General features: G+C 69.2%; 49 protein-coding genes and 3 pseudogenes (2 of these 52 cut by a window edge). 28 read left to right on the top strand and 24 right to left on the bottom strand.

Translation table 11 applies throughout. The annotated features are described in order from the left end of the window. Window positions 1-1,092, bottom strand: the 5' portion of a protein-coding gene (locus tag WT16_RS01990; RefSeq protein WP_063532596.1) for an acyl-CoA dehydrogenase family protein. Its footprint begins 69 nt before the window's first position; only the first 1,092 of its 1,161 coding nucleotides appear in the window; the start codon lies at window positions 1,090-1,092; the stop codon falls past the left edge of the window. Between the two features lie 28 nt (window positions 1,093-1,120). Next, on the bottom strand, window positions 1,121-1,969 hold the full coding sequence (locus WT16_RS01985) for a hypothetical protein (protein ID WP_063532595.1): 849 nt from the start codon (window positions 1,967-1,969) through the stop codon (window positions 1,121-1,123). 142 nt (window positions 1,970-2,111) lie between these two features. Between WT16_RS01985 and WT16_RS01980 the strand changes: the two genes are divergently transcribed. Beyond that, entirely contained in the window at window positions 2,112-3,062 is a 951-nt protein-coding gene (locus WT16_RS01980) for a LysR substrate-binding domain-containing protein (RefSeq protein WP_006026423.1), read from the top strand. A gap of 24 nt (window positions 3,063-3,086) precedes the next feature. On the opposite strand, the gene WT16_RS01975 is transcribed toward WT16_RS01980, so the two are convergent. Then, complete coding sequence (locus WT16_RS01975) at window positions 3,087-3,743, bottom strand: alpha/beta fold hydrolase (RefSeq protein ID WP_063532594.1); 657 nt, start codon at window positions 3,741-3,743, stop codon at window positions 3,087-3,089. 445 nt (window positions 3,744-4,188) lie between these two features. Here WT16_RS01975 and WT16_RS01970 point away from each other — a divergent pair, with 445 nt between their 5' ends. Continuing rightward, window positions 4,189-4,491: a hypothetical protein gene (locus WT16_RS01970; protein WP_009917353.1), complete on the top strand. Its 303-nt coding sequence runs from the start codon at window positions 4,189-4,191 to the stop codon at window positions 4,489-4,491. Between the two features lie 209 nt (window positions 4,492-4,700). Here WT16_RS01970 and WT16_RS01965 read toward each other — a convergent pair whose 3' ends face one another. The 3 genes from WT16_RS01965 to WT16_RS01950 form a co-directional block, all read right to left on the bottom strand. Beyond that, a complete protein-coding gene (locus WT16_RS01965) occupies window positions 4,701-4,982 on the bottom strand; it encodes an H-NS histone family protein (RefSeq protein ID WP_009917351.1) in 282 nt (93 codons plus the stop codon). Window positions 4,983-5,466: 484 nt separating this feature from the next. Further along, a complete protein-coding gene (locus WT16_RS01955) occupies window positions 5,467-6,393 on the bottom strand; it encodes an amidohydrolase family protein (protein WP_015600500.1) in 927 nt (308 codons plus the stop codon). A 53-nt stretch (window positions 6,394-6,446) separates the two neighbouring features. Next, a complete protein-coding gene (locus WT16_RS01950) occupies window positions 6,447-7,682 on the bottom strand; it encodes an MFS transporter (RefSeq protein WP_063532593.1) in 1,236 nt (411 codons plus the stop codon). A 452-nt stretch (window positions 7,683-8,134) separates the two neighbouring features. Here WT16_RS01950 and WT16_RS01945 point away from each other — a divergent pair, with 452 nt between their 5' ends. After that, window positions 8,135-9,028 carry a LysR family transcriptional regulator gene (locus WT16_RS01945; RefSeq protein ID WP_015600209.1) on the top strand — a complete coding sequence of 298 codons (894 nt, stop codon included), beginning with the start codon at window positions 8,135-8,137 and terminating at the stop codon, window positions 9,026-9,028. Between the two features lie 494 nt (window positions 9,029-9,522). Here the strand turns inward: WT16_RS01945 and WT16_RS35520 are convergent, their stop codons facing one another. After that, window positions 9,523-9,702, bottom strand: coding sequence for a hypothetical protein (locus tag WT16_RS35520; RefSeq protein ID WP_075644852.1), 180 nt, complete (start codon window positions 9,700-9,702; stop codon window positions 9,523-9,525). A 126-nt stretch (window positions 9,703-9,828) separates the two neighbouring features. Here WT16_RS35520 and WT16_RS01940 point away from each other — a divergent pair, with 126 nt between their 5' ends. The 6 genes and pseudogenes from WT16_RS01940 (at window position 9,829) to WT16_RS01915 (ending at window position 15,887) form a co-directional block, all read left to right on the top strand. Beyond that, on the top strand, window positions 9,829-10,374 hold the full coding sequence (locus tag WT16_RS01940; RefSeq protein WP_059929605.1) for a spore coat U domain-containing protein: 546 nt from the start codon (window positions 9,829-9,831) through the stop codon (window positions 10,372-10,374). A gap of 52 nt (window positions 10,375-10,426) precedes the next feature. After that, complete coding sequence (locus WT16_RS01935; RefSeq protein WP_006026432.1) at window positions 10,427-10,987, top strand: spore coat U domain-containing protein; 561 nt, start codon at window positions 10,427-10,429, stop codon at window positions 10,985-10,987. Window positions 10,988-11,069: 82 nt separating this feature from the next. Then, window positions 11,070-11,594, top strand: coding sequence for a spore coat U domain-containing protein (locus tag WT16_RS01930; protein WP_041861717.1), 525 nt, complete (start codon window positions 11,070-11,072; stop codon window positions 11,592-11,594). Window positions 11,595-11,611: 17 nt separating this feature from the next. After that, window positions 11,612-12,449, top strand: a pseudogene (locus tag WT16_RS01925) (molecular chaperone). 44 nt (window positions 12,450-12,493) lie between these two features. Next, a pseudogene (locus tag WT16_RS01920) lies at window positions 12,494-14,906 on the top strand (fimbria/pilus outer membrane usher protein). A 15-nt stretch (window positions 14,907-14,921) separates the two neighbouring features. Then, window positions 14,922-15,887 (top strand): spore coat U domain-containing protein, encoded by a 966-nt coding sequence (locus tag WT16_RS01915; RefSeq protein ID WP_006026436.1) that lies wholly within the window; start codon window positions 14,922-14,924, stop codon window positions 15,885-15,887. Here WT16_RS01915 and WT16_RS34715 read toward each other — a convergent pair. Beyond that, window positions 15,884-16,390, bottom strand: coding sequence for a hypothetical protein (locus WT16_RS34715; RefSeq protein WP_230479289.1), 507 nt, complete (start codon window positions 16,388-16,390; stop codon window positions 15,884-15,886). The genes WT16_RS01915 and WT16_RS34715 overlap by 4 nt on opposite strands. Here WT16_RS34715 and WT16_RS01910 point away from each other — a divergent pair. Both WT16_RS01910 and WT16_RS01905 read left to right on the top strand, forming a co-directional pair. Then, complete coding sequence (locus WT16_RS01910) at window positions 16,298-18,370, top strand: ATP-binding protein (RefSeq protein WP_059929372.1); 2,073 nt, start codon at window positions 16,298-16,300, stop codon at window positions 18,368-18,370. The genes WT16_RS34715 and WT16_RS01910 overlap by 93 nt on opposite strands. Continuing rightward, a complete protein-coding gene (locus WT16_RS01905) occupies window positions 18,371-19,003 on the top strand; it encodes a response regulator transcription factor (RefSeq protein WP_009912761.1) in 633 nt (210 codons plus the stop codon). It abuts the gene before it with no gap. 43 nt (window positions 19,004-19,046) lie between these two features. On the opposite strand, the gene fabV is transcribed toward WT16_RS01905, so the two are convergent. Continuing rightward, a complete protein-coding gene (fabV, locus tag WT16_RS01900; protein ID WP_063532591.1) occupies window positions 19,047-20,240 on the bottom strand; it encodes an enoyl-ACP reductase FabV in 1,194 nt (397 codons plus the stop codon). Window positions 20,241-20,413: 173 nt separating this feature from the next. Continuing rightward, window positions 20,414-21,997, bottom strand: a complete 1,584-nt coding sequence (locus WT16_RS01895; protein ID WP_059929368.1) for an acid phosphatase — start codon at window positions 21,995-21,997, stop codon at window positions 20,414-20,416. A gap of 232 nt (window positions 21,998-22,229) precedes the next feature. On the opposite strand from WT16_RS01895, the gene WT16_RS01890 reads away from it, so the two are divergent. Beyond that, window positions 22,230-23,591 carry a cytochrome c peroxidase gene (locus tag WT16_RS01890; protein WP_063532590.1) on the top strand — a complete coding sequence of 454 codons (1,362 nt, stop codon included), beginning with the start codon at window positions 22,230-22,232 and terminating at the stop codon, window positions 23,589-23,591. Window positions 23,592-23,633: 42 nt separating this feature from the next. Here the strand turns inward: WT16_RS01890 and WT16_RS01885 are convergent, their stop codons facing one another. Further along, the gene (locus WT16_RS01885; protein WP_015601279.1) at window positions 23,634-24,419 is read right to left on the bottom strand and encodes a M15 family metallopeptidase; all 786 of its coding nucleotides are present in this window, start codon (window positions 24,417-24,419) and stop codon (window positions 23,634-23,636) included. Here WT16_RS01885 and WT16_RS34710 point away from each other — a divergent pair. Then, a complete protein-coding gene (locus WT16_RS34710; RefSeq protein ID WP_230479296.1) occupies window positions 24,339-24,527 on the top strand; it encodes a hypothetical protein in 189 nt (62 codons plus the stop codon). The genes WT16_RS01885 and WT16_RS34710 overlap by 81 nt on opposite strands. On the opposite strand, the gene WT16_RS35515 is transcribed toward WT16_RS34710, so the two are convergent. Continuing rightward, the gene (locus WT16_RS35515; RefSeq protein ID WP_075644851.1) at window positions 24,491-24,670 is read right to left on the bottom strand and encodes a hypothetical protein; all 180 of its coding nucleotides are present in this window, start codon (window positions 24,668-24,670) and stop codon (window positions 24,491-24,493) included. The two genes, WT16_RS34710 and WT16_RS35515, sit on opposite strands and share 37 nt — an antisense overlap. Here WT16_RS35515 and WT16_RS01880 point away from each other — a divergent pair. The 3 genes from WT16_RS01880 to WT16_RS01870 all read left to right on the top strand — a co-directional run bounded on the left by WT16_RS01880 (window position 24,596) and on the right by WT16_RS01870 (window position 27,781). After that, window positions 24,596-26,695 carry a glycoside hydrolase family 3 protein gene (locus tag WT16_RS01880; protein ID WP_063532619.1) on the top strand — a complete coding sequence of 700 codons (2,100 nt, stop codon included), beginning with the start codon at window positions 24,596-24,598 and terminating at the stop codon, window positions 26,693-26,695. The two genes, WT16_RS35515 and WT16_RS01880, sit on opposite strands and share 75 nt — an antisense overlap. Window positions 26,696-26,896: 201 nt before the next feature. Beyond that, on the top strand, window positions 26,897-27,283 hold the full coding sequence (locus tag WT16_RS01875; protein ID WP_063532589.1) for an RT0821/Lpp0805 family surface protein: 387 nt from the start codon (window positions 26,897-26,899) through the stop codon (window positions 27,281-27,283). An 18-nt stretch (window positions 27,284-27,301) separates the two neighbouring features. Beyond that, window positions 27,302-27,781: an NUDIX hydrolase gene (locus tag WT16_RS01870; RefSeq protein WP_041861714.1), complete on the top strand. Its 480-nt coding sequence runs from the start codon at window positions 27,302-27,304 to the stop codon at window positions 27,779-27,781. Between the two features lie 33 nt (window positions 27,782-27,814). Here WT16_RS01870 and WT16_RS01865 read toward each other — a convergent pair whose 3' ends face one another. After that, window positions 27,815-29,524 (bottom strand): glutamine--tRNA ligase/YqeY domain fusion protein, encoded by a 1,710-nt coding sequence (locus WT16_RS01865; protein WP_063532588.1) that lies wholly within the window; start codon window positions 29,522-29,524, stop codon window positions 27,815-27,817. 247 nt (window positions 29,525-29,771) lie between these two features. On the opposite strand from WT16_RS01865, the gene WT16_RS01860 reads away from it, so the two are divergent. Continuing rightward, window positions 29,772-30,014, top strand: a complete 243-nt coding sequence (locus WT16_RS01860) for a hypothetical protein (protein ID WP_006026448.1) — start codon at window positions 29,772-29,774, stop codon at window positions 30,012-30,014. Window positions 30,015-30,338: 324 nt separating this feature from the next. On the opposite strand, the gene WT16_RS01855 is transcribed toward WT16_RS01860, so the two are convergent. After that, window positions 30,339-31,145: a hypothetical protein gene (locus tag WT16_RS01855; RefSeq protein ID WP_015601142.1), complete on the bottom strand. Its 807-nt coding sequence runs from the start codon at window positions 31,143-31,145 to the stop codon at window positions 30,339-30,341. A 193-nt stretch (window positions 31,146-31,338) separates the two neighbouring features. Beyond that, the gene (locus WT16_RS01850; RefSeq protein WP_063532587.1) at window positions 31,339-32,559 is read right to left on the bottom strand and encodes a CaiB/BaiF CoA-transferase family protein; all 1,221 of its coding nucleotides are present in this window, start codon (window positions 32,557-32,559) and stop codon (window positions 31,339-31,341) included. Between the two features lie 477 nt (window positions 32,560-33,036). On the opposite strand from WT16_RS01850, the gene alaS reads away from it, so the two are divergent. Next, window positions 33,037-35,661: an alanine--tRNA ligase gene (gene alaS / locus WT16_RS01845; RefSeq protein ID WP_063532586.1), complete on the top strand. Its 2,625-nt coding sequence runs from the start codon at window positions 33,037-33,039 to the stop codon at window positions 35,659-35,661. 236 nt (window positions 35,662-35,897) lie between these two features. On the opposite strand, the gene WT16_RS01840 is transcribed toward alaS, so the two are convergent. Beyond that, window positions 35,898-36,863 carry a LysR substrate-binding domain-containing protein gene (locus WT16_RS01840; protein WP_015600869.1) on the bottom strand — a complete coding sequence of 322 codons (966 nt, stop codon included), beginning with the start codon at window positions 36,861-36,863 and terminating at the stop codon, window positions 35,898-35,900. A 147-nt stretch (window positions 36,864-37,010) separates the two neighbouring features. On the opposite strand from WT16_RS01840, the gene WT16_RS01835 reads away from it, so the two are divergent. The 3 genes from WT16_RS01835 (at window position 37,011) to WT16_RS01825 (ending at window position 41,144) form a co-directional block, all read left to right on the top strand. Further along, entirely contained in the window at window positions 37,011-38,411 is a 1,401-nt protein-coding gene (locus WT16_RS01835) for a YbfB/YjiJ family MFS transporter (protein WP_063532585.1), read from the top strand. 413 nt (window positions 38,412-38,824) lie between these two features. Then, window positions 38,825-40,378, top strand: coding sequence for a trypsin-like peptidase domain-containing protein (locus tag WT16_RS01830; protein WP_059929348.1), 1,554 nt, complete (start codon window positions 38,825-38,827; stop codon window positions 40,376-40,378). A 214-nt stretch (window positions 40,379-40,592) separates the two neighbouring features. Then, a complete protein-coding gene (locus tag WT16_RS01825; protein ID WP_006026456.1) occupies window positions 40,593-41,144 on the top strand; it encodes an NUDIX domain-containing protein in 552 nt (183 codons plus the stop codon). A gap of 99 nt (window positions 41,145-41,243) precedes the next feature. Here WT16_RS01825 and WT16_RS01820 read toward each other — a convergent pair whose 3' ends face one another. Next, window positions 41,244-41,579: a YbjQ family protein gene (locus WT16_RS01820; protein ID WP_015601939.1), complete on the bottom strand. Its 336-nt coding sequence runs from the start codon at window positions 41,577-41,579 to the stop codon at window positions 41,244-41,246. A gap of 214 nt (window positions 41,580-41,793) precedes the next feature. On the opposite strand from WT16_RS01820, the gene WT16_RS01815 reads away from it, so the two are divergent. The 6 genes and pseudogenes from WT16_RS01815 (at window position 41,794) to WT16_RS01795 (ending at window position 47,353) form a co-directional block, all read left to right on the top strand. Then, on the top strand, window positions 41,794-42,942 hold the full coding sequence (locus tag WT16_RS01815; protein WP_059929346.1) for an iron-containing alcohol dehydrogenase: 1,149 nt from the start codon (window positions 41,794-41,796) through the stop codon (window positions 42,940-42,942). 16 nt (window positions 42,943-42,958) lie between these two features. Further along, window positions 42,959-43,174 (top strand): annotated as a pseudogene (locus WT16_RS35510) (hypothetical protein); the annotation flags it as partial. Continuing rightward, the gene (locus tag WT16_RS01810; RefSeq protein WP_006026459.1) at window positions 43,075-43,524 is read left to right on the top strand and encodes a thioesterase family protein; all 450 of its coding nucleotides are present in this window, start codon (window positions 43,075-43,077) and stop codon (window positions 43,522-43,524) included. The pseudogene WT16_RS35510 and the gene WT16_RS01810, both read left to right, overlap by 100 nt. A gap of 4 nt (window positions 43,525-43,528) precedes the next feature. Further along, window positions 43,529-44,464 carry a branched-chain amino acid ABC transporter permease gene (locus WT16_RS01805; protein ID WP_015601720.1) on the top strand — a complete coding sequence of 312 codons (936 nt, stop codon included), beginning with the start codon at window positions 43,529-43,531 and terminating at the stop codon, window positions 44,462-44,464. Beyond that, entirely contained in the window at window positions 44,457-46,652 is a 2,196-nt protein-coding gene (locus WT16_RS01800; protein WP_063532584.1) for a branched-chain amino acid ABC transporter ATP-binding protein/permease, read from the top strand. The genes WT16_RS01805 and WT16_RS01800 overlap by 8 nt, the downstream gene beginning before the upstream one ends. Beyond that, window positions 46,649-47,353, top strand: coding sequence for an ABC transporter ATP-binding protein (locus WT16_RS01795; protein WP_006026462.1), 705 nt, complete (start codon window positions 46,649-46,651; stop codon window positions 47,351-47,353). Before WT16_RS01800 ends, WT16_RS01795 begins: the two co-directional genes overlap by 4 nt. A 39-nt stretch (window positions 47,354-47,392) precedes the next feature. Here the strand turns inward: WT16_RS01795 and iolB are convergent, their stop codons facing one another. The 7 genes from iolB to WT16_RS01760 form a co-directional block, all read right to left on the bottom strand. Next, entirely contained in the window at window positions 47,393-48,196 is an 804-nt protein-coding gene (gene iolB, locus WT16_RS01790) for a 5-deoxy-glucuronate isomerase (RefSeq protein ID WP_015600920.1), read from the bottom strand. Beyond that, entirely contained in the window at window positions 48,197-49,117 is a 921-nt protein-coding gene (iolE, locus tag WT16_RS01785) for a myo-inosose-2 dehydratase (protein WP_063532583.1), read from the bottom strand. Next, the gene (gene iolD / locus WT16_RS01780) at window positions 49,114-51,123 is read right to left on the bottom strand and encodes a 3D-(3,5/4)-trihydroxycyclohexane-1,2-dione acylhydrolase (decyclizing) (RefSeq protein WP_063532582.1); all 2,010 of its coding nucleotides are present in this window, start codon (window positions 51,121-51,123) and stop codon (window positions 49,114-49,116) included. Before iolD ends, iolE begins: the two co-directional genes overlap by 4 nt. Window positions 51,124-51,133: 10 nt before the next feature. Next, complete coding sequence (gene iolC, locus WT16_RS01775; RefSeq protein WP_063532581.1) at window positions 51,134-53,131, bottom strand: 5-dehydro-2-deoxygluconokinase; 1,998 nt, start codon at window positions 53,129-53,131, stop codon at window positions 51,134-51,136. 13 nt (window positions 53,132-53,144) lie between these two features. Beyond that, entirely contained in the window at window positions 53,145-53,945 is an 801-nt protein-coding gene (locus WT16_RS01770; protein ID WP_006026467.1) for an ATP-binding cassette domain-containing protein, read from the bottom strand. 12 nt (window positions 53,946-53,957) lie between these two features. Next, a complete protein-coding gene (locus tag WT16_RS01765) occupies window positions 53,958-55,103 on the bottom strand; it encodes an ABC transporter permease (protein ID WP_063532580.1) in 1,146 nt (381 codons plus the stop codon). 101 nt (window positions 55,104-55,204) lie between these two features. Further along, window positions 55,205-56,254 carry a sugar ABC transporter substrate-binding protein gene (locus WT16_RS01760; protein ID WP_006026469.1) on the bottom strand — a complete coding sequence of 350 codons (1,050 nt, stop codon included), beginning with the start codon at window positions 56,252-56,254 and terminating at the stop codon, window positions 55,205-55,207. Window positions 56,255-56,501: 247 nt separating this feature from the next. Between WT16_RS01760 and WT16_RS01755 the strand changes: the two genes are divergently transcribed. Further along, window positions 56,502-56,535 carry the start of a MurR/RpiR family transcriptional regulator gene (locus tag WT16_RS01755; protein WP_006026470.1) on the top strand. Its footprint extends 848 nt past the window's final position, so only the first 34 of its 882 coding nucleotides appear in the window; it begins with the start codon at window positions 56,502-56,504; its stop codon lies beyond the right edge, outside the window.

The raw sequence follows: 56,535 nt of genomic DNA, 5'->3' as shown, positions 1-56,535 counted from the left end.
CGCGACCTGGTACAGGCGCGTCTCGCGGAACTTGCGCTCGACGTCGTATTCGCACGCGAAGCCGAAGCCGCCGTGAAATTGCAGGCACGCGTTCGCCGCTTCCCACGACGCGTCCGCGGCGAGCAGCTTCGCCATGTTCGCCTGCGCGCCGCACGGCTCTTGCGCATCGAAGAGCGCGCACGCCCGGTAGCGCATCAGGCTCGCTGCCTCGACGTTCACGTACGCGCGTGCGATCGGGAACTGCACGCCCTGGTTCTGGCCGATCGGGCGGCCGAACACGACGCGCTCCTGCACGTACCGCGACACCTTGTCGATGAACCAGTAGCCGTCACCGATGCACTCGGCGGCGATCAGCGCGCGCTCGGCGTTCAGCCCGTCGAGGATGTACTTGAAACCCTGGCCTTCTTCGCCGATCAGATTCTCGGCGGGGATCTCGAGATTGTCGAAGAACAGCTCGTTCGTTTCGTGGTTCACCATGTTCGGAATCGGGCGCACCGTCATCCCGTGGCCGATCGCGTCGTGCAGATCGACGAGGAAGATCGACATGCCTTCGCTTTTCTTCGTCACGTCCGACAGCGGTGTCGTGCGCGCGAGCAGAATCATCAGATCGGAGTGCTGAACGCGCGAGATCCAGACCTTCTGGCCGTTCACGACATAGCGGTCGCCGCGCCGCACGGCCGTCGTCTTGATCTTCGTCGTGTCGGTGCCCGCCGTCGGCTCGGTGACGCCCATCGACTGCAGGCGCAGCGCGCCGGACGCGATGCGCGGCAGGTAGCGCGCTTTCTGCTCGTCCGAGCCGTGGCGCAGCAGCGTGCCCATGTTGTACATCTGGCCGTGACACGCGCCGGAATTGCCGCCGGCACGGTTGATCTCCTCCATGATGATCGACGCTTCGGTGAGGCCGAGGCCCGAGCCGCCGTATTCGTGCGGAATCAATGCGGCGAGCCAGCCGGCTTTCGTCAGCGCGTCGACGAACGCTTCCGGATAGCCGCGTTCCTCGTCGATCTTGCGGAAATAGTCGGCGGAAAACTGGCTGCAAAGATCGCGGACCGCTGCGCGGATGTCCTGATGGGGATCGATGGCTGGGTTCATGAGTGGTTCGTTCGATCTTCGAAATGCGTTATCGCACGAGGGACGCGCGCGCGGACATCGTCAGCGATCCTTCGTGATCCTTCGCCCACAGCTCGGCCGACCGGCCGTCGGGCGCAAGCCGGCCGCACAGCGTGAGCGCGCGGCCGACGAAGGCGGGGCGCACGGCCTTGTACGCGTAGTCCGTGACGACCGCATCCGGCATCGATCGCGACACGAGATCGAGCAGCAGCGTCGCGATCAGCGGGCCGTGAACGACGAGGTCCGGATAGCCTTCCGCATGCTGCGCGTATGCGCGGTCGTAGTGGATGCGGTGGCCGTTGAAGGTCAGCGCCGAATAGCGGAAGAGAAGCGTTTCGGCGGGCGCGATCTCGCGTTGCCAGTGCGCGCCGTCGGGCGCGGCCTGACGCGGCGGCGACGGTGCGCCCGGCTCGGCGGGTTCGCGATAGACGATGTCCTGCTCCTCGTGAACCGCAAGCGCGCCGCTCGACTCGATCCGGTGCTCGACCGTGACGAACGCGAGCCGGCCGCTGCGGCCGGCCTTGCGCTCGAGTGATGCGACGCGCGACGTGCGCGTTGCGCTCGAGCCGATCGCGAGCGGCGCGATAAAGCGCACGCGTCCGCCCGCCGCCATCCGGCGCGGCAAGCCTGGATCCGGCAGGAAGCCTCCCGTGCGCGGATGGCCGTCGCTGCCGAGCGACGATTGCCGCGCGGCCGTCCAGAAGTACAGCCAGTGCCATAGCGGCGGCAGCGGGTCGCCGGCGCGCGGATGCGCGTCGCGATCGAGCGTGGCGGCGAGCGCGGCGGCGGGAGCGGGGGAAACGAGGTCGGTGACGATCTGGAGCGCGTCGTCGCGGCGCTCGGCTGGGGTGGCGCGCATGGCCGTCTCCGTCGCCCGGCGGGCCGGGCGGATTGGCTTGGAATGGAGACGACTTTAGGTGAACCGGCGGCGCACGGGAAATACCGATTGAATGTGCCGGACATAGGCGTATCCTATGCCTTTTCGACCGACAGGCAGCGCGATGGACGTCCGTCAGCTTCGTTATTTCGTCAGTATCGTCGAGTACGGCAGCCTCGGCAAAGCGGCGGAGAAGCTGTACGTCGCGCAGCCTTCGCTGAGCCAGCAGGTCGCGAAGCTCGAGGACGATCTCGGCGTCGCGCTGCTCGTGCGCAGCCCGCAGGGCGTGAAGCCGACGGCGGCGGGGCAGGCGCTCTATCGTCACGCGCGGCTCGTGCTGCGGCAGATGGATCAATTGCGGCAGGAAGTGCGCGAAGGCGCGGGCGCGGAATCGGGGACCGTCGCCGTGGGCTTTCCGACGACGATGGCGTCCGTGCTCGCGATGCCGGTGTTCGAACGGGTGCGCGTGCGCTATCCGGGCATTCGCCTGCAACTCTTCGAAAGCATGAGCGGCTACATCAACGAACTGCTCGCGAACGGCCGGCTCGATCTGGCGATCCTGTTTCGCGAATCGAACACGACGGGCATCACCGCGATGCCCGTGCTCGACGAGGCGCTGTATCTGCTCGGCGAGCCGGGCGGCGCCGTGGCGCCGCGCGCCCGCACGTGCGCACTCGCTGCGCTCGCGGGCGTGCCGCTCGTCGCACCGAGCGTGTCGAACGGGCTGCGCCTGCTGCTCGAGCGGATCTTCGCGCGCGAGGAGGTGCCGCTCAACATCGTCGCCGACATCGATTCGCTGCCGACGCTGCTGTCGATCGCGCAATCGGGCGCCGCGTGCACGATCCTGCCCGCATCGGCGCTGGCGCTGCGCGACGCGGCGAACCGGCCGAAGATGCGCCGCCTGGTCGATCCCGAGGTCCGGCGTCCGGCGAGCCTGTGCTGGTCGAACACGTCGCCCGTGAGCTCGGCCGCGCTCGCGGTGCGCGAGACGATCGTCGAACTGATCGCGGAACTCGCGGACAGCGGCGTGTGGGCCGGCATCGCGTTGCGTGCGCGCACCGATTCGGCCGCGTGACGGCCGGCCGCGGGCCGCGAATCGCTATCGCAACGACGCGACGTGCCGCTCGACGACCGACACGAACATGCCGAGGCAGCCGGTGAAGAAATGGTTCGCGCCCGGCACGACGACGACCGGCAGCCGCTGCGGACGCGCCCACGCCATCACGCTCGCAAGCGGGACGACCGCGTCCGATTCGCCGTGAACGACGAGCGTGCCGTCCGGCGCGGCGGGTGTGTCGTATTGGCGCTCGCCCTGCACGGTGCCGAACGGAACGCCCGCGAGCACCGTGCACGCGGGCGGTGCGCCGGCGTCGATCAGCGCCCGCGCGACCCGCGCCTGCACGAACGCGCCGAACGAGAAGCCCGCGAGCGCGACGGGCTTGCCGGGATGCGCGCGGCGCACGGCCTCGACGATCGCGAGCGTATCGCCGGTTTCGCCGTTGCCGGCGTCGTGCGTGCCTTCGCTGCCGCCGACGCCGCGGAAATTCGGCCGGATCGCGAGCCAGCCATATAGCTGAAAGACGCGGGCGAGCGCGCGAGGAATCTTGTGTCCGGCATCGCCGCCCTGTAGCGGGTGAGGATGCGTGACGATGGCGATGCCGCGCACGTCGCCGGGCGGCGCGTCGACGAATGCGTCGATGCGGCCGGCATCGCCATGAAGCGTCGTGCTCGTCGTATTCGGACTGAAGAAGTCCATCGTGTGCGATGAAAGTGGGGTTGAGTGCGTTTGGCGTTCGGGCGAGCGGAATCCGAAGCGCGAGCGTCGGGTGCGCTCGAGGCGTGGAGCATGGCCGATGTCGCTATTTTCGCTGTCCTGCGAACGAAGCGATAGAACGGGCTTCCTCTGCCCGGCATAGGCCATGCCTATGGAGTGCCGCGCATGTATTGCGTCGCGAGGCGGGCGATTCGTCCCACATCGTGAGCAGCCCGGCCGCTGCGCCCCGTTGCGTGGTCGATGTCCGGCGCGCACGCAAGCAGGAAAAAAACCGGCGAGGCTGACGAAGCGCCACGCAGGCGCCGCGCATTGTTTGCATCAGCGAAACGGACTGTTAAGCGTAACGGGAATGATCTATCGGGCGGAGCGCGGCATACTTTCACGTGTCTCATTATTCCCGGTCTGCTCGAAGAGCACGCTTGCAAAATTGAAACCACGCGTTCTCAAATCGTCGTCCTTATCAATCGCGCTCTGCGCGCTGCTGCTTGCCGCATGCTCGAGCGCATCCGACATCAGCGCGACTGAAACCCCGAACGTCTACACCGTCGATTCGAACTCGCGCGGCATTCTGCTGTCGTGGGCGGGCGCGCACGAGCGAGCCGTCAACGAAGCGACGAACTACTGCGCGCAGCGCGGCATGCAGGCGAGCGTGAAGCGGGAATCCGTCGATCGCGGCAGCGGCTCGCAGGGGCGCGCGCAACTCGCGTTCGAGTGCCATCCGGCGTTCTGACGGCCGGACGCCGTTGCGGCTGCGCGTCGCACGCGGCGGGATCGTCGATTGTGCGTCTGTCTGTCGGGCCGCGCCGAATGCAACGAAAAAGCCCACACGGTTCGGGCGAGCGGTGTGGGCTTTCTTGCTGCGGCCTGCGCGCAGCGCACGCGGTGCGAGCAAACGTTGCCGCTTGACGTCGCGCCCCGTTGCGCCACGCCGCGCCGGCGTCACGCGACGAACGCGGCGCGATCCTTCCCGGCGATCCATGAGGGCGGGCGGCCGCGGCCGTTCCATGTCGCGCCGGTCTTCGGATCGCGGTACTTCGGCTTGAGCTTGCCGCGGCGGCGCAACACGCCCGCACGGCCGAACACTTCCTGCGTCGTGAGTTCGAATTCCTCGACGATTCGCTTCACTTCGGATAGCGCGGCGCTGCGCGCCTGCGTGCGCGCCGCATCCAGCTTGATCATCAGGGCTTCTCGTTCCACCAGAAGGTCGAGGTAGGTTTCCATCGAAAAAAAGCTCCCTTGCCTGTCGGGATTCGATCGCGTCCCGTATCGGCCGGCAAATGTAGAGTTGTGTGTTGGACGAATGACGGCAAGTCGACCGCCGATCGAAAGAAGCGAAGCCCGATGCGGCGGCCGGCGGGTGAAACGAACAATCACGATCCCGTTTCGGCGTCGATCGCGATGCCATCCGCCGTCAAGCGATGGCATCGCGCAAACGGGCGCAGCGCGAGCGAGGCCTGCGTGCGAGGATGAAAAATCGAAATTCGCGGCGACGTCCGGTGTCCGCGCGATCGCGCGCCGGTTCGGCACGCATTCGAGCACGGAGCCCGTCGAACAAGGGCCCGGGTCATCGTCATCGAGATGAAAATTCTAGCGGCCGGCGTCGACGCGAACCAGCGGATCGGACCGAGTTATTCATAAATTTTTGGCATACATCGGGGGGCGGGCGGCGTACGAGACGGCGCGTCGGCACATCGCACGCGGTCGTTTAGCGATCGAAGCGAAACAGCGCGCGCGCCGAATCGCAGAGGATGATGCGCCGCAGAAGCGGATCGGGCACCCAGTCGTCGAGCGCCGAGCGCGTCGTCCGGTAGTCGGTCCGGTCGCGGTGCTGCGTATGCGGCCAGTCGCTGCCCCAGACGAGCCGGTTTGGCGCAAACGCGCCGAGCAGCGCGCGCGCCGCGCGCGTGCCGAACGCAGTGCCGTCGCCCGAAACGATGTTGCGATACGCGGCGGAGAGCTTGACCCAGACCTGCCCGGTGCCGGCGATCGACAGCAAAAACCGGAAGCCGGGATCGCGCGTGCCGAGATGCGGCGCCGGCCGCCCGAAATGATCGACCACGACGCGGCACGATTGATCGAGCAGCGCGGGAATGATCGCAGGCAGATCGGCTGCGCGCCGGTGCACCTCGACATGCCAGCCGAGCGCGTTCGCGCGCGCGAGCAGCGCGCGCCAGCGCGGCGCGGCGAAATCCGGAATCGGCAGGCCGACGAGATTCAGGCGGATGCCGACCACGTCCGTCGCTTCGAGCCGAGCGAATTCGTCCTCGGCCGTGCACGGATTCACGCTCGCGACGCCGCGAAAGCGCTGCGGATAGCGCGCGAGCACGTCGACGAAGAAGTGATTGTCGGTGCCGAGAAAGCTCGGCTGAACGAGCACGGCGTGCGTGACGCCGCACGCGCTCAGATGCGCGACGTACGATTCGAGCGTCGCGTCGTATTCCGGCGAATGCCGCGCGGTCGGGATGCGCGGCAGGCTGCGCAGAAACACGTGCGCGTGCGAATCGACGGCCTCGATCGGCGCGAGCCCGTTTCCGTACCAGGCGTCGACGAGCGGATCGCGTGCGTCGCGCGCGCGCGTTGCGAAGGGGCGGCCCATCGTTTCGACTGCCGGATCGTTCGATGCCTGATCCATGAAAATCCACGAAATGACGGGCGCCCGATAGGCCGCCTCGCGCCGCCTCGCGTCTACAGTGCCGCTTCGCGGCCCCGGACGTCGGGTTGCGCCGCCTGGAAATCGCGCGCGCGCGTTTCGGGCAGGAACCACACGGCGATGAACACGAGCCCGTACGCGATGCCCGCGTCGATGCCGAGCGCGACGCCGAGCGGCATCGATGTGCCCATGTGTCCGACGAGCACCGGGAAGATCGCCGACGCGACGCGGCCGAAGTTGTAGCAGAAACCGACGCCGCGGCCGCGCACGTTTCTCGGATAGAGCTCGTTGAAGAGCGCGCCGAGCGTGGCCGGGATGCCGGCCGCGAAGAAGCCGAGCGGGAAGCCGAGCAGCAGCATCGCGACGTTGTCGAGCGGCAGCAGCACGTACAGGTTGACCGTCACGACGCAGCACGCGGCGAACAGCATCAGGTTCCTGCGGCGGCCGATGCGGTCCTGCAGGTACGCGCTCGTCATGCATCCGACGATGAACGCGACGATGATCACGGCGAGATATGCACCCGTGCCGAGCACCGACAGATGACGCTCGGTCTTCAGGTAGGTCGGCAGCCAGGTCGTGATCGCGTGGTAGCCGCCGTGCGCGCCGACGCCGATCAAGCCGCCGACGATCGTCATCCGGAGCACCGCCGGATCGAAGATGCTCTTCGCCGACGCGCGCGCCGACGCGGCCGCGGCCGCGCGCGCGTCGTCGCGCGGCGGCTCGGGGATGGCGCGCCGGATGTACAGCACGAGCAGCGCGGGCAGCACGCCGATCGCGAACAGCACGCGCCACGCCCATTCGGGCGGCAGCCACGAGAAGACCAGCGTGTAGAGCAGCACCGCGCCGCCCCAGCCGAAGCCCCACGCGCTCTGCACGATGCCCATCGCCTTGCCGCGATGCCGCGCGCGAACCGTTTCGCTCAGCAGCACGGCGCCCGCCGTCCATTCGCCGCCGAAGCCGAGCCCTTGCAGCGTCTTCAGCGCGAGCAACTGCTCGAAGTTCTGCGCGAATGCGCTGAGGAACGTGAACAGCGAGAACCAGCACACGGTGATCTGCAGCGCGCGCACGCGGCCGAAGCGATCGGCGATCATGCCGGCGAGCAGGCCGCCGATCGCGCCCGCGGCGAGCGTCGCGCCGCCGATCAGGCCCGCCTGTCCCTTGCCGATGCTCCACGACGCGAGCAGCGCGGGAATCACGAGGCTGAACATCTGCGTATCGACGCCGTCGAGCGCCCAGCCGGAAAAGCATCCCTTGAACGTGCGTCTTTCCACGGGCGATATTTCTTTGTACCAGCTCACTCGCACTCTCCAGAATGATTTCGCAATAAGCGATTGAGAAAAATTCCGCATCATATCGCCATATTTTATCGAGCGGCAAACGATAAATACATCACGAAACCGGGCATTATCGATAAAAGAAAATTATGATGACGGGCTTCGTGTCGAACCCGCTTGTGCAGGGTGGAAAGGCTCGGCAACGTTTGCGTTGCGTGGGGTGCGGCAATTTTCGTTCGACGCGATGCGTGGCGGCGAATATTCGAAATGATTGGTCGGATAATTCTATTTGATTGAATGGTCGATAAATTGAAAATTCACGAGTCAAATTCGTCTGTCCGGAGCGAGTGCGGAATGAAAGCGTGGATTCGCGAATCAGCCCGCCTATTCGGTGGCGAAGCAGCGAGCCGACGATCGTCGAAAAAGCAGTCTCATTGCGCAGAGTGAAGATGGAATCCAAGCATCTACGTTATTTCCTGGCCATCGCCGATACCGGCAGCCTCACGCATGCGGCGATTCGCCTCGGCGTCGCGCAGCCCGCGCTCAGTCATGCGCTGACGAAAATGGAGCGCGAGCTCGGCGTGAAGCTGTTCGACCGTTCGAGGCGCGGCGCGACGCTGACGACGGCGGGCGAAGCGATCGTCGACGACATTCGCCTGAGCCTCGCGCGGATGGACGCCGCCGCGCGGCGCGCGAGCGAGATCGGCGCGCAGCGGGCAGGGCGGCTCAGCATCGGCTTCGTGTCGGCCGCGCTGTTCGATACGTTGCCCGCCGCGGTGTGCGCGTTGCGCGCGGCGGCGCCGCGCGTCGATCTCGTGATGCGGGAGATGAGCAATGCGGAGCAGGTCGTCGCGCTCGAGCGAGGCGAGATCGACATCGGCATTCTGCATACGCCCGTCGCGATCGGCGGCCCCGTCCACGAGAAGCTGATCCGGCGCGATCCGCTGATCGCCGTGATTCCGAAGTCGTTTCCGCGGCAGCCGGACGGCTCGATCACGCTGCGGGAACTGTCGCGCGCGGGGCTCATCTGGTTTCCGCACGAGCAGTTGCCGTCGATTCGCGCGGCGATCCTCAGCGCGTTCCGGCTCGCGGGCCATCCGATCGAGGTCGTTCAGGACGCGAATCGCACGCTGACCGTGATCGCCTGTGTCGCGGCGGGCTGCGGCGTGTCGCTGCTGCCGTCGTCGATCCGGACGCTGACGTTCGAAGGCGTCGATTTCAGCCCGGTGGCCGACGGGCAAGCGCTGCCGGAATTTCCGTTGACGGCGATCTGGCCGAAGCGGTCGCGCCGGACGCTCGCCGATCGGTTCGCGGCGCTATTGCCCCGGTTTCAGCCGAACTGAGCGGGCAAGGGCGGGCGACGGGCGGCACGCACGCGCGTCTTCGCCTGGACCGCATGCGCCGGATGCCGCGCCGTCGATCGTCCGGATGCCGAATGATTGGAATCGCACAGCCAAGCGCCGCGAGATAATTCGTCATTCGAACAATGCGTGCAGGCGAGTAAATGACGATAAATGGAATATCGCTCTCGCAATGAGAGTCGGGCGAGCAGCCGCGCGAATCGCATCGAAATTGGGCCGCTTCGTCCAGCCACCATTCCCGGGCGATGCGCGGTCAGAATGGCGGAATTCCGCTATTCCTGTCGATAATTTCCGCTTTTGATTTTCCTGGCCGAATCCCTGCGACGATGCGCGGGTGACGATCATATGACGGATTTTGCCGTGTCGATCATGTTCGAATGGCTGTGCTCGAGCGTTCGAAAGAATCTTTAAACATTGTCAAATTTTTCAAAACTCGGATTATTCTGATAGTAACAATTACGTCGGGCATTCATCATCTATTCAATTATATTTTCGATGAAACCGGGGCGTGATTCAGAAATAACCGCAATCGAGTAGACCAATCGGGTCGACCCCAACCAATTAAAAACCGGGTCGACCGAATTCGAATTCCGACTTTGCCTGCCGCGACGGCGGCGCGCGATGCGCTGCCGTTCGTCCGCGCTCGTCCGCTGCAATCACGGCGCGGATCGGCGAGTGTCGGTGCATGCATGGTGCGCGCGAGGCGACGGGGCCGCCGTGCGCGGCGATTGGGCCATCGAAAAACAACAACGAGATCAACGGGCGATCGTGTGGAGAGCGAAATGCGCAAGCGTGTGGTGCGGATGATGAGCGGGGCGGCATTCATGCTGTTTTTCGCGACTGTCTCGGCCGGGCAGTTGACCGGCACGATGCAGGTGAATTTGCAGGTCAGCCGCGGATGCGAGGTCGCGGGCGTCGCCGGAAGCGTGGATCTGGGCCGGCTGGATTTCGGCGCGCAAGGACCGCTCTGGTCCGACTACCTGATGGCCGACGGCCGCGCGACGTCGAACGGTGCGGTGCGCGTCGTTTGCAGTCCGGACGTCAACGGCTTTCTGGTCTCGATCGACAGCGGTCGCAACGGGGACCAGTCGACCCGCTATCTGGTCAAGCATGGCGCGGACGGGCGCGTCGTCGGCCGGATTCCGTACAACGTGTACCGCGACGCGGCGCGCAGCGTGCCGTACGTGCCGCTCATGCCGCAATCGTTTCTCGTCGACGGGCGACAGGACGACGTGACGCTGCCGCTCTACGGCATCGTCAACGGCATGACGCGCGCGGTGCCGTCCGGGACCTACGAGGATTTGCTCGGGATCACGCTCGACTGGTGATCCGGGCAGGTAAGCAGCAACAGTTCTTTTTCACCACACAGAAGGAAACAAAATGAAGGCTCACTGGAAAGTCTGGGCGGCTCTCGCCTGCGTATCCGCTTGCGCGGGCGTGCAGGCGCAAACCAGCCCGCTCACGGGGACGGTCAACTCGCAGCTCGTGCTGACGACGGGCTGCGCGGTCGATACGGGCGGCGGCTCGGTCGGCTCGGCGAACTTCGGCACGCTCGACTTCGGCACGCAGCCGAGCGGCTTCACGGGCCAGCTCACGAGCGCGGCGAAGGGCGGCGGCTCGACGTCGACGCAAGTGACGTGCTCGCCGGATGTCACGTCGATCCAGGTGACGATCGACGGCGGCCAGAACGTATCGAAGGGCTCGGCCGTCGGCACGGGCACGCGCGCGCTCGCGAACGGCAGCAGCTTCGTACCATACGAGGTTTACTCGGATGCGGGGCATTCGCAGCAATATGTGTCGGGCACGCCGCAATCGGTCGCGGTGCCGACGCCGGGCGCCGCATTCGCGTTGCCGCTGTACGGCGTCATCAACAAGACGAGCTCGTCGGCGCTCGCCGCCGGCACGTATACCGACGTGCTGAACGTCACGCTCGGCTGGTAAGCGCACGCGTCGGTTCCGTTCAGTCCGGCCTCGCGGCTCGCGCGCAAGCGGGCCGCGAGGCGATCCCAGATTTCCGATCGTCATGTCGACCTTACATCGAGTGGTTTTTCTGCTGGGCGTCGCGGCGTTTCCGGCTGCCGGCCGGGCCGACACGCTGTTGCCCAGAACCCAGGCCTTCACGGTCAGCGCGCAGATCGTCGCGGGTTGCGGTGTCGCGGGCGGCGGGCCGACGAGCGGCCTGAACTTCGGCACGCTCGACTTTGGCGCGCATCCGGCCGTCGCGACCGGGCAGGCGAAGGCGGCGGTCGGCGGCGGCGCGTTGCAGATCGAATGCTCGCCGGGCTCGACGCTGAAGATGACGATCGACGGCGGCGCGAACGCGAGCGCGGGCAACACGCAGCGCAATCTGGCGAGCGGCGGCGCGCGCGTGGCGTACCAACTGTATTCGGACCCCGGGCGCACGCAGGCGATCGCGATCGGGCAGGCGGTGTCGCTGCCCGTGTCCGGGACGATCACGCTGCCGGTCTACGGCGCGTTGACGCTGCCGGGCGGCGGCGTGCCCGCGGGCACGTACACCGACACCGCGCAGGTCACGCTCAGTTATTAATCAATCAGGAATCCGTGATGAAAGTTTCGAGATCGCCTGGCGCGCCGGCGCGCGCGGCGCGGATGCGTCGCGCGTTGCTCGGCGCGGCGGCCGCGGCGTCGTTCGCGGCGCAGCATGCGCATGCGGCGGCGTCCGTGATGATCTGGCCGATCGATCCCGTGATCGAGAGCGACCAGCGGGCAGCGGCGCTTTGGCTCGAGAACCGCGATCGCCGGCCGGTGACGTTGCAGGTGCGCGTGCTCGGCTGGCGCGAGGCGAACGGCGAGGACCTCTACGACGAGAACCAGCAGCGCATCGCGGGCAGCCCGCCGATGGCGACGGTGTCGCCCGGCAAGCGCCAGTTGATCCGGCTCACGCGGCTCGCGGAGGCGGCGCCAGGCACCGAGCAGGCGTATCGCGTGCTGATCGACGAGATCCCGCAGCCGGACGACGGCGCGCAGCAATCCGCGGGCGAGGCATCGCTCGGCGTGAAGTTCCAGATGCACTACTCGGTGCCGCTTTTCGTCTACGGCGACGGGCTGTGGACGAAAGAGAACCCGGACAGGCGCCGCGACCCGGCGACGGCGGGGGCGGCCCGTGCTTCACTGGCACGTCGCGCACGACGGCGGCACGCGCTGGCTCGTCGTGTCGAACCGCGGCCCCGTGCATGCGCGGATCACGCATGCGGGGTTCGAAGCGAACGGCGCGCGCGCCGATTTCGCACGGGGCCTGCTCGGCTACGTGCTGCCCGGCACGCAGATGCGCTGGGCGCTGCCCGAGACCATCAAGCTCAATTCCAATTCCAAGCTGATCGCCACCGTCAACGGCGTGGCCGATCTCGCAATCGACGTGGACGGCGCCGCTTCGAACCGGTAATCCGCATCACGACACAAGCGACGATGTCGCGACGGGGAAATGCCTTGAAGCGGTACAACGAATACAGAACGAGAGGGCTGCCGCGGCGGCGCGCGGCGGCGTGGGCGGTGGGCATCGCATTCGCGGCGGCGGGGGGCGCGCGCGCGAACGAGCCGATGACGCTCGCGGACAGCTTCGGCCGCGCGCTGCCGCCCGCGGGGGGGCGCGGCGGCGCAGGGCACGCTGTATCTCGAGCTCGTCGTCAATGAGCTGTCGACGGGGCGCATCGTGCCGATCCGCTATCGGGACGGCGTCTACTACGCGCGGGCGAGCGACCTCGCGCAGGCGTCGGTGCGCACCGGCGCGGAGCCCGACGCGCTCGTCGATCTGTCGAAGCTCGACGGCGTGCAGGTCGAATACGAGAGCACCGAGCAGCGCCTGAAACTGACCGTGCCGCCCGACTGGCTGCCGCAGCAGACGGTCGGCTCGCGGCGGCTGTACGATCGCACGCCCGCGGCCGTCAGCTTCGGGCTCCTGTTCAATTACGACGTGTACACGAACTCGCCGACGCTCGGCACGAGCTACACGTCCGCGTGGACCGAACAGCGTCTGTTCGACAAGTGGGGCACCGTGACGAACACGGGCGTCTATCGGCGCGATTACGGCGGCAGCATCGGCGGCGCCGGGAGCAACCGCTACCTGCGCTACGACACGTTCTGGCGCTACTCGGACCAGGACCGGATGCTCACGTACACCGCAGGCGACGTGATCACGGGCGCGCTGTCGTGGTCGAGCGCCGTGCGCCTGGGGGGCGTGTCGGTCGAGCGCGACTTCAAGGTGCGGCCGGACATCGTCACGTATCCGCTGCCGCAGTTTTCGGGTCAGGCCGCGGTGCCGACCGCCGTCGATCTGTTCATCAACGGCAGCAAGACGACGACGGGGCAGGTGAATCCCGGCCCGTTCACGATGAACAACGTGCCGTTCATCAACGGCGCGGGCGAGGCGACCGTCGTCACGACCGACGCGCTCGGCCGCCAGGTCGCGACGACGATTCCGTTCTACGTCGCGAACACGCTGCTGCAAAAGGGGCTCTCCGACTATTCGCTGTCGGCGGGCGCGATGCGGCGCGACTACGGGAACCGCTCGTTCTCGTACGGCAAGTTCGCGGCGTCGGGCACCGCGCGCTACGGCCTTGCCGATTACCTGACGATCGAGGGGCACGCGGAGGGCGGCGAGCGCTTCGCGCTCGGCGGACTCGGGTTCGACCTGGGTGTCGGCATGTTCGGCGTGCTCAACGTCGCGGCGACGCAGAGCAGTCTCGCCGGCACGTCGGGCCGGCAATACGCGTTCGGCTACAGCTATTCGTCGCAGCGGTTCAGCGTGTCGCTGCAGCGAATCCAGCGCACGGACGGGTTTCGCGATCTGTCGGTCTACGATCTGCCCGCGGACGTCACGTACCGGCTCGTGCGCAGCAGCACGCAGGCGACAGGCGCGCTCAATCTCGGCGCGATCGGCGGCACGCTCGGCGCCGGCTACTTCGACGTGCGCGGCGCGGACGGCACGCGCACGCGGATCGCGAACCTGTCGTATACGCGGCCATTGTTCCGGCGCGCGACGCTTTACGCGTCGGTCAACAAGACGATCGGCGACCACGGTGTCGCCGCGCAACTGCAACTGATCGTGCCGCTCGGCGACAAGGGCGTCGTGACGGGCTCGGTCGCGCGCGACGAGCGCAACAGTTTCAGCGAGCGCGTGCAGTACAGCCGCAGCGTGCCGAGCGACGGCGGCTTCGGCTGGAATCTCGCGTATGCGGGCGGCGGCTCGCACTACCAGCAGGCGGATGCGACGTGGCGCAACCGCTACGTCCAGGTGCAGGGCGGCGCCTACGGCTACGGCGCGGGGCGCGGCTACGCGCGCTGGGGCGAGGCGCAGGGCTCGGTCGTCGTGATGGACGGCGCGGTGCTGCCCGCGAATCGCGTCGACGATGCGTTCGCGCTGATCGACACGCAAGGCCGCAAGGGCGTGCCGGTGCGCTACGAGAACCAGCTCGTCGGCAGGACCGACGGCGGCGGCCATCTGCTCGTGCCGTGGGCGCCGTCCTACTACGCGGGCAAGTACGAGATCGATCCGCTCGATTTGCCGAGCAACGTGCGCGTGCCGATCGTCGAGCGTCGCGTCGCGGTGCGCGACCACGGCGGCGCGCTCGTCACGTTCCCGATCCAGAAGATCGTCTCCGCGCAGATCGCGCTCGTCGACGCGGCGGGTCGGCCGATCGGCGTCGGCTCGCGCGTGCTGCACGAGGAGAGCGGCCAGACCGCGCTCGTCGGCTGGCAGGGCGAGACGTATCTCGAAGGCTTGTCCGCGGTCAATCACCTGCGCGTCAGGACGCCCGACGGCCGAACCTGCCGCGCGACGTTCGCAGCCGACGTCGACGCGGCGCAGATGAGCCGCATCGGTCCGCTCGCGTGCGGCGAATAACGACAGGATTCCTCGATGAAGCCATTCCGACAATTCCTCGTGCGCGTCGCGGCGACGCTCGCGCTCGGTTTCTTTCCGGCGCTGCACGCGCATGCGACGTGTTCGGTCGTGAGCGCCGCTCCCGCGTCGTTCGGCACGGTCACGTCGTTCGTCGTCGCGAGCCAGCCGCAATCGACGTCGACGACGAGCAGCGGCCTGTCATGCTCGGGCGCGTTGCTCGGCCTCTTCGTGATCGGCGACCAGATCAACGCGACGATCACGTCGGCGAACGGCGGCAAGCTCGTCGGCCCGACGGGCGACGCGGTGCCATATTCGGTGTTCGCCGACCAGAACTACTCTATCAAGCTCAACCTCGGCATGACCTACAACTGGGCGAGCGGCCAACTGCTGAACCTGCTCGGGATCTTCGGCGGCCCCGCGCAGACGCTGCCGATGTATTTCCGCACGATCCAGGGCAGCAACGTCGCGGCGGGCACGTACACGGACACGCTGACGATCGCCTGGAACTGGGACTACTGCAGCGGGATCGGCGTGCTCGGCATCTGCCTCGGCCGTGACCGGGGCTCGGGCACGGCGGTCGTGCCGGTGACGATCACCGTGACGAACGACTGCGTGATCGCCGCGCCCGACGTGAACTTCGGCGCGGCGCCGACGGTTGCGAGCTTCGCGCCGGTGACGGGCAGCGTGTCGCTCACCTGCACGAAGGGGATGGTCTACACGGTGGGCCTCTCCAGCGGCGCGAATCCGCACGCGAGCGGGCGCCGGCAGATGGCGAACGGCGCGAGCCGGCTGCAGTACGACATCTTCGGCCCGGGCGGCGGCGCGGTGTGGGGGCAGTCGGCGAACCGCGCGGGCAGCGGCGCGGCGGCCGACGGCCAGTCGGCGCAGCAGTTTCCGTATACCGCGCGGCTCTATCCGGATCAGCAGACGCCCGCCGTCGGAACGTACACGGACAGCGTGGTCGTGGACGTGCGCTATTAGCCGAAAATCGGCGCTTTTCTGAAATCGTATCGGGCATGCGAATCGAATCGGATGGGAGAGAGGGAGGTGAACGAGAAAGCCGGATCAGTTTTTTCATTTTCGAACGAAGCGTGGATTTGACGAGGTGCGAAGCCCGACATGGCCAAATCGGGCGCGAGAATATCGCGATGCGCATGCGTTGATCGTCGACTTTCGCTTGCCGGCCGTCCCGCACCCGTGCGGGACGGCCGAAGCGCGGACGCCGCCGTTCGCGACTGCGCGCCATCGAATCGAAGAATCGGAGAAAGCGCACGTGCGATGGGATAAACGACCGTACCCATAAATGGAACGTCGCGAGAAAAGGATGTGCGAGTTTTTTCCGGCAACGGAAGAGATGCGTATTCTGGCGAGGTTCCATATGGGATGAGGGTATGAAAAGCGACGGCTTTTGCGGAGGCAAATTCTGTCGACGCATACTGGTGTGCATCTCCGCTGCGGCGCTCGCGTTCCTGACGCTGCCGCAGGTCGCCAATCGAATGCAGGAGAGCATGCTGATCGCGACCGAGCCCTGCAAGTGGACGCATGTGCACCCGTTGCTGTGGGGCAGCCACGTGCTCGTCGCGCTGTTGAGCTACGGATGGGCGCATCGCGATCTGAAGCGGCTGCAGGCGGCGCTCAGAGCGAGCCGGGGCTCGCTCGCGACCGCGAGCCATGAGTTGCGCGCGCCCGTGAACGGCATGCTCGCGCTCGTCGAGCTGGTGAAAGAGGGGCTGCTCGCGCCGGAGCAGCAGCGGCTGCTGAGTCTCGTGCAGGACTCGGGGCAGTCGCTCGCGCGCGTGCTGAACGACATTCTCGATCACGCGAGCATCGAGGCGGGGCAATTCGCGATCGAGAAGACGCGCGTCGACGTGCGCGAGCTTGTCGACAGCGTGAGCGCGATGCTCGCGGTGCACGCGCATCGCAAGGGTTTGCGGATCCGGCTGCACGTCGATGCCAACGTGCCGGCCGCGGTGCTGACGGACGGCAATCGGCTGCGGCAGATTCTCGTCAACCTGATCGGCAACGGCATCAAGTACACGGAGCACGGCAGCGTGTCGGTGCGCGTGCGCGCGGCGGACGACGTCGACGGTTCGGTCGAGATCGTCGCGACGGTCGTCGACACGGGGATCGGCATTGCCGCCGACGAGTTGACGCGACTCTTCACGCCGTTCGTGCGCGCGGCGCGCGGCGCGCGGCGCACGGAATCGGGAACGGGGCTCGGGCTTGCGATCGCGCGCAAGCTCGCGCGATTGCTGGGAGGGGACGTGACGTTGACGAGTGATGAAGGCAGGGGAACGACGGCGACCGCGCGCATCCGCTGCGCGGTCGCGGCGCGCGGCTACGCGCCTGATGCGCTTGCGGGGCGGGTCGTGTCGATCGACGTCGGCGACGCCGCGCTCGCGGCGACGCTTGCCGCCTACGCGCGCACGGCGGGCGTGCGGGTGGCCGCGCGCGGCGCGGCCCACGTCGATGCGGTGCTGTGCGACGACGCGCGCGTCGATGCGTCGCGGCCGCAGGTCGGCTGGGTCGGCGTGACCGATGTGCCGGAGCCCGCGGGCTGGACCGACGACGGCTCGCACGTGCGCCTGAGCGGCAATCCGCTCGGCTGGCGCGCGTTCGTCGACAGCCTGCGCGCCGCGCTCGATGCGCGCGACGCGACGTGCGCGCGCGCGGCGGCGGAGGGCAAGTCGCGCGCGTATCGCGTGCTCGTCGTCGACGATCAGGAGATGAACCGCATCGTGCTGCGCTATCAGCTCGATGCGCTCGGCCACCGCGCGCGCTTCAGCGCGAGCGGCGACGAAGCGTTGCGCGCGCTCGAGACGGGCGCGTTCGACGTCGTGCTCACCGACTGTCGGATGCCGGGCATGGACGGCGTCGCGCTGACGGCGGCGATCCGCGCGCATCCGGATGCGCGCGTGCGCGCGACGCCCGTCGTCGGCGTGACGGCGCTCGTGTCGGATGCCGAATGCGCGCGCTGCGTCGCGGCCGGCATGACGTTCTGCATCGGCAAGCCGACGACGCTCGATGCGCTCGAGCGCGTGCTCGTCGATGCGATCGAGCCCGCGCCCGCGCTACGCTTCGATCCGTCGCGCATCGACGCGGCGCGCCTGCTCGCGGGCTTCGGCGCGTCGTCCGAGCACGGCGGGGCGCGCGACGCGATCCTGGGCGCGTGCCGCCGCGCGCTCGAGCGCGACCGGGACACGCTGATGCGCGATCTGCGCGACGGCCTCTCCGCTCGCGAGCTGCGCACGTGGTGTCACACGGCGCGCGGCACGTACAGCCTGTTCGGGCAGGCGCACGTCGATGCGTTGCTCGACGAATTCCACCATCTGCTGACGGCGGGCGACGCGCGCGCGATTCGCGGCGCAGTCCGGGAAATCCTCGCGATGGTGAATCATTTGCTGCGTTGCGTTGCGCATCCGGCGCAATCGCGCGATCGCGGCGATCCAAAAGGAGGAAGGTAAATGAGCGTTCAAGTGTTGATCGCGGACGACCATCCGCTCGTGCTGTTGGGCGTGCGTCACATGCTGGCTGGCATGGGCGACGTGTCGATCGTCGGCGAGGCGCATGATCCGGCGGGGCTGCTCGCGTTGCTCGCGACCACGCCGTGCGACATCGTCATCACCGATTTCGCGATGCCCGACCAGCGGGCCGCCGACGGCCTCGCGATGCTGACCGCGATCCGCGACGGCCATCCTTCGGTGCGCGTGATCGTGCTGACGATGCTCGACAATCCGGTGTTGATGCACACGATGCGCCAGGCGGGCGCGCTCGCGGTGCTGAGCAAGCGCGGCGACCTCGACGAACTGCCGCGCGCGGTCGGCGCGGTGTGCCAGGGCCGGCCGTTCGTCGGCACGCACGCGGGCGCGGCGAGCGGGCTCGCGATGCGCGCGACGGATGCGCCGCCGCAACTGAGCCCGCGCGAGATCGAGGTCGTGCGGCTGTGCGCGACCGGGATGACGATGACCGACATCGCGAACCGCTATGGCCGCAGCATTAAGACGGTCAGCACGCACAAGCACAACGCGATGGGCAAGCTCGGGCTGAAATCCGACGTCGATCTGTTCATGTACGCGACGGAGAACGGGCTCGTGTGACGCGCATCGGCGGGGCGCGTGCGGCGGCCGCACGATTCGCGAATCAGTCGATCAGATTCGGAATCCGTACGTTCGGATCGACGTGCTCATCGTAATCGACGCCGTCGATCTCGAAGCCGAACAGGCGCAGGAATTCGTTCTTGTAGCCTGCGAAATCGGTCAGCGCATACAAGTTGTCGTCCGTCACCTGGTCCCACAGCTCGAGCACGCGCGCCTGCACGGCCGGATCGAGCTCGAACCGGTCCGCGCGCAGCCGGCCCTGGGCGTCGACGTGCGGCCGCGCGCCGTACAGGCTGTCGCGCAACAGGCCGTCGACCTGCTCGATGCAGCCTTCGTGCGTGCCGCGCGCCTTCATCACCTTGAAGAGCAGCGACAGATAGAGCGGCATCATCGGAATCGCGGAGCTCGCCTGCGTGACGACCGCCTTCAGCACCGATACGCGCGCGTCGCCGCCGCGCGCGGCGAGCTTCTCGCGCAGCGCGAGCACGGTGCGGTCGAGGTCCTTCTTCGCTTCGCCGATCGAGCCGTTCCAGTAGATGTCGTGCGTGACCTTCTCGCCGAGGTACGTGAACGCGGTCGTCTTCGCGCCGTCGGCGAGCACGCCCGCCGCGTCGAGCGCGTCGATCCACATTTGCCAGTCCTCGCCGCCCATCACGGCGACCGTGCCCGCGATCTCGTCGGGCGTCGCCGGCTGCAGCAGCGTTTCCTTGATCGCCTCGTTGTCCGTGTCGACGCCGCGCAGCCGCACTGCGTGGCCGATCGGCTTCAACGTGGACTGAAACGTGACGCCCGTCTTCGGATGCGTCCTGCGCGGCGCGGCGACGCTGTAGACGACGAGATCGACCTGCCCGAGATCGCGCTTGATCGCGTCGATCGTCTTCTGCTTGATCGCGTCGGAGAACGCGTCGCCGTTGATGCTCGCCGCGTAGAGGCCGCGCGCGGCGGCTTCGTCGTGGAATGCCGCGCTGTTGTACCAGCCCGCCGTGCCGGGCTTCGCGTCAAGCGGCGCGCGCTCGAAGAACACGCCGAGCGTCGCCGCGCCCGCGCCGAACGCGGCCGCGATGCGCGCGGCGAGCCCATAGCCCGTCGACGCGCCGATCACGAGCACCTTCCTCGGGCCGTGCTTGAGCGGCCCACGGCGGGCGACGTACGCGATCTGCTCGCGGACGCTCGCCGCGCAGCCGGCGGGGTGGGTGGTGACGCAGATGAAGCCGCGTACGCGCGGTTTGATGATCATGGCGGTCTCGCTCTGAGTGCGGGGCGGTCAAAAAAGGCAGTGCGCATTCTAAACGAGGCGCGCGCGGGCCGTCCGTTCGCAGGGGCGGCCGGCCGGATGCTCGCGATCGATAAAAAAAGGGCGGCCGAAGCCGCCCGAAGAAGCGATGGTGCGTTCGTGAATCGGCCCGGCGCTCAGTTGCCCGTCGACAGCGTGAGCGCGTTCGTCAGGTCGCCCATCGGCTTGAAGCCGTTCGCGACGAGCGCGTCGTCGCGCTGCTTGAGGCCCGCGAGCTTCGGCAGCGAGAAGCGGCGCGTGATGAAGCGCAGGATCGACGCGGTGTCGTACTGCGTGTGGTCGACGAAGCCCTGCTTCGCGAACGGCGAGATGACGAACGCCGGAATGCGTGTGCCCGGGCCCCAGCGGTCGCCCTTCGGCGGCGCGACGTGATCCCAGAAGCCGCCGTTCTCGTCATACGTGACGATCACGACCATGTTGTTCCACTGCGGGCTCTTCTGCAGGTGCGCGATCACGTCCGCGATGTGCTGGTCGCCCGAGGCGACGTCCGTGTAGCCCGGGTGCTCGTTCAGGTTGCCCTGCGGCTTGTAGAACGTGACCTGCGGCAGCTTGCCCGCGTCGATCGCCTGGATGAGGGCGGCGCCGTTCGTGCCGGCGTCGAGCAGGTGCTGCGCGCGGTTCGCGCTGCCGGGCGCCTGGTTCGCGTAGTAGTTGAACGGCTGGTGGTGCGGCTGGAAGTTCGGCGATGTCATGTTCGGGCCGTAGATCACGCCCGACGTGCCGCTTTGCGCGGCCTGCAGCGCCGCGCCCCACGCGCCGCCGTACCATGCCCACGAGACGCCCGCGCTCGTCAGCAGATCGCCGACGTTCTGCTGCGTCTGCGGCGGCAGCGTCGACGGGTTCGACGGATCGGCGAGGTTCGGATCGCCGCCCGCCGCCGCCGCGTTGCCGCTCGGCTGGTACGGCGGCTGCATCGTGTTGACCGCGTAGAAATCCGGCGTGAGGCCGCCCGACTTCACGAACTTCGGCGGGCCCGACAGCGCGGATGCAGGCGAGTTCGACGCGGTCGTGAGCGTCACGCCGTCCGGATTGACGACCGAGATCTGGCTCGCCGCCGGGCTCTTGTCGGCGTTCGGATAGATCGGCGCGCACGCGCAGATCAGGTACTGGTGGTTCAGGAACGAGCCGCCGAACGCGCCCATGAAGAAGTTGTCGGCGAGCGTGTATTGCTGTGCGAGCTTCCAGAGCGGCAGCTTCGACGGATCGGCGGTGTAGTGGCCCATCACGAGGCCGCCCGCATCCGACCAGGCGGCGTACCGGTCGTTCTTGCCGCCGTCGATCTGCATCTGGTTTTCGTAGAAACGGTGAACGAGGTCGCGCGTCGTCACGCTCATCGGCGTGTTGAAGCCGTTCGGATCGTCGATCGCGAAGGGCGCGTTCGGCAGGTTCGCCGTCATCGCCTCCGTCACCGCGGGCGTCACGCCAGCCGCGGTCAGGCCGGACCAGATCTTCGGCAGCGTCGCGAGCGGCGTGCCGTCGCGGTCGACCTGCTTCGCGCTCGCGGCCGTCACGTTCTGCAGGCCGTTCGCGCCCGGGAAGTTGCCATACAGGTTGTCGAAGCTGCGGTTTTCCGCGTAGATCACGACGACGTTCTTGACTGCCGACAGGCCGGGCGACGTGACGTCGTCCCCGCCGCACGCGGTGAGGCCGATCGCGGCCGCGAGCGCGATCGGCGTCACGCGAATCCAATGCTTGTTCATCCGTTATCTCTCTTGTCGCACGAGGTATGTGGGTATCGAGGGGCCGGCCGATTGCGTCGCGCGAAGTGACGCGTCGTGTGAATGTCCATTGACAGCCGGTTGCGCGGATTGTGTAAGGAACGTTTGACAGCAACATGTTGTAACGCTTTCGTTAAGCTGTCGGTCATCCGTCATCGAACTGTCATGCGTGTGACATACGCTCGCGCCTTTCTCACTCGACACCGCCGGATCGATGATGCGCCGCCCGCTGCGACACGCTTTCCCGAATCGTTCGACTTTCTTCATGCCGCGCGCGCTTGGCGCAACTGCTGCCGCGATCGCGCTCGCGGCGGGCGTCGCCGCCTGCGACGCGAACGGGCGGGCCGCGACGTCCGCGCCCGCCGCCGCGCCTGCCGCGCAGTCGAGCGCGCCCGCCGTCGTCGACAATCAGCCGCAGACGCGCGCGCAGGTATACGAGGCGGTGAAGCAGATGACGGCGCTCGGCCGGCAACTGTTCTTCGATCCGTCGCTGTCGGGCAGCGGCAAGCTCGCGTGCGCGTCGTGCCACAGCCCGCAGCACGCGTTCGGGCCGCCGAACGCGCTGCCCGCGCAATTCGGCGGCGACGATCTGCGCCAGCAGGGCTTTCGCGCGGTGCCGACGCTCAAGTACCTGCAGAAGGTGCCTGCGTTCAGCGAGCACTATCACGAATCGGACGACGAGGGCGACGAGAGCGTCGACGCCGGCCCGACGGGCGGCCTCACGTGGGACGGCCGCGTCGACGGCGGCGCGGAGCAGGCGCGCACGCCGCTCACGTCGCCGTTCGAGATGAACGGCACGCCCGCGAAGGTTGCGCGCGCGGTGCGGGCCGCGCCATACGCCGGCGCGTTTCGCGCGGCGTTCGGCGCGCACGTGCTCGACGACGATCGCGCGACGTTCGAGGCGGTGTTGCAGGCGCTCGGCACGTTCGAGCAGACGCCCGACGTGTTCTATCCGTACACGAGCAAGTACGACGCGTATCTGGCGGGCCGCGCGCAACTGACGAGCGCCGAGCTGCACGGGCTGCAGGTCTTCAACGACGAGAGGAAGGGCAACTGCGCGAGCTGCCACGTGAGCCGGCGCGGGCTCGACGGCACGCCGCCGCAGTTCGGCGATTTCGGCCTCATCGCGATCGGCGTGCCGCGCAACCGCGAGCTCGCGGTGAACCGGAATCCGAATTTCCACGACCTCGGCGCATGCGGGCCCGAGCGTCAGGACCTGAAGGGGCGCGACGAGTTCTGCGGGCTGTTCCGCACGCCGACGCTGCGCAACGTCGCGCTGAAGAAGACGTTCTTCCACAACGGCATCTATCACTCGCTCGACGACGTGCTGCGCTTCTACGCCGAGCGCGATACGCATCCGGAGAAGTTCTATCCGGTGAAGCACGGCGTCGTCCAGAAGTTCGACGACTTGCCGAAGCGCTACTGGAAGAACCTGAACGACGAGCCGCCGTTCGACCGCAAGCGCGGCGATCCGCCTGCGATGACCGATGCGGAGATCAAGGACGTGATCGCGTTCCTCGGCACGCTCACCGACGGCTACGATCCGCGCGCGAAACCGGCGAGCGGCAATCGCTGAAGACGCCCGCGCGCACGGACGGCCCGGCGCGGCCGCCGCGCGTCATTCGCGCAGCGCGTCGGCAACGCACGCGGCGCGCGCCGCCGCGTGGCTCGCGCGCCGCGTGCGCGCGACGCAGTCCGCATACGACGCGACATATCGCTCGAACATCCGGCGCGCATCGTCGGTCGACGCGTCGACCATTCGCGCGACGAGCGCGCGCGAGCCCACTTCGAAGTGCTGATAGTCGATCGGATCGTCCCAATAGCCGCCCCAGCGCAGGAAGCCGTTGTCCGCGAACACGTCGACAACGCGCTCCGCCATGCCCGGGCGCGCCGGCTTGCCCGGCCGCTCGTCGAGCCGGTTCATCGACGCCTTCGCGGCCGTCGCGGGCAGCACGCGCGCGGTGCCGTCGCTGTCGAACGATACGTACGGGTTCTGCACGGGATTGATGTCGATCGCGACGCCGTACGCATGCATCGACCATTCGCTGCGGCCCGTCTTGCGCCGCGAATTGAACGCCGACGTGTTGTCGTCGCGCATCGACGCATCGTCGTCGCCGCGATAGCGCTCGATCGGCACCGCCTTGCTCAACGGAAAACGCATTCGGCATAGCGTGCCGAAAATCGTCTGCACGCGCTCGGCGAGCGCATCGAGCACGACGATTTCACCTTTTTGAATCCGGCCGTCGAAATTCACGTAATCGAACGACACGTTTCTCAATCGCTCGCATTGAACCGGCGAATCGTCGTGGATGACGGATTTGGCATGCATATTCGCGCATTGCTCGGCCGTGATTCGATTGATTTCCGCCTGCGCATTCGATGCGCCGAAAATCGAGAGCAGCATGAAAAGCCCCGTGCTATGCTGCGCGCACTGCCGAATCGGCGCGAATGTTCGCGGCAGAAGTCGCATATCGGTCACTCGTTTGGCGAATTCGATGAATTGGCATTCTGAGTGAATGAATGCGCGTGAAGTTCCGGAGTGCCGATGAACCGAAAGCCGATCGGGACGCCGGATGGCGAATGAAACGACGTGAATGCCGCGGGAATGCGCGCGGCAAGGATTCGGTGAAGATGCGCAAGAGAAGCTTGGTTCATTTCCCCGTCGCGCTGGCGGTGACGGCGGTGCTCGGCGCGTGCTCGGGCGACGACGACGCGACGATCGAGTCACGCGCGGACGCGATCGTCGAGCGGATGACGACCCGGCAGAAGGTCGGCCAGAAGCTGATGATGGCGTTCCGCTACTGGTGCCCGGACGGACAGCCGGCCTGCACGGCCGGCATGACCGATTTTCCCGACGCCGCGCGCGACGCGCTGCGCGAGAACGGCATCGGCGGCGTGATCCTGTTCTCGAACAACCTGACGGGCATCGAGCAGACGCGCCGGCTGATCGACGGCATCCGGGCCGCGCCCGCGGCCGATAGTCCGCTCGGCCTCCTGATCGGCATCGATGAGGAGGGCGGCAACGTGTTCCGCCTGCCGCGCGCCGAGGCGACCGCGTTCGCCGGCAACATGGCGCTCGGCGCGGCGTACGAAGCGACGAAGGACGACCGGCTCGCATACGACATGGGCCGCGTGCTCGCGGCGGAGATCGCGGCGGTCGGCTTCAACGTGAATTTCGCGCCGGACGTCGACGTCAACAGCAATCCGCTCAATCCGGTCATCAACGTGCGCGCGTTCGGCGACGACCCGGCGACGATCGGCCTGCTCGGCCGGCGCATGGCGCAGGGGATGAAGAGCGAGCGCGTGATCGGCACGTTCAAGCATTTTCCGGGGCACGGCGATACGGACACCGATTCGCACTACGGATTGCCCGTCGTGATCAAGTCGCGCGCCGACGCCTACGCGATCGATCTCGCGCCGTACCGGCAGGCGATCGAATCGGGCGAGGCGCCGGACATGATCATGACCGCGCACATCCAGTATCCGTCGCTCGACGACACGCGCGTCGCGACGCGCACGGGCGAGCAGATGATCGCGCCCGCGACGATGTCGCGGCGCATCCAGCACGACATCCTGCGCGGCGAGTTCGGCTACCGGGGCGTGACGATCACCGACGCGCTAGACATGAAGGGCATCGCCGATTTCTTCGACGAGGACGACGCGGTCGTCAAGGTGTTCCAGGCGGACGTGGACATCGCGCTGATGCCCGTCGAATTCCGCACGGCGGCCGACGCCGGCCGGCTGACGGCGCTCGTCGATCGCGTCGCGGCGGCCGTCGATTCGGGCCGCATCGACCGCGCCGAATTCGACCGCTCGGTGCGCCGGATCGTGCTGACGAAGCTGCGCCACGGCATCGTTGCGGCCGACCACGGCCGGCCGGCCGACGAACTGGCGTCGATCGGCGGGCCCGCGCACCGCGCGGTCGAGCGCGACATCGCGCGCAAGTCGATCACGGTGCTGCGCAACGAGCGCGGCACGCTGCCGCTCAAGGCGGCCGGCCGGCGGATCTTCATCCTGACGCCGTGGGGCGAGCAGGCGGAGGCGATGCGGCGGCGCTTCGTCGAGCTCGGCCATTCGCTCGTCACGGGCGCGAAGCTGGGCGAGATCGCATGGCCCGAGCAGCAGCAGGCGATCGATGCGGCCGACATCGTGATCGTCGGCACGCTGTCGACGGGCGTCACGCCCGTCGAGCACAACGGAGACCCGAGCGCGCGCGTGAGCCCGCCCGCGCCGTCGGCCGCGCTGATGCGGCAGGCCGCGCCCGCGAACGGCGAGGAGGAAGGCTCGGTGATCTTCGATCACGTCGAGCGTGCGGACGCGGCGACGGACGTCCGCGCGCGCCGAAGCGCGCTCGCCGCGGCCGCGGCGCCGAGCGAGGCGCAGCAGATGCGCGACGCGATGGACTACGCGAAGGCGCGGCGCAAGACCGTGATCCACGTGACGATGCGCGCGCCGTATGACACGATCAGCTACGACGACGTGGCGGACGCGACGCTCGCGACGTATGCGTACTACGGCTACGAAGGCGGATGGCGCGGCCCGTCGCTGCCCGCGGCCGTCGACGCGATGCTGGGCGTCGAGCGGCCGGTCGGCAGGCTGCCGGTCGCGATCCACGCGCTGAACGCGGACGGATCGACGGGGCCGCTGCGCTATCCGCGCGGCTTCGGGCTGCAATACTGACGCCGAGCGCCGCCGGCGCGACCGATCGCCGCGCCTCGTCTGCCGGCGCGTCGCGATTTCGTCGCCGAAGTCCGCGAGACACGCCGTACCGTTGCACGATCGGTTTCAAATACCGTTCGTTGCAGTTATCCTTGAGCGCTCTCCCGGCGCGTGATCGAAGCCGTGCGCCGGGACATTCGATCGCTTCCAAAGGAGGACAACATGACGATGCGAGCTCGTGTCTCGATCCTGTCGCGCGCGCTGGCGGGCGCCGCATGTGCGGCCGCGGCGCTTGCCGCGCATGCGCAGAACAACCTGAGCTTCCTGAACGACACGCCGATCAGCTATTTCAGCAAGGCGGACACCGCGTCGCTCGCGAAGGCCGTGCAGAAGGTTCGCGACGAGGGCAAGGATGGCGAGACCGTCGACTGGGTCAACAACGGCCGCGGCACGAAGCTCGCGGCGAAGCTCACGCCGACCACGACCGAGCAGGAAGGCCGCACGTGCCGCGAGGTCAGGACCGAGGTCGAGGCGAAGGGGCAGTCGATGACGCTGCGGCCGCTCTATTGCAAGACCGCGGCCGGCAAATGGCAACTGCAGAAGCGCTGACGCGGGCGTGACGCGCGGATGAGCGCGATGAAGCCCGGCCGCACTCGCGCGCGCACGGTGTCGTGCGGCGTCGTGCTGCTCGATTCCGCTGGCCGCGTGCTGCTCGCGCACGCGACCGACACGACGCACTGGGACATCCCGAAAGGGCAGGGCGAGCCGGGCGAGACCGCGCGGCAGGCGGCGCTGCGCGAGCTCGTCGAGGAGACGGGCATCGTGCTCGATCCCGCCCGGCTCGTCGATCTGGGCCTCTTCGCCTATCGGCACGACAAGGACCTGCACCTGTTCGCCGCGCGCGCCGCCGCCGGCGAGACGGATCTGTCGCGCTGCACGTGCACGTCGATGTTCCCGAGCCGGCGGGACGGCACGATGATTCCCGAAATGGACGCGTTCCGCTGGACGGAGCCCGCCGACGTCGACGCGTATGCGAGCCGCAGCCTCGCGCGGCTCTTCGGCACGACGCTGTCGCTCGCGGAACTGCACCGGACGCTGCCGGGCTGAATGCGGCGATGCGCGATGGCGCGCCCGCGGCGGTCAGGCCGGCTTGCCCCAGCTATCGCGCAGGCCGACGATCCGGTTGAACACCGGCTGGCCGGGCTTCGAGTCGACGCGATCGGCGACGAAGTAGCCGTGCCGCTCGAACTGATAGCGCGCTTCCGGCAGCGCGTCGCGCGCGCCCGGCTCGAGATAGGCGTGGACGATCTTCTTCGAATCCGGATTCAGCGCGTCGAGGAAGTCGCGGCCGCCCGCGTCCGGATGCGGCTCCTTGAACAGGCGATCGTAGATCCGCACTTCGGCCGGGCACGCGTGGGCCGCGCTCACCCAGTGGATGTTGCCCTTCACCTTGTAGTTGTTCGCGCCGTCGGTGCCCGACTTGCTGTCCGGGTAGTAGTTGCAGTGGACGGCGATCACGTTGCCGTGCTCGTCCTTGTCGGCGCCCGTGCATTCGATCACGTAGCCGTAGCGCAGCCGCACCTTGTTGCCCGGGAACAGCCGGAAATAGCCCTTCGGCGGGTTCTCGTTGAAATCCTCGCGCTCGATCCACAGCTCGCGCGAGATCGGGAACGTGCGCTGGCCGCGCTCCGGATGGTGCGGGTGCACGGGCGCCGTGCATTCCTCGGTCTGGCCTACCGGATAGTTGTCGATGACGAGCTTGAGCGGATCGAGCACGGCGACCGTGCGCGGCGCCTTGTCGTCGAGGTCGTCGCGCAGCGCGCCTTCGAACACGCTCATGTCGATCCACGAATCGACCTTCGTCACGCCGATCCGCTCGCAGAAGAGCTGGATGCTCTCCGGCGTGAAGCCGCGGCGGCGCACGCCGACGATCGTCGGCATCCGCGGATCGTCCCAGCCGTCGACGTGGCCTTCCGTCACGAGCTGCAGCAATTTGCGCTTGCTCGTGATCGCATAGGTGAGGTTCAGGCGCGAGAATTCGATTTGCTGCGGCAGCGGCCGCGCGAACACGCCGGCGTCGGCGAGCTCGTTGAGCACCCAGTCGTAGAGCGGGCGGTGATCCTCGAATTCGAGCGTGCACAGCGAATGCGTGATGCCCTCGAGCGCGTCCGAGATGCAGTGCGTGTAGTCGTACATCGGGTACACGCACCACTTGTCGCCCGTCCGGTAGTGATGCGCGTAGCGGATCCGGTAGATCACCGGGTCGCGCATGTTCATGTTCGGCGAGCTCATGTCGATCTTCGCACGCAGCACGTGCTCGCCTTCGCCGAACTCGCCCGCCTTCATCCGGCGGAACAGGTCGAGGCTTTCGTCGGGCGCGCGGTCGCGGAACGGCGACGGCGTGCCCGGCTCGGTCAGCGAGCCGCGGTTCGTGCGCATCTCGTCGGCGCTCTGGCTGTCGACGTATGCGTTGCCGCGCTCGATCAGCAGCTCGGCGAATTCATAGAGCTTGTCGTAGTAGTCGCTCGCGAAATACTGATGGGCGACGCCGTCCTTCTGCCAGTCGAAGCCGAGCCAGCGCACCGCGTCGACGATCGAGTTCGCGTACTCGACGCTTTCCTTTTCCGGGTTCGTGTCGTCGAAGCGCAGGTGGCACACGCCGCCGTAGGCGCGCGCGACGCCGAAGTTCAGGCAGATGCTCTTCGCATGGCCGATGTGCAGATAGCCGTTCGGCTCGGGCGGAAAGCGCGTTTCGACACGGCCGCTCCATTTGCCCGTGCGGTTGTCGTCGTCGATGATGTTGCGGATGAAATTGGATGGCGCGGTGGCGTCGTTGCGATCGGTGCTCATGCGGAACAGGAAAGAAAAGGGGAGGGGGCGCGTGCCGCGCCGCCCGAATTCGTCAATTCTACCTGACGGACGACCGTCCTGAGGAGCGCCGCCCCTTGCGGCGGGCGGTGCGGCGCGTTTTTCCGGCATTTGTGCGGCATGTGTTGCCGCTGTAACGGGAGGTAAATCGCCTTGCCGGCCCGATTGCGCTTTTTTAAGATGCGCTCACCCGGATTCTTGCCCGGATTTCATGCCGCCGCGCCGTGCCATGCGCGGCAACGCTCTCGAAGACTGCATCATGATGATGAAGAAGACCCGCTTTCTCGTTCGCACCACCGTCATCGCCGTCGCGCTCGCCAGCCTCAGCGCGTGCGCGATGACCCATACGCAGCGCAACGCCGGCATCGGCGCGGCGGCGGGCGGCGCGCTCGGCTACCTGATCACGGGCGGGCCGATCGGCACGGTCGCGGGTGCGGCGGCAGGCGGCCTCGTCGGCGCCGGCGTGCGCTGAAGCGGCGCGTCGGTTGCGTTTTCGCCGCTCCGCCGCTTCACTGCTTCGCCGTTCGCTGCGTCCTTTGCGAACCTGACTCGTCATTCCGTCCGCTACGGCCGGGCAGCGGGGCGCGCCACAGGCGCGCCCCGTTTCGTTTTACGGCAGGGCGTGTTCGTCCGGCCGCCTGCTTCGCGGCGGGGCGCTCGCCGTCGCGTCGGCGTCCTCGCGAGCCGGGTTTCAGGACGTTGCGTTTTGGGTGCATGACGGTCCTGAGTGCGTTCGAGCGTCTTGATGCCTTGACTCCCTTGGTGCCCTCCGCGCGTTCGGGCGAGCGCTGAAGAATCAGCCGTTCGGGTAGGCCGCCGCGATCAGGTTCGCGCGCAGTGTCGCGAGCTGCGCATACATGTCGTGGACGAGGTAGAGGTCGCGGCGGCGCGTCCAGGCCTGGCCGGACTGCGGATCGTACAGCGTCGGCAGCGGGACTTCCGCGGCCGCGGCCGCCTTCATGCCGCGCGCCCGCGAGGTCTGGATGCAGCGCTTCGCATGATCGCGGTGGCCGACGACCGCGACGTTGCCCATCGCCGCGCCGCTTCCTTCCAGCGCGACGATCGCGGCGGCGACGCCGTCGGTGCTCAGGTACGTGATCGAGCCGTTCGCGGCGACGACGGGCTCGATCGAGCGGACGTCGGCCATCTGATACTTCGACGCGAGAAAGCGCGCGATTTCCCACTGCGCGTAGACCTTGACGGGCTTCAACTGGCGAATCCGGTAGACCGCATCCGCGAGCGCCTCGTTGACGGGGCCGGGGTCGGGCAGCGCGGTCTGGTTCGTGCCGTTCGTCGGCGTGTTGCCGCTCGCCGCGTTCGCGCGGTTGCCGAAGCTGTATGCGACGATGCGGTCGATCTGCGCGGCGGCGATCGTCGGCAGATCCCACGTGAAGCCGACGTCCATCAGGTACGGCTCGACGGCGGCGGCGGTCGACGCGTCGTTCAGCTCGGCCGTCAGCTTGCCGATCATCTGGCGCGCGAGCTCGGCATCGCCGATCGCGGGCTCGGCGATGCTGTCGTTGCACGCGGTGAGGACTGCGCTGACGAGCGGCAGCGTCGCGGCGGCGGATGTGGACAGCAGGAACTTGCGACGTGACGGCATGCACAACCTCGGCGGAAAAAGCGGGAAAGCCCACTTTGTACCGTTTGGTGATGACAGCGCGATGTCGTCGCGCGTTCGCGCGACAGGCTGCGGATCGCCGGATCGGCGAAGAGGGCGCCGCGGGGCGCCGCGACAACCTCGGCACGGCAAGCGGACGTGCGGCCGAACGCAGCCGCGCGCCCGCTTGTCGCGTTCAGACGACGCGCTTGTCCCTGAGCGCCGCGATCGCCGCGTCGCCGTAGCCGAGCATGTCGCGCAGCACCGCTTCCGTATGCTCGCCGAGCAGCGGCGGCGCGCTGCGCGCATCGGGCGGCGTCTCGCTCATCCGGATCGGGTTGCGCACGAGCTTCACGGTCGCCCCGCTCGGATGCGGCAGCTCGACCTGCATGCCGCGCGCGCGCACCTGCTCGTCGTCGAACACTTCGGCGAGATCGTTGATCGGCCCGCACGGCACGCCGAGCGCCTCGAGCGCGTCGAGCCACTCGCGCTTCGTGCGTGTCTTCGTCATCTCGGCGATGATCGGCACGAGCGTGTCGCGGTGGCGCACGCGCGCCGGATTCGTCGCGAAGCGCGCATCGTCGGCGAGCGCCGCCCGCCCGCCCGCCTCGACGAACTTGCGGAACTGGCCGTCGTTGCCGACCGCGACGATGATCCAGCCGTCGCTCGTCTCGAACGTCTGGTACGGCACGATGTTCGGATGCGCGTTGCCCCAGCGCACGGGCGGCTTGCCGCTCGCGAGGAAGTTCGTGTTCATGTTCGCGAGGAGCGCGACCTGCACGTCGAGGAGCGCCATGTCGACGTGCTGGCCTTCGCCCGTGCGGTCGCGGTGCGCGAGCGCGGCGAGGATCGCGATCGTCGAGTAGAGGCCCGTCGCGAGATCGGCGATCGCGACGCCCGCTTTCTGCGGGCCGCCGCCCGGCAGGCCGTCGCGCTCGCCCGTGATGCTCATGAAGCCGCCCATCCCCTGGATGATGAAGTCGTAGCCGGCGCGGTGCGCATACGGGCCCGTCTGGCCAAAGCCCGTCACCGAGCAGTAGACGAGGCCGGGCTTCGCGGCCGCGAGCGACGCATAGTCGAGCCCGTATTTCGCGAGCTGGCCGACCTTGTAGTTCTCGAGCACGACGTCGCATTGCGCGGCGAGCTCGCGAACGATCCGCTGGCCCTCGGGCGTCGCGATGTCGACCGTCACCGAGCGCTTGTTGCGGTTCGCGGCGAGGTAGTACGCGGCCTCGCGGGTGTCGGCGCCGTCCGGCGTCTTCAGGTAGGGCGGGCCCCAGTGCCGGGTGTCGTCGCCGAGCTCCGGGCGCTCGACCTTGATCACGTCGGCGCCGAGATCGGCAAGCGTCTGCGCGCACCACGGGCCCGCGAGCACGCGGCTCAGGTCCAGGACGCGGATATGGCTGAGGGCTCCCATCTTCGATCAGTCTCCTCTGTTGGCTGCGCTGTCGGCCGGCCTGCGCCCGCGGGCGTCGCGCCGGGCATGGCGCGATCGCGCGGGGCGAGGCCCGGTTGTGTCTCCCGCCGCATCTTAAAGCGATTCGTGCGCGGCTGTCGCGCGAGCGGGGCGGCGCAGGCGCGGCGGCGGTTCGACGCAGGCGCGCGGATCGCGGCGCGATCCGCGCGAATTGCTCGGATCGGGCGGAACCTGCGCGGCGCGACGACGTGAGCGCGACGTGCTCCGACGAAATGCCGGCGAGACGTTTCGCGGAAGTCTCGCTGAACCGCCGCCCGGCCCGTCGCCCCGGGCGGGCCGCCGTCCGCCCGGGACGCCCGCCGGCCGCGACGGCGGATCTATCCCGTATAATCGATTGTTTCAGAAACCCGCCGCCGCCCGCTTGAGCCGGAGCGGCCGGCGCTCAACCCAGTTTTGGCCCGACCGTCCCCGCACGCTATGAAAGCCGCCGAAATCCGCGAGAAATTCCTCAAGTTCTTCGAATCGAAGGGCCACACGATCGTCCGCTCGTCGAGCCTCGTGCCCGGCAACGACCCCACGCTGCTCTTCACCAATTCGGGGATGGTGCAGTTCAAGGACGTGTTCCTCGGCGCGGAGACGCGCCCGTACTCCCGCGCCACCACCGCGCAGCGCAGCGTGCGCGCGGGCGGCAAGCACAACGATCTCGAGAACGTCGGCTACACCGCGCGCCACCACACGTTCTTCGAGATGCTCGGCAACTTCTCGTTCGGCGATTACTTCAAGCGCGACGCGATCCACTACGCCTGGGAGCTGCTGACGGCCGTCTACAAGCTGCCCGCCGACAAGCTCTGGGTCACCGTCTACCACGACGACGACGAGGCCTACGACATCTGGGCGAAGGAAGTCGGCGTGCCCGCCGAGCGGATCATCCGGATCGGCGACAACAAGGGCGCGCGCTACGCGTCGGACAACTTCTGGCAGATGGGCGACACGGGCCCCTGCGGCCCGTGCTCGGAAATCTTCTACGATCACGGCCCGGACGTGTGGGGCGGCCCGCCGGGGTCGCCGCAGGAAGACGGCGACCGCTACATCGAGATCTGGAACCTCGTGTTCATGCAGTTCAACCGCGACGCGCAGGGCAACATGACGCGCCTGCCGAAGCCGTGCGTCGACACCGGCATGGGCCTCGAGCGGATCGCGGCCGTGCTGCAGCACGTGCACAGCAACTACGAGATCGACCTGTTCCAGAATCTGATCAAGGCGTCGGCGCGCGAAACGGGCGTCGCCGACCTCGCGAACAACTCGCTGAAGGTGATCGCCGATCACATCCGCGCGTGCTCGTTCCTGATCGTCGACGGCGTGATTCCCGGCAACGAGGGCCGCGGCTACGTGCTGCGCCGGATCGTGCGCCGCGCGATCCGCCACGGCTACAAGCTCGGCCGCAAGGGGCCGTTCTTCCACCGGCTCGTGGCGGACCTCGTCGCCGAGATGGGCGCCGCCTATCCGGAGCTGAAGGAAGCCGAGCCGCGCGTGACCGACGTGCTGCGCCAGGAGGAAGAGCGCTTCTTCGAGACGATCGAGCACGGGATGTCGATCCTCGAGGCGGCGCTGGCCGATCTCGAGGCCGCGGGCGGCAAGACGCTCGACGGCGAACTCGCGTTCAAGCTGCACGACACGTACGGCTTCCCGCTCGATCTGACGGCTGACGTGTGCCGCGAGCGCGGCGTGACGGTCGACGAGCCCGCGTTCGACGACGCGATGGCGCGCCAGCGCGAGCAGGCGCGCGCGGCGGGCAAGTTCAGGGCGACGCAGGGCCTCGAATACACGGGCGCGAAGACGACGTTCCACGGCTACGAGGAAATCGCGTTCGACGACGCGAAGGTCGTCGCGCTGTACGTCGAAGGCGCGTCGGTCGGCGAGGTGAAGGCGGGCGAGAGCGCGGTCGTCGTGCTCGACCACACGCCGTTCTACGCGGAATCGGGCGGCCAGGTCGGCGATCAGGGCGTGCTCGCGAATGCGGCCACGCGTTTCGCTGTCGCCGATACGCTGAAGGTCCAGGCCGACGTGATCGGCCACCACGGCGAGCTCGAGCAGGGCGTGCTGAAGGTCGGCGACGTGGTTCGCGGGGAGATCGACGCCGGGCGCCGCGCGCGCACCGCGCGCAACCATTCGGCGACGCACCTGATGCACAAGGCGCTGCGCGACGTGCTCGGCTCGCACGTGCAGCAGAAGGGTTCGCTCGTCGACGCGGACAAGACCCGCTTCGACTTCGCGCACAACGCGCCGTTGACCGACGATGAAATCCGCCGCGTCGAGGACATCGTCAACGAGCAGGTGCTCGCGAACGCGCCGGGCATCGTGCGCGTGATGCCGTACGACGACGCGGTGAAGGGCGGCGCGATGGCGCTCTTCGGCGAGAAGTACGGCGACGAGGTGCGCGTGCTCGATCTCGGCTTCTCGCGCGAGCTGTGCGGCGGCACGCACGTGCACCGCACGGGCGACATCGGCCTCTTCAAGATCGTCGCCGAAGGCGGCGTGGCGGCGGGCATTCGCCGCGTCGAGGCGATCACGGGCGACAACGCGGTGCGCTACGTGCAGGCGCTCGACGCGCGCGTGAACGCAGCGGCGGCCGCGCTGAAGGCGCAGCCGTCCGAGCTGCTGCAGCGGATCGGCCAGGTGCAGGATCAGGTCAAGTCGCTAGAGAAGGAGCTTGCCGCGCTGAAATCGAAGCTCGCGTCGAGCCAGGGCGACGAGCTCGCGCAGCAGGCGGTCGAGGTGGGCGGCGTGCATGTGCTCGCCGCGACGCTCGACGGCGCCGATGCGAAGACGCTGCGCGAAACCGTCGACAGGCTGAAGGACAAGCTCAAGAGCGCGGCGATCGTGCTCGCGGCGGTCGACGGCGGCAAGGTGAGCCTGATCGCCGGCGTCACCGCGGACGCAAGCAAGAAGGTGAAGGCGGGCGAACTCGTCAACTTCGTCGCGCAGCAGGTGGGCGGCAAGGGCGGCGGCCGGCCGGACATGGCGCAGGCGGGCGGCACGGAGCCGGCGAACCTGCCGGCAGCGCTCGCGGGCGTCAAGGGCTGGGTCGAGGCGCGGCTGTAACGCGGCCGGGCGGCGCGCCGGGAATCGGCGTGCCGTTTTCGTGCCGTTCGCGGCGGGGGCACGGCATCGCGTGGCTCGCGGCGCGCTTCGCAGGCCGCGCGTTTGCGCCACAGGAGGGCCGAGTCGATCGGCGCGGCGGTGACAGGCCGACCGCACGCAGTGGTCTCGGCGATTTTTGCTTCGACGAGGTTTGCGGCGATTCGCGATGCGAACGATGCATCCGCGCATGCCGCGCGTCAGGCGGGCAGCGTCTCGTGCGCCGTGCCGCGCCGCGCGCGCCGGCGCGCGACCTTCGCCGCTTCGTTCGCCGCGACGTCGGTCGCGTTCGCCGCCGCGGCGGCGTCGCGCAGTGCGTCGCGCAGCGCGGCGAGCGCCGCCGAGAAATGCCCTTGACGCCAGACTAGCATCGTATCGATCGGCGGCATGCCGACGATCGGATGCACGCCGAGGCTGGCCGGCTCGCGCTGGACGGCGAGCACCGAGCGCGGCGCGACCGCGACGCCCGCGCCCGCCGCGACGCACGCGACGATCGCGTGGTACGAGCCGAGTTCGAGCACGCGCTCGGGCTTCAAGCCGTATGCCGCGTACCAGCGCTCGACGCAGCCGCGGTACGCGCAGCCGCGCTCGAACGCGACGAGCGTCGGCAGCAGCACGTCGCGCGGCGTGCGCACGCGCGGGTGGCCGCGCGGCGTCAGCAGCACGAGTTCCTCGGTGAACGCGGCAGCGGTCTCGAACGGCTCGCCGAACGCTTCGGAGCCGGCCGGCGTCGCGACGAGCGCGGCATCGAGCTCGAAATCGCGCACGAGACTGATCAGCTTGCCGGTCGTGCCGGTGACGAGCTCGAGCGTGACGTCGGGCCATGCCTGGTGGTAGCGGGCGAGAAAAGCGGGCAGGCGGCTTGCCGCGGTGCTTTCCATCGCGCCGAGCCGCAGCCGGCCGCGCGGCCTGTTTTCGGTGACCGCGTGGCGCGCCTCGTCGGCGAGCGCGAGCAGGCGCTCCGCGTACGGCAGCAGCGTCTCGCCGGCGGGCGTGAGCACGAGCCGGCGGCCGTCGCGCACGAAAAGCGGCGCGCCGAGCTGTTCCTCCAGTTGCTTGATGCGGGTCGTGACGTTCGATTGCACGCGATTGAGCTTCGCCGCCGCGCGCGTCACGCCGTTCTCGCGCACGACCGCGCGGAAGATCGCCAGGGCCGCCAGATCCATGATTCTCTCCGTGGGATGGATCGAATCTGAATTATTCATTTTTCGAGAACGGTTGGTCAAGTTAGCATCGAGTCGACTTTGGCCATGACCTTGACCTTGCCGCGACGCTTCCGGCCCTATGGGGGCGGCCGCATCGCCCTCGAAACGATGAGCTCCCCTCCTTCTTCCCGCGGCGTGGCCGGTGCGCCGAACCATCCGTTGTCCGGCGAACGCGCGGCGCGCGACGCGGCGCTTGCGGGCGCGGCGGCGCTCGCGGTCGCGCTCGGCGTCGGGCGTTTTGCATTCACGCCGCTGCTGCCGCTGATGCTCGCGGGCGGCGAGCTCGACATCCGGCACGGCGGCTGGCTCGCGTCCGCGAATTACGCCGGCTATTTCGTCGGCGCGATGGCATGCGCGCGCATCGCCGTCGATCCGGCGCGGATGGTGCGCATCGGGCTCGCGGCGACGGTCGCGCTGACGCTCGCGATGGGAATCGCAAGCCCGTTCTGGCTGTGGGCGCTCGTGCGCTTCGTCGGCGGCGCGGTCAGCGCGTGCACGTTCGTATTCGCGTCGCAGTGGGGGTTGCGGCGCGTCGTCGAGCACGGCGCGCCCGCGTGGGGCGGCGTGATCTATACGGGGCCGGGGATCGGGATCGTCGCGACCGGGCTGATCGGCTTCGCATTGGCGGGGCGGCATGCGGCGCTCGGGTGGATCGGGTTCGCGGCGGCGTCGGCGGTGCTGTCGGCGCTCGTGTGGCGCGCATTCGCGCCGGCGGCGTGCGAGTGGAGGCGTGATGCGGGCGGCCCGCATGCCGGCGGCGATGCGGGTGCCGCAGCCGGTGGGCGCGGCGCGGCAAATGCGGGGCGTGCGGCGGACTCGGCCAACGCAGTCGACGAAGCGACAGCGGCAACCCCAAGAAATTCCATGCCGGCGGGCATCGGCGGCCAGCGCGGAGCGGTCGCCGCGCCGGACGCATCGCCGGCCGCCAGCCGCCGCGATGCGTTCTGGCTCGTGCTCCTCTACGGCCTGCCGGGCTTCGGCTACATCATCACCGCGACCTTCCTGCCGGTGATCGCCCGTGCGGCGCTGCCCGCGCATTCGCCTTGGCCCGATCTGTTCTGGCCGATGTTCGGCGCGGCGCTGATCGTCGGCGCGCTGGCCGGCGCGCGGCTGCCGAGCCGCTGGGACAACCGTCTGCTGCTCGCCGCATGTTGCGTCGTGCAGGCGGTTGGCGTCGCGCTCGGCATCGTCTGGCCGACGGCGCCCGGATTCGCGCTCGGCAGCGCGCTCGTCGGCTTGCCGTTCAACGCGATCACGCTGTTCGCGATGCGCGAAGCGCGCCGCCTGCGCGGCGAGCGCGCAGCGGGCCTGATGGGCTATGCGACGGCGTCATACGGCGTCGGACAGATCGTCGGGCCGCTCGCGGCCGTACCGCTCGCCGCGCACGCGGGATCGTTCACGCCGGCGCTCTGGCTTGCATCGGCGGTGCTGGCGGCGGGGGCGGCGGGGTTCGCAGCCGTTGCGTCGAGCGCCTCGCGTACGGCGACGCGCGACCGCGGGATCGGATGAGCGCTCGACGGACGGCCGGATCGCGGAGCGGCCGCGGGCTGTGAGCGTGCCGGCCGAGTCGATGCCGACTGCACGTCGACGTGTCGAACTTTGCGTCGGGCGAGCCGACACGCCGCACGCGCCGCCGCGCTTTCGTTTCGAATGCGCGGATCGCCGACACGACACGGCGGCGTTTCGCGATCCTCCACGATGACGATGCCGGCCGACCTCCGGCGCGGACCGCCAGGTCGTCGCCGGGCGCGCGCCGTGTCGGTCGACGCGCGCCGCGCGCATCGAAGCGATGCGGCGTATTTCGTGAAAGCACGGACTTCCGGTCGTCGGCCGCTATGCAATAATTGATTCATCAGTGCGTGCTAGTCCTTCGCGCGTCGCGCGACGGGCCCCTGGCATAACGACTGCCTTGGAGGTGCACTGTGTTTCGTCAAACGCTTGGCCGCGCCCTGATTCACGCTGCAGCGCTCGGGGCAGTGCTTGCCGGCTTCGCCTGCCTGCAGCCGACGCAGATCGCAGCGGGCACGCTGTCGCCGTCCGCGAAGGCGAAGCGAATCGCGCAGACCGGTCCCGCGGGGCCGATCGATTTTCCCACGCTCGTCGAACGATACGGACCCGCGGTCGTCAGCGTGAGCGTGCCCGCGCAGGAGCCGCAGATGTCGGCGTCCGGTCTCGAGGCGCTCGATCCCGACGATCCGTTCTTCGCGTACTTCAAGTCCGCCGCGCAGCCGCCCGTGTCGCTGGACAACGGGCCGCGCGCGATGGCGGGCGCCGGGTCCGGTTTCATCGTCAGCGCCGACGGGATCATCCTGACGACCGCCTACGTGGTCGGCCAGGCGAGCGAAGCGACGGTCCGGCTGATCGACCGGCGCGAATTCAAGGCGCGGGTGCTCGCGGTTGACGACCAGAGCGACGTGGCCATCCTGCAGATCGACGCGACGAGGCTGCCGACCGTGCGGCTCGGCAATTCGTCCCGGGTGCGCGCAGGCGAGCCGGTGCTGACGATCGGCACGCCAGACGGCTCGGCGAACACGGTGACGATGGGCATCGTCAGCGCGACGTCGCGCACGCTGCCCGACGGCGGCAGCTTCCCGTTCTTCCAGACCGACGTGACCGGCAACCTCGACAACTCGGGGGGGCCGGTGTTCAATCGCGCGGGCGAGGTGATCGGCATCGACGTGCAAATCTACGGAAGCGGCGATCGCAATCCGGCCGTGACGTTTGCGATTCCGATCGACATGGCGGCCAAGGTGCGCGCGCAGGTGCTGCAAGCGCAGCAGCAAGCACAGCAACAAGCGCGGCAGCAGGCGCAGCCGCCGGTTCCGCCGGCGACGCGGACGCAGCCGGCGCAGCGCGCGGCGGCGCAGAACGGGCTCGGCGTCGACGTGCAGGACGTCGGCCCCGGGCTCGCGGCGGCGTTCGGCTTGCCGCGGCCGGCGGGCGCGCTCGTCAACGCGGTCGAGCCGGGGTCGCCCGCGGCCGTGGCCGGCCTGAAGCCGGGCGACGTGATCGTGCAGATCGGCGACAGGCCCGTCGGCGGCTCGTCCGAGCTCACCGGCGACGTGGCGGCGCTGCCGCCCGCGGCGAGCACGCCGATCACGCTGATCCGCAACCGGATGCCGATGACAGTGATGCTCGGTGCGAGTGCGGCGGCGGGCGTGTCGTCGGCGGCGGGGAACGCGCGCGCGGGCCGCAGCGAGGCGGGTGGCGCGGACCGCCTCGGCCTGACGATGCATCCGCTGACGGACGACGAGCGCCGCTCGACGGGATTGCCTGTCGGCATGGTGGTCGACGCGGTGCGCGGGCCGGCGGCGAGCGCGGGCATTCGGCCGGGCGACGTCGTGCTGGAATTCGACGATACGCTGATCGAGACGCCGGACATGGTGCCGGCGTTGGAGGCGAAGGCGGGGAAGACAGTCGCGGTGTTGATTCAGCGGGGGAGCGAGCGGAAGTTCGTATCGGTGAAGGCGCGCTGAAGAGGAGGCGCGAGTGGGCGCCGGCGGGGAGCGATCGCGCGATGGTCGGTGCCGGGTTGCCGGGTTGTGGCCGGGGGGCGTCGTCAAGGCCGGAACGCGGTTCGCCGCCCGCGTCCGTGCCGTTCGAACTCGCTAGAATGAGGTCTTCACGACCCGAACAGCCGGCCGGATTCGCCCGACGCGTTCGGAAGAACGAATCGACTCGCCCCCGACAATGACCACCGCAGACTACCGTTTCTGTCCTCGCTGCGCGCGAGCGCTCGCCGAGCGCGCCGATCCCGTCGAGGAGGGCGGCCGCGTGCGCCGCGCGTGTCCCGACGCAACCTGCGGCTACGTCCACTGGAACAACCCGGTGCCCGTCGTCGCGGCGATCGTCGAGTACGAAGGCAGGATTCTGCTCGCGCGCAACGCCGCATGGCCCGAGGGAATGTTCGCGCTCATCACCGGCTTCCTCGAGCACAGCGAGACGCCCGAGGCGGGCATCGCGCGCGAAGTGCGCGAGGAGACGTCGCTCGAGGCCGAATCGGTGACGCTCGTCGGCGTCTACGAATTCATCCGCAAGAACGAACTGATCATCGCATATCACGTGCGTGCGAACGGGACGATTCGCCTGTCGCCCGAGCTGCTCGAGTATCGGCTCATCGACCCGCCGAAGCTGCGCCCGTGGCGGGCGGGCACCGGCCAGGCGGTCGCCGACTGGATGCGCGCGCGCGGCCTCGAGTTCGAATTCGTCGATTTCCCTGGGGCCGCCGCGAACAACGGATAACGAACGATAACGGATGACGGCGGGAACCCGCCATGACGACGTAGCAACGTGACGAGCCGGCGGGGCGCGTCGCGCCGCCCGCTGCCCGCGATGCCCGCGTCAGCCGGCGCGCGCCGCCTGCACCGCGGTGCCGTAGCACAGCACCTCGGTCACGCCCGACGCGATCTCGGTCGCGTCGTAGCGCATCCCGACGATCGCGTTGCCGCCCAGCCGCCGCGCCTCGTCGACCATCCGCTCGTAAGCGTCCTGCCGCGCGCGCTCGCACAGCGACGTGTAGAGCGAGATGTGGCCGCCGAACAGCGTTTGAATCGATGCGCCGAACGTGCCGACGATCGAGCGCGAACGCACGACGATGCCGCGCGCGACGCCGAGCGAGCGTTCGATCCGGTAGCCCGGGAGGTCGAAAGCGGTCGTGATGAGCTGCGGATCTGCCATGATGTGTCCTCGTCGATGTGAAAATGTCCTTGCGCCGCGCCTCTTGGAATTTGCCGCAATCTATGCTTTTCTGTGCGGCACGCCCCGCGTGCGCCGCGCCCGGCGTCGCATGTTCGCCCGGACGGCGGCCGCTTGTCCAGCGCCGGGCCGCGCGCCGGCCGCGCTTGCGCGGCGGCGGGGCGATTCGAACGAGCGCGATCGAAGGAGACTTCCCGTGGCCTACATCCATTACCTGACGCACATCCATCTCGGCGACGACGCGCTCGCGATGCTCGGCGCCGAGTGCGCGCGCAGCGGCATCGCGCGGCCGCTCGTCGTGACGGACAAGGGCGTCGCGGAGGCGGGGCTCGTCGATCGCGCGCTCGAGGCGCTCGGGGCGGGCGCGCTGCCGGTGTTCGACGACACGCCGTCGAACCCGACGGAGGCGGCCGTGCTCGCCGCCGCGGCGCGCTATCGCGACGAAGGCTGCGACGGGCTCGTCGCGGTCGGCGGCGGCTCGGCGATCGATCTTGCGAAGGGCGTCGCGATCGCGGCGACGCATCCGGCGCCGCTCACGCAATACGCGACGATCGAGGGCGGCAGCGACCGGATCGGCGCAGGCGTCGCGCCGCTCATCGCGGTGCCGACGACGTCGGGCACGGGTAGCGAGGTCGCGCGCGGCGCGATCCTGATCCTTACCGACGGCCGCAAGCTCGGCTTCCATTCGTGGCATCTGCTGCCGAAGGCGGCGATCTGCGATCCGTCGCTCACGCTCGGCCTGCCGCCGGGGCTCACGGCCGCGACCGGCATGGACGCGATTGCGCACTGCATCGAGACCTTCCTCGCGCCGGCGTTCAATCCGCCCGCCGACGGCATCGCGCTCGACGGTCTCGAGCGCGCGTGGGCGCACATCGAGCGCGCGACGCGCGACGGGGGCGACCGCGCCGCGCGCCTCGCGATGATGAGCGCATCGATGCAGGGCGCGATGGCGTTCCAGAAAGGGCTCGGCTGCGTGCATTCGCTGTCGCATCCGCTGGGCGGCGTGAAGGTGAACGGCAGGACGTCGCTGCATCACGGCACGCTGAACGCGGTCGTGCTGCCCGCGGTGCTGCGCTTCAACGAAAGCGCGCCGACCGTCGTCGCCGAGCGCCGCTATGCGCGGATGCGACGCGTGATGAACCTGCCGGAGAATGCGGACCTGCCGCAGGCGCTGCACGACATGACCGCGCGCCTCGGCCTGCCGACGGGCCTCGCGCAAATGGGCGTCGACGCGCGCGTGTTCGACCACGTGATCGAAGGCGCGCTCGCCGATCATTGCCACAAGACGAATCCGCGCATCGCGTCGGCCGACGATTACCGGCGCATGCTCGTCGAATCGCTGTGACGGCGGCGGGCGCGCCGCCGCCATCGCCGCTATCACCGCCGTCGCCATTGCCGCCGCCATTGCCGTCGCCGCGCGACCGACCGGCCATTCTCAACCCATCGTCAAGCAACCGTTTCTTCGCATCGCGCCGACATGTCCTCGACCAAACCCGTTCCGCTGCCGCGCAGCGCCTATCGCCACTTCCTGCCGATCACGACGCGCTGGATGGACAACGACGTCTACGGGCACGTGAACAACGTCGTCTACTACAGCTACTTCGATACGGTCGTCAACGAATACCTGATCCGCCGCGGCGTGCTCGACGTCGAGCGCGGCGAGACGATCGGCCTCGTCGTCGAGACGCAGTGCAGCTACTTCGCGCCGCTCGTGTTTCCGCAGCGCGTCGAGGCGGGGCTGCGGGTCGCGCGGCTCGGCTCGTCGAGCGTGCGCTACGAGGTCGGCCTCTTTGCCCACGGCGAAGCGTCGGCTGCCGCGCAAGGGCACTTCGTGCACGTGTACGTCGATCGCGCGACGCGCCGTCCGGTGCCGCTGCCCGAGCCGTTGCGGGCCGCGCTCGCGCCGCTCGCCGGGCAGGCGGCCTGACGCGGTGCAGTCGATCGTTCTCGATTTGCTGAACGGCCTGAGCTACGGGCTGTTGCTGTTCATGCTGTGCGCGGGGCTCACGCTCATCTTCAGCATGCTCGGCGTGCTCAATTTCGCGCATGCGAGCTTCTACATGCTCGGCGCATACGCAGGCTACGCGATCGCCGCGCGCACGAGCTTCTGGGTCGCGCTCGTCGCCGCGCCGCTCGTCGTCGGCGCGTTCGGCGCACTGTGCGAGCGCACGCTGCTCAGGCGGGTGAGGGCGAGCGGCCATCTCGACGAATTGCTGCTCACGTTCGGGCTCGCGTATCTGATCGCCGAAGGCGTGAAGCTCGTCTGGGGGCTCGCGCCGCTCGCCGCGCCCGTGCCCGCCGTGCTCGACGGCGCGGCGTTCACCGTCTACGGCGCCGTTTTCCCGCGTTATCGCGCGTTCATGATGATCGTGTCGATCGCGATGCTCGGCGCGCTGTGGGCGGTGCTGCGCGTGTCGCAGACGGGGCTCGTCGTGCGCGCGGCGCTCACGCATCGCGCGGCCGTCGAGGCGCTCGGCCATGACGTGCCGCGCGTGATGACGCTCGTGTTCGCCGCGGGCACCGCGCTCGCCGCGCTCGCCGGCGTGATCGGCGCGCCGCTCGCGGTGATCGAGCCCGCGATGGCGCAGACGCTCGGCTCGGTCGTGTTCGCGGTGGTCGTGATCGGCGGGCTCGGCTCGCTCGCGGGCGCGCTCGTCGCGTCGCTCGCGGTCGGCTGCGCGCAGACGTTCGCGACGGCGAGCCGCGCATCGCTCGGCGACGCGGCGCAGTGGGCGGGCATCGCGCTGCCCGGCGCGTGGCGCGCGCTGACGCTCGCGCAGCTCGCGCCGCTGATTCCGTATCTGCTGCTCGTCGCGGTGCTCGCGTGCCGCGCGCGCGGCCTGCTCGGCGAGCGCGCCGATGTCTAGCGGCGCGCTCGCCGTGAGAAGCCGCTTGCCGGAAGCGCTGTCGTGGCTCGCGCTCGTCGCGCTGCTCGTCGTGCCCGCGCTCGCGTGGCCGCGCGGCTGGATGCTCGGCTATCTCGCGCAGACGGCCGCGATGATCGTGCTCGCGCTGTCGTACAACCTGCTGCTCGGCACGACGGGGCTGCTGTCGTTCGGGCACGCGGCGTTTGCGGGGCTCGGCGCGTTCGCCGCCGCGCACGGCTTCAATCGCTACGGCCTGCCGCTGCCGTTCGTGCCGCTCGCGGGCGGCGTCGCGGGCGCGGCGTTCGGCGCGCTGCTCGGCTTCGTCGCGACGCGCCGCGCGGGCACCGCGTTCGCGATGATCACGCTCGGGCTCGGCGAGCTCGTCGCGGCCGCCGCGTGGAGCGTGCCCGACTGGTTCGGCGGCGCGGGCGGCGTGTCGATCGACCGCGCGGCCGGCCCCGCGCTTGCCGCGTGGGATTTCGGCAAGCCGATGCATGCGTATGCGTTGATCGCCGCCTGGTGCGTCGCGGCGGCGGTCGCGATGCGCATGCTCGTGCGCACGCCATTCGCGCGGCTCGCGAACGCGGTGCGCGACAATCCGGCGCGCGTCGCCGCGCTCGGCACCGATCCGCGCCGCGTGCGCTACGCGATGGCGATCGCGGCCGCGTTCTTCGCCGGCGTGTCGGGCGCGCTGACGCTGATCGACGTCGAGGTCGCGACGTCGGAGAGCGTCGGGATGCTGCGCTCGGGCGCGGTGCTGTTCGCAACGGTGATCGGCGGCGCGACGGCGTTCTTCGGGCCCGTCGTCGGCGCGGTGCTGCTGACCTTCTTCAGCGTGTTCGTCGCGAGCGTGTCGCGCGCGTGGCTGCTGTATCTCGGGCTGCTGTTCGTCGCCGTCGTGCTCGCCGCGCCGGGCGGCGCGAGCGGCTGGTGGCGCGCGCGACGGCGGCGCGCGGCGCGCCTCGGCGGGCGATGCGAGCCTGTCGGCGCGCTCTTCGGCGCGGGCGTGGCGCTCGCCGGCGGCGTCGCGATCGTGTTCGTCGTCGAGCTCGCGTATGCGTTGCAGTTCGCGCAGGACGACGGGCGGCGCGCCGTGATCGGACCTTGGCGATTCGATGCGCTCGCGCCGCTCGGCTGGGGGATCGCGGCGGTCGCGGCGGCGCTCGCCGCAGGCCTCGCGTATGCGGCGCGGCGGCGCGGCGCGCATCGCGCGAATCCGTCGGCCGCCGATGGGACGGACACGAGCGGCGTGCCAGGCGGATCGGTTGCGCCGGGCGCATGCAACACGGCCGATGCGGCAAGTGCGGCCGACGTGACGAGCGCGCGTCGTGCGGCGGGCGTGCGCGACGACGCGTCATCGCCATCGTTCGCGACGATCGCCGCCGCGGGAGCCGCCGCAGCCGTTCCCGGCCGCGACGGCGTGCACGCGGCGAGCGCGCCGCCCGCGTTGCGCGTGACGAACGTCGGCAAGTCGTTCGGCGCGACGCGGGTGCTCGCCGGCATCGATCTGACGATCCGCTGCGGCGAGCGCCATGCGCTGATCGGCCCGAACGGCGCCGGCAAGTCGACGCTCTTCAATCTGATCGCGGGCGCGCTTGCGCCGACGCACGGCCGCATCGCGCTGAACGGCGTCGAGCTCGGGCGGCGGCCGCCGCACGCGGTCGCGCGCCTCGGGCTTGCGCGCAGCTTCCAGCAGACGAGCGTGTTCGCGCGGATGACCGTGCTCGACAACCTGCGATGCGCGGCGCTGCACGCGCCGCGCGAGCGCCGCCGCTGGCGCAGCCGGCTTGCCGGCGCCGCCGCGCTCGATCGCGCGGCCGACGCGGCGCTCGCGTCGATCGGCCTCGCCGCGCGCCGCGACGCGCTCGCGGGCAGTCTGAGCTACGCGGAGCAGCGCGCGCTCGACGTCGGGCTCGCGCTCGCGAGCGGCGCGTCGGTGTTCCTGTTCGACGAGCCGACGGCGGGAATGAGCCGCGAGCAGGCGCGCGAGACGATCGAGCTGATCCGCCGCGCGACGGCGGGCAAGACGGTGCTGATGATCGAGCACGACATGGACGCGGTGTTCGGCTTCGCCGATCGCGTATCGGTGCTCGTGCGCGGCGAGCTGGTCGCGACCGGCTCGCCCGCGGCGATCCGCTCGAACGCGGCCGTGCGCGCCGCGTATCTCGGCGAGGCGTTCGAGCGATGAGCGCGCTCCTCGAATTGCGCGGCGTGCGCGCCGGATACGGCGCGCTGCCGGTGCTCGACGGCGTGGACTTGCGGATCGCGGCGGGCGAGGCCGTCGCGCTCGTCGGCCGCAACGGCTCGGGCCGCTCGACGCTCGCGAAGGCGATCATGGGAATGGTGCCGGTGGCGGGGACGGTGCGCATCGACGGCATCGACGTCGCGGGCGCGCCGACGTTCGCGATCGCGCGGCGTCGCGTCGGCTATGTGGCCGAGAGCCGCGACGTGTTCGCGCTCCTGAGCGTCGAGGACAATCTGCGGCTCGGCCTGCGCGGCGTGTCGGGCGCGGCCGCGCGCGCGGCGCTCGCCGCCGCGCGCGAGCGCCATCCGATGCTCGCCGAGCGCTGGCGCACGAAGGCGGGCGTGCTGTCGGGCGGCGAGCAGCAGATGCTCGCGCTCGCGCGCGCGTTGATCGGCGCGCCGCGCGTGCTGATCGTCGACGAGCCGGCCGAAGGGCTCGCGCCGCTCGCCGTCGAGCAGATCCGCGCGTGTCTCGCCGGCGCGAAGGCGCAAGGCGTCGCGCTGCTGCTGATCGAGCAGCGGATGCGGCTCGCGCCGGCGCTGGCGTCGCGGGTCGCGGTAATGGGGCGGGGGAGGATCGTCTACGACGGCGCGGCGAACGCGCTCGATGCGGGCGTCGTCGAGCGTTGGCTCAGCGTCGGCTGACGGGCGAGCCGGCCTCCGCCGTCGCCGCCATGACTGCCATTACCGCCCGCCGCTCAGCATCCACTCGTGCGCCGGATCGTTCTTGAAGTGCCACACGCGGGTCGGCCCGGCCATCACGTTCAGATAGTACGATTCATACCCGTAAGGCACGACGACCGGGTGATAGCCGCGCGGCACGAGCACGACGTCGTGGTCGCAGGCGGCCATCGATTCGTCGAGGTCGCGCGAATCGGTGTACACGCGCTGGAACACGAAGCCCTGCGGCGGATGCACACGATGGTAGTACGTCTCCTCGAGCGAGCTTTCGGCGGGCACGTTGTCGGTGTCGTGCTTGTGCGGCGGATAGCTCGACGAGTGTCCGGACGGCGTGCGCACCTCGACGACGAGCAGCGACTCCGCGGGCTCGGTCTGCGGCAGGATATCGCAGACGTAGCGCGTGTTCGCGCCGCTGCCGCGCACCGAGCGCTGCATCTGCGACGGCTTGATGAGCCGCGCCGGGTAGCGGCCGGTCGCGGGCGCGCTCGCGACGCCGAGCTCCGCGTCGCGCGACGCGCGCACGGTAACGGCGAGCTTCGGCGGCAGGTACAGCGCGTAAGGCGCGACGCCGTCGAACACGCTGTCGCGCGAGCCGAGCTCGGTCCAGCGCGTGCCGTCGCCCGCTTCGATATCGACGGTGCCCGTCAGCACGACGATGCACATTTCGCGCGCGGCCTCGGCGAGCTCGAGCGCCTCGCCCGCCTTCAGCCGATACGCGGCGAAGCCGACGTGTTTCCAGTGCGCCGATTCCGGCGTGACGCGCGCGATCGACGTGCCGTCGCCCGCGCCCTTGACGAGCAGACTCATTTAAGCCGCCTCCTGATGACCGACGGGCGAAAGCGGCGCGTCGACGAGCGCGCGCAGCGTCCGGTAGCCCTTTTGCGCATACGCGTAGCTCGGCGCGACGGCCGGGTCCTGCTCGGCCTCGACGACGAGCCAGCCGCGATAGCCGTGGCGCTTGAGCATGTCGACGATCGTCGGGAAATCGATCGAGCCGTCGCCCGGCACCGTGAACGCACCCGCGATCACCGCGTCGAGAAAGCTCCAGTTGCGGTTGCGCGCGAGCCGGATCACGGCCGGGCGCACGTCCTTGCAATGGACGTGGCACACGCGGCCGATGTGCTTCGCGAGCTCGGCCGCCGGATCGCCGCCGCCGAACGTCATGTGGCCGGCGTCGAACAGCAGGCCCACCGCGTCGCTCGTGCTCGCCATCAGGCGGTCGACGTCGGCGGGGGATTCGACGTACGCGCCCATGTGATGGTGATAGGCGAGCCGCACGCCCCGCGCGAGCGTATGGCGCGCGAACGCATCGACGCGCTCGGCGTATGCGTCCCATTGCGCGCCGTCGACGAAGCGCGGGCGCTGGTAGAGCGGCGCGGGCGAGCCCTGGATCGAGCCGGCCACCTCGCCGTAGACCATCACCGTCGCGCCGTTCTTCGCGAGCAGATCGAGATGCGGGCCGACCGCATCGATCTCTTCCTGCACGCCGCGCTCGGCGAGCCGGCCCGAGTACCAGCCGGACACGAGCGACAGATCGTATTGCGCGAGGAGCGCCTTCAGCGCCTGAGGCTCGCGCGGGAATTTGTTGCCGAGCTCGAAGCCTTCGTAGCCGATCTCGCGGCCCTCGGTCAGCGCGACGGCGAGCGGCGTCTCGCCGCCGAGCGACGGCAGGTCGTCGTTCATCCACGACAGCGGATTGATGCCGATACGGATCTCGGGTGCGCTCATGTCGATGATTCCGGGGTAGAGGTTGAAGACGAAGCGCAAGCGGCGCCCGCGCGCGCGGCGACGTGCCGCTCGTAGTCCGCGCGCGCGCCGCGCACCGCGTCGCGCGGCGAGACTTCGGGCACCGCGACTTCCCACCACCAGCCGCCGTCGGGCGTCGTGCGGGCGGGATCGGTGTCGATGCAGATCACGTACGTGCGATCGGACGCGCGGGCGCGCGCCATCGCCGCCTCGAGCGCGGCGACGTCGGCGACGTGCTCCGCGTGCGCGCCGAGCGCGCGCGCGTGCGCGGCGAAATCGATGCGCGGCGCGCCGAGCGGGCCTTGCGCGCAATCGTCGAACAGGTTGTTGAACGGCGCGCCGCCGCACGCCTGCTGCAGCCGGTTGATGCAGCCGTAGCCGCGGTTGTCGAGCACGACGACGATCAGCTTCGCGCCGAGCATCACCGACGTCGCGATCTCGCTGTTCATCATCAGATAGCTGCCGTCGCCGACCATCACGATCACGTCGCGTTCGGGCTTCGCGAGCTTCGCGCCGAGCCCGCCCGCGATCTCGTAGCCCATGCACGAATAGCCGTATTCGACGTGGTAGCCGCCCGGCACCGCCGCGCGCCAGAGCTTGTGCAACTCGGCGGGCAGCGTGCCCGCCGCGCACACGGCGATGTCGCGCGCGGCTGAATCGGGCGCCGAGCGCTGGACGGCGCCGATCACGTCGGCGTCGTACGGCAGCGCGCCCGCGCGCGGCGGCGCGTGCGTGACGGCCGTCACGGCGTCGCGCCAGTTGCCGGCGAGCGCCTGCGCGCGTGCGGTCCACGCGGCGTCGGCGCGCCAGCCTTCGAGGCGTGCGCCCAGCGCGTCGAGCGCGAGCCGCGCGTCGGCCTGCACGACCGACGCGCGGTGTTTCAGCGCATCGAACGCATTCGCATTGATGCCGACGACGCGCGCGTGCGCGAACAGCGTGTTCGAGCCCGTCGTGAAATCCTGCAACCGCGTGCCGACCGCGATCACGCAGTCGGCGTCGTGCGCGAGCGCGTTCGCGGCGGGCGAGCCCGTCACGCCGATCGCGCCCGCGTTCAGCGGATGATCCCACGGCAGCGCGCTCTTGCCGGCCTGCGTCTCGCCGACCGGAATGCCGTGGCGCGCGGCGAACGCGGCGAGCGCGGCCGCGCCGCCTTCGCTGTACAGCGCGCCGCCGCCCGCGACGATGAACGGCCGCCTGGCCGCGCGCAACCGCGCGAGCGCCGCGTCGAGCTCCGCCTCGACGGGCGCGGGCGCATGAAACGTGACGACGCGCGGCGCGAAGAACTCGGCCGGGTAGTCGTGCGCCATCGCCTGCACGTCCTGCGGCAGCGCGAGCGTGACGGGGCCGCAGAGCGCCGCGTCGGTGAGCACGCGCAGCGCGCGCGGCAGCGCGGTGAGCAACTGCGCCGGATGCACGATCCGGTCGAAGTAGCGCGATACGGCCTTGAACGCGTCGTTCGCCGAGATCCCGCCGTCGTGGAAATCCTCGATCTGCTGCAGCACCGGGTCCGGCGCGCGCGACACGAACACGTCGCCCGGCAGCAGCAGCACCGGCAGCCGGTTCACGTGCGCGAGCGCGGCCGCGGTGACGAGGTTCGTCGCGCCGGGGCCGATCGACGTCGTCACGGCCATCATCCGGCGGCGCATGTGCGCCTTCGCGTACGCGATCGCGCTGTGCGCCATCGCCTGCTCGTTGTGCGCGCGGTAGGTCGGCAGCGCGTTGCGGTATTGATGCAGCGCTTCGCCCAGGCCCGCGACATTGCCGTGCCCGAAGATCGCGAACACGCCGCCGAACAGGGGCGCGCTGCTGTCGGCTGTGTCGCTGCCGCTGCCGCTGCCCGCCGCGACGCGCTGCGCGGCCAGATAGCGCACGAGCGCCTGCGCGGCGGTCAGGCGGACGGTGCCGCGGATGTTCGCGGCCGGATCGTCGATGAGGTCGTTCACGCTCGGGTTCCGTAGGATTTCGTCATCCATTGCTCTGCGGTTCATGCGCGCGCTCCTAGGCGGCCACGCGCGGCGCGGCCGCGTGCCGGCCGTGCGCGCGGGCGTCCGCGCGGGCCGCGCGCCACGCGCCGATCAGCGTCTCGAACGTCTGCCGCACGCGCGCGATCAGCCCGGCGTCGTCGATCTCGCCCGCGAGCCACGCGCGGCTCGGCTCGTGAAAGATCGTGCGGCCGACCGTGAAGCCGCGGCACGTCGCGGACGCGGCCGCCGCCCTGAAGCCGTCGGCGAGCTCGCCGACGGGCGCCGACAGCCCGAGCAGCACGACGCCGCGGCAGTACGGATCGCGCTCGGCGATCAGCGCGTCGATCGCCTGCCATTGGGCGGCGTCGAGCGGCGCGAGCTTCCACCATTCCGGATGGATGCCGAGGTTGTACAGGCGCTTGAGCGCGCGGTACACGGTGTCGGCCGCCTGCGGCAGATCCGCGCGGTGCGGCGGAATCACTTCGAGCAGCAGCTCGTGACCGCTCGCCTGCACCGCGTCATACAGCGCGCGCAACTGCGTTTCCTGCTCGATCCGCGGCTCGGCGGCCTCGTCCGGATGGTATTGGACGAGGCACTTCGCGACGTGCTCCTGCGGCCACGACACGAGCGTCGTGCCGATCGAGCGGCCGTGATCGAATTCGAGCGGGAGCGACCCCGGCAGTTCGACCGGGCGGCCGATCCACCAGCCGCGGCCCGTCGCGTCGTTGAGCGCGTCCTGGCCGTAGCGGTCGTCGATCAGCACGCCGATCCGGCCGGCGAGTCCGAGCTGCGCCTCCGTCTGCGCGACCGCCTCGACGAACAGGCGCTTGAGCGCATCGATGCGCGCGACGCTCGCGCCCGTTTGCCGCGCGAGCTCGAAGAACTGGTTGCGGTGATCGAACGCGAAGCCGAGCACCTCGTCGCGCGGCGTGCGCGCGGGCGTCACCCGATGCAGCCGCGCGAGCGTCGGGTCGAGATCGGGGCGGCGCATCCGCGCGGGATCGCGCCTCGCCTCGGCGAGGAAATACGCGAGCTCGGCGGGCGTCGGCATCGCGGGCGAGCAGCCGTGCCGCGACACGACGAGCGCGCCGCACGCGTTCGCCGCGCGCGCGGCGTCGGCGAACGGCCGGCCGCGCAGCCATTGCGACAGGAATCCCGACGCGAACGCATCGCCCGCGCCGAGCACGTTCATCACGTCGACCTCGACGCCGCCGATGATCGGCAGCGCGCCGAGCGCCGCGGGCACGTCGCCGTCGACGATCGAGCAGCCGAGCGGCCCGCGCTTGACGATGAGCGTCGCGCTCGTCACCGCGCGCACCATCGCGAGCGCATCGGGGAGCGCGTCCTTGCCGCCCGCGATGCGGAATTCCTCCTCGGTGCCGATCACCAGGTCGAAGAGCGGCAGGATCCGCTGCAGGTGCGCGGTCACGCCTTCGTTCGCGATGAAGCGCGTCTCGCCGTCGGCCTTGCCGGTCAGGCCCCACAGCACGGGGCGATAGTCGATGTCGAGCACCGTGCGCACCTGGTTGCGGCGCGCGTAGTCGAGCGCGCGGCGGCTCGCCCGCATCACCTGCTCGGTCGAGAAGTGCGTGCCGGTGATGAGGAGCGCCTTCGACGACGCGATGAACGCCTCATCGAAATCGTCTTCGTCGAGCGCCATGTCCGCGCAGTTCTCGCGATGGAAGACGAGCGGGAACGTGTCGCGGTCCTTCAGGCCGAGCAGCACGAGGGCGGTCAGGCGCTCGGGATCGGTGCGCAGGCGGCTCGTGTCGCAGCCTTCGCGCGCGAGCGTCTCGCGCACGAAGCGGCCCATGTGGTCGTGGCCGACGCGCGAGAGCATCGCCGATTTCAGGCCGAGCCGCGCGCAGCCGAACGCGATGTTGCCCGAGGAGCCGCCGAGATATTTCGCGAAGCTCGACGCATCCTCGAGCCGTGCGCCGATCTGCTGCGCGTAGAGATCGACGGCGACGCGGCCGATGCAGATCACGTCGAGCGGGCGGTTCTGCGCAAAGGGGGGAGTAGGGAAAGTCATCGCGAGTCCTGGATCAAATGGTCGCGCCGTCGAGTTCGGCGATCATCTTCTGCATCTCGGCGCCGCCCGCCATCATGTCGAGCACCTCGTTCTTGCTGATCGTGTCCTTCGTGAACGTGCCGAGCGAGCGGCCGCGGTTGAGCAGCGTGAACGAATCGCCGATCGGGTACGCGTGATGCACGTTGTGCGTGATGAAGATCACCGAGATTCCCTTCGCGCGCGCGGTGTGGATCAGCTTCAGCACGTTGAAGCTCTGCTTGACGCCGAGCGCGGCGGTCGGCTCGTCGAGGATCAGCACGCGCGCGCCGAAGTGGATCGCGCGCGCGATCGCGAGGCACTGGCGCTCGCCGCCCGACATCGTGCCGATCGGCTGGTGCGCGTCGCGCACGTTGATGCCCATCTCGGCGAGCTTCGTGCGGGCGATCTGCGCGCTCGAATCGAGATCCATCACGTTCACGAGGCCGAACAGCTTCTTCTGCGGCTCGCGGCCCATGAAGAAGTTGCGCGCGACGGACAAAAGCGGCACGAGCGCGAGGTCCTGGTAGACGGTCGCGATGCCGAGGTCGAGCGCGTCCTTCGGCGAATCGAACAGCACCGGCTTGCCGTCGACGAGATACTGCCCGTCGGACGGCTGGTGCACGCCCGCGAGCGTCTTGATGAGCGTCGACTTGCCGGCGCCGTTGTCGCCGAGCAGGCAATGCACCTCGCCGCGCTTGACGCGCAGCGTGACGCCCGACAGCGCGATCACCTTGCCGAAATACTTGCTGACGTTCTCGAGCGAGAGAATCGTATCGTTGGATGCTGGCGTGGACATGCTTGAACTCCGTTACGACTGCGACACGCGGCGGCGCACGTAGTGGTTGAACAGCACGGCGACGAGCAGCATCACGCCGAGGAACACGCGGAACCAGTCCGAGCTGATGTTCGTGTAGGTGATGCCGATCTGCACGACGCCGAAGATCAGCGCGCCGAACGCGGCGCCGATCACCGAGCCGTAGCCGCCCGTGAGCAGCGTGCCGCCGATCACCGCGGCGATGATCGCCTCGAATTCCTTCTGCAGCCCGCGGTCGGCCGCGGCCGAGCCGATGTCGGCCACCTGCAGCACGGCGAACAGGCACGCGCAGAACGCGGTCAGCACGAACAGCGAGATCTTCACGCGGCGCACCGGCACGCCGACGTTCTTCGCCGCGTGCGCGTCGCCGCCCGCCGCGAGGATCCAGTTGCCGTAGCGCGTCTTCGCGAGCACGAACGCACCGATCGCGGTGACGGCGAACCACCACAGGATCACCTTCGGCACGCCGGGCACGAGCGGCTCGCCGTTGTCGAGCAACTGGCCGACGCCCGCGTGCGCGAGCCAGCGGAACAGCTCGTGGAACGCGACGCCCTGAAACAGAAAGTGCACGACGGCGTCGGCGTGCGCGTAGTCGCCGAGGCCCGAGACGATCGTGCGGTCGGCGAACATGATGGACAGCGCGAGCGTCAGGCCGCGCAGGATGAACAGGAACGCGAGCGTGACGATGAACGACGGCAGCTTCGTGCGCATCACGAGATAGCCGTTCAGCGCGCCGAGCGCCATCGAGCCCGCGAACGCGAACAGCACCGCGAGCCAGATCGGCCAGTGGAAGTAGACGGTCGGGATCGCGACCATCATCCCGGCGAAGCCGATCATCGAGCCGATCGACAGGTCGAACTCGCCCGCGACCATCAGCAGGCACGCGCCGACGGCGAGAATGCCGAGGTAGGCCGCGACCTGCGACCAGTTCATGATCCCGTCGAGGTTGAACATCCCGGAGCCGCCCGCGCCGAACGCGAACACCGCGAACACGAGCACGGCGCCGGAAATCGCGGCGAACTCGGGACGGTTGAGAAAGCGCTGGAACCACGCTTCGCCGCGCAGCCGCTCGTCGGCCGCCGCGCCCGGCTGCGGCTTTTCGTGTGCGTGCGCTGACATGTGCTTGCCGACTACACCCATGATGTCTCCTTGATGCCCGGCGCGCGGCGCGTTCGGCTCCGCTTCGCCGGTAAAGCGCGCGGGCGTGCGCCCGCGCGTCGCGCGAATCGATGCGATGGACGTTAGCGGTACTGGCCCGCGTACTTGATCACCTTGTCGAGGTTCTCCTTCGTGATGAAGCCCGGGCCCGAGCGGATGTTCTTCGGCCCGTACGACGGCTGCAGCCCGTAGGTCGAGAGCCGCGCCTGGAATTTCGGGTTCGCCTCGAGGATCTGGCGGATCTTCGCGGGATCGGTGGTCTTGTTCTGCTTCGCGATCGCGAGCACGGCCACCGGGATGTAGCCCTGCAGGTACGGCTGCTGGTCGATCGCGAACTTGATCGCGCCGCTCTGGATCGCCTTCGCGATGTCGTCGGAGAAGTCGAACGTCGCGAAGAACAGCTTGTTCGCGAGGCCCATCTGCTGGACCGCCTTCAGCGACGCCGCGGCGGGCACCGGGCCGAGCGTGAGGATCGCCTGCGTGTTCGGGTGGTTGCGCAGATACGCGCTCACCTTCGACTGGATCTCGGTCGGGTCCTGGCCGGAGTCGATCGTCGAGCTCTTGTAGTCGGCGCCGATCGCGTCGGCGAAGCCGCGGCAGCGGTCGAACGACACGCTGTTGGTCGCGATGTGGTTCACGCAGACGAAGCTCTTCACGCCGGCCGCCTTCGCCTTCTCGCCCGCCGCGCGGCCCGCGACGTACTCGGGCTGGCCGACGTGCATGATCGCGCCCAGTTGCGCGCTCTGTTCCTCGGTGCCGGAGTTGATCGTCACGAGCGGGATCTTCTTCGCGGTGACTTTCTTCAGCGAATTCTTCAGCACGTCGTAATCGGCGATCGTCGTGATCACGCCGTCGTAGTCGCGCGCGGCCGATTGCTCGATCAGGCGCGCCATGTCGGCGATGTCGCCGTTCGGCGGATTGCGGTAGTCGGTCGTGACGTCGAAGTCCTCGTCCGCCTGCTTGATCGCGTTCTTGATCGTGTTCCACCACGAATCGGAATCGGGCGCGTGGCTGATCAGCGCGAAGCGCGCGCCTGCCGCCTGGGCGGCCGGGGCCGCGCCGCCCACGCCCGCCGCGACGGCGATCGCGGCGACGCATGCGCGCAGGACGGCCTTGCCGGTGCAAAGTCTCATGTCTCCACCTTTCTCTATCTGTCGTTTTCGGGCGAACGCAGATCGGGCCGCGTTCACGAGCAAGGTTAGGTCAACTCGCCGCGAATTGCAAAGAAAATTTTATTTATTGGTATGTTGGAAAATTTGTTCCATTTTGTGGGCGCAGTGCCTATACTCGGTGCACGACGACAAGACAACGGACAAGGCGTCCGGCGCCTGGCCGCCACGCGCACGGTGCGCGTGGCCGGGCGCGCCGGACGGAACGCACATGGACGACACGACACAACCGGAGACGCCCGCCG

The organism is Burkholderia sp. MSMB1589WGS (assembly GCF_001636105.1).
GTDB lineage: Bacteria > Pseudomonadota > Gammaproteobacteria > Burkholderiales > Burkholderiaceae > Burkholderia > Burkholderia humptydooensis.
Note: the sequence above shows the minus strand (reverse complement) of the source record. Positions and strands in the feature narration are given on the sequence as shown.

Excerpts from the sequence above, each read along its gene's own strand:
- WT16_RS01985 (WP_063532595.1), bottom strand. The coding sequence starts at position 1,969 with ATGCGCGCCACCCCAGCCGAGCGCCGCGACGACGCGCTCCAGATCGTC.
- WT16_RS01980 (WP_006026423.1), top strand. The coding sequence starts at position 2,112 with ATGGACGTCCGTCAGCTTCGTTATTTCGTCAGTATCGTCGAGTACGGC.
- WT16_RS01975 (WP_063532594.1), bottom strand. The coding sequence starts at position 3,743 with ATGGACTTCTTCAGTCCGAATACGACGAGCACGACGCTTCATGGCGAT.
- WT16_RS01965 (WP_009917351.1), bottom strand. The coding sequence starts at position 4,982 with ATGGAAACCTACCTCGACCTTCTGGTGGAACGAGAAGCCCTGATGATC.
- WT16_RS01955 (WP_015600500.1), bottom strand. The coding sequence starts at position 6,393 with ATGGATCAGGCATCGAACGATCCGGCAGTCGAAACGATGGGCCGCCCC.
- WT16_RS01945 (WP_015600209.1), top strand. The coding sequence starts at position 8,135 with ATGGAATCCAAGCATCTACGTTATTTCCTGGCCATCGCCGATACCGGC.
- WT16_RS01940 (WP_059929605.1), top strand. The coding sequence starts at position 9,829 with ATGCGCAAGCGTGTGGTGCGGATGATGAGCGGGGCGGCATTCATGCTG.
- WT16_RS01935 (WP_006026432.1), top strand. The coding sequence starts at position 10,427 with ATGAAGGCTCACTGGAAAGTCTGGGCGGCTCTCGCCTGCGTATCCGCT.
- WT16_RS01930 (WP_041861717.1), top strand. The coding sequence starts at position 11,070 with ATGTCGACCTTACATCGAGTGGTTTTTCTGCTGGGCGTCGCGGCGTTT.
- WT16_RS01915 (WP_006026436.1), top strand. The coding sequence starts at position 14,922 with ATGAAGCCATTCCGACAATTCCTCGTGCGCGTCGCGGCGACGCTCGCG.
- WT16_RS01910 (WP_059929372.1), top strand. The coding sequence starts at position 16,298 with ATGAAAAGCGACGGCTTTTGCGGAGGCAAATTCTGTCGACGCATACTG.
- WT16_RS01905 (WP_009912761.1), top strand. The coding sequence starts at position 18,371 with ATGAGCGTTCAAGTGTTGATCGCGGACGACCATCCGCTCGTGCTGTTG.
- fabV (WP_063532591.1), bottom strand. The coding sequence starts at position 20,240 with ATGATCATCAAACCGCGCGTACGCGGCTTCATCTGCGTCACCACCCAC.
- WT16_RS01895 (WP_059929368.1), bottom strand. The coding sequence starts at position 21,997 with ATGAACAAGCATTGGATTCGCGTGACGCCGATCGCGCTCGCGGCCGCG.
- WT16_RS01890 (WP_063532590.1), top strand. The coding sequence starts at position 22,230 with ATGATGCGCCGCCCGCTGCGACACGCTTTCCCGAATCGTTCGACTTTC.
- WT16_RS34710 (WP_230479296.1), top strand. The coding sequence starts at position 24,339 with ATGCATATTCGCGCATTGCTCGGCCGTGATTCGATTGATTTCCGCCTG.
- WT16_RS01885 (WP_015601279.1), bottom strand. The coding sequence starts at position 24,419 with ATGCTGCTCTCGATTTTCGGCGCATCGAATGCGCAGGCGGAAATCAAT.
- WT16_RS01880 (WP_063532619.1), top strand. The coding sequence starts at position 24,596 with ATGAAACGACGTGAATGCCGCGGGAATGCGCGCGGCAAGGATTCGGTG.
- WT16_RS35515 (WP_075644851.1), bottom strand. The coding sequence starts at position 24,670 with ATGAACCAAGCTTCTCTTGCGCATCTTCACCGAATCCTTGCCGCGCGC.
- WT16_RS01875 (WP_063532589.1), top strand. The coding sequence starts at position 26,897 with ATGACGATGCGAGCTCGTGTCTCGATCCTGTCGCGCGCGCTGGCGGGC.
- WT16_RS01870 (WP_041861714.1), top strand. The coding sequence starts at position 27,302 with ATGAGCGCGATGAAGCCCGGCCGCACTCGCGCGCGCACGGTGTCGTGC.
- WT16_RS01865 (WP_063532588.1), bottom strand. The coding sequence starts at position 29,524 with ATGAGCACCGATCGCAACGACGCCACCGCGCCATCCAATTTCATCCGC.
- WT16_RS01860 (WP_006026448.1), top strand. The coding sequence starts at position 29,772 with ATGCGCGGCAACGCTCTCGAAGACTGCATCATGATGATGAAGAAGACC.
- WT16_RS01855 (WP_015601142.1), bottom strand. The coding sequence starts at position 31,145 with ATGCCGTCACGTCGCAAGTTCCTGCTGTCCACATCCGCCGCCGCGACG.
- WT16_RS01850 (WP_063532587.1), bottom strand. The coding sequence starts at position 32,559 with ATGGGAGCCCTCAGCCATATCCGCGTCCTGGACCTGAGCCGCGTGCTC.
- alaS (WP_063532586.1), top strand. The coding sequence starts at position 33,037 with ATGAAAGCCGCCGAAATCCGCGAGAAATTCCTCAAGTTCTTCGAATCG.
- WT16_RS01840 (WP_015600869.1), bottom strand. The coding sequence starts at position 36,863 with ATGGATCTGGCGGCCCTGGCGATCTTCCGCGCGGTCGTGCGCGAGAAC.
- WT16_RS01835 (WP_063532585.1), top strand. The coding sequence starts at position 37,011 with ATGAGCTCCCCTCCTTCTTCCCGCGGCGTGGCCGGTGCGCCGAACCAT.
- WT16_RS01825 (WP_006026456.1), top strand. The coding sequence starts at position 40,593 with ATGACCACCGCAGACTACCGTTTCTGTCCTCGCTGCGCGCGAGCGCTC.
- WT16_RS01820 (WP_015601939.1), bottom strand. The coding sequence starts at position 41,579 with ATGGCAGATCCGCAGCTCATCACGACCGCTTTCGACCTCCCGGGCTAC.
- WT16_RS01810 (WP_006026459.1), top strand. The coding sequence starts at position 43,075 with ATGTCCTCGACCAAACCCGTTCCGCTGCCGCGCAGCGCCTATCGCCAC.
- WT16_RS01800 (WP_063532584.1), top strand. The coding sequence starts at position 44,457 with ATGTCTAGCGGCGCGCTCGCCGTGAGAAGCCGCTTGCCGGAAGCGCTG.
- WT16_RS01795 (WP_006026462.1), top strand. The coding sequence starts at position 46,649 with ATGAGCGCGCTCCTCGAATTGCGCGGCGTGCGCGCCGGATACGGCGCG.
- iolB (WP_015600920.1), bottom strand. The coding sequence starts at position 48,196 with ATGAGTCTGCTCGTCAAGGGCGCGGGCGACGGCACGTCGATCGCGCGC.
- iolE (WP_063532583.1), bottom strand. The coding sequence starts at position 49,117 with ATGAGCGCACCCGAGATCCGTATCGGCATCAATCCGCTGTCGTGGATG.
- iolD (WP_063532582.1), bottom strand. The coding sequence starts at position 51,123 with ATGAACCGCAGAGCAATGGATGACGAAATCCTACGGAACCCGAGCGTG.
- iolC (WP_063532581.1), bottom strand. The coding sequence starts at position 53,131 with ATGACTTTCCCTACTCCCCCCTTTGCGCAGAACCGCCCGCTCGACGTG.
- WT16_RS01770 (WP_006026467.1), bottom strand. The coding sequence starts at position 53,945 with ATGTCCACGCCAGCATCCAACGATACGATTCTCTCGCTCGAGAACGTC.
- WT16_RS01765 (WP_063532580.1), bottom strand. The coding sequence starts at position 55,103 with ATGGGTGTAGTCGGCAAGCACATGTCAGCGCACGCACACGAAAAGCCG.
- WT16_RS01760 (WP_006026469.1), bottom strand. The coding sequence starts at position 56,254 with ATGAGACTTTGCACCGGCAAGGCCGTCCTGCGCGCATGCGTCGCCGCG.